Origin of the sequence: Sphingomonas sp. SORGH_AS_0438, assembly GCF_031453475.1 — a bacterium.
GTDB lineage: Bacteria > Pseudomonadota > Alphaproteobacteria > Sphingomonadales > Sphingomonadaceae > Sphingomonas.
Map to the genome: position 1 here is coordinate 1539502 of NZ_JAVIZS010000001.1, position 57671 is coordinate 1597172.

The following is a 57671-nucleotide window of genomic DNA, read 5'->3' on the forward strand; positions in this document are numbered from 1 at the left end:
CGTCGCGTTCTGCGTGGTGTATTTCTGGGCGCGGGTCAGCGACAGATGGTCGCGCGCGCGCGACAGCCCAACGAAGAAGAGGCATTCCTCCTCGGCGTCGTGATCTTCCTTCCCCATGTTCAGCTGCGGATACTTGCCGAGCGAAGGCGTCCTCGCTCCCTTGCGACTAGCGGGCATGTAGCGTGTGGCGAGGGCGGGCAGATGAACGGCCGGGAACTCCAGGCCCTTGCTGCCATGAATGGTCAGCACCCGCACGGCGTCGATGTCCGTCGCCTCGGCAGATATCGCGCGATAGGCGCTGTCTTGGTTGAGCAGCTCTATGCGCCGGATGCGTGCCAGCAGCCGTCGGCGGCTCCGGTCGCCTGCTGCGTCATGTTCGCCGCACACCTTGAGCAGGTGGTAGATCGCGATCAGCTTTTGACGGTCTGCAGGATCCGGACTCCTGACCAGCGGATCGAGGTAGCCCCCAGTCTCGAAAAGCCAGCCCGTGAGCATCGTCCAGGGCGTGGTGGCCGGGCCGACGAACGCGAGCTCGGCACCCAACTTGGCTAAGCCGGCGCGGCCGGCCTCCGACAAGCCGTCGATCTCGTCGATGCGCGTCAAGGCGGCGATCACCGGGACGTCGTTCGCCTTGGCCCATCCAATGACCTCGAGCGTATCGTGCTCCGTCGCGCCATAGGCCGGCAACTGACCGACACGAACCAGCCCGAGTCCTCCGAACTCGGCATCGAGCGCGACCAAAGACAGCAGGTCCCGGATTTCGCCCCGCTCGAACAGGTCACCAAGATACAGGAGCGGCACGCCCAGCCGCTCGAGCACGGACGTCAGGCGGCCCAGCGTGAGGTGGCTCCGCGCGAGTATGGCCTGGTCGCGATAGGCGACGCCTGCGGCCTTCAGCCCTTCGATCCTATCGCGGATCGCGCAGGCCTCGTCCTCTATAGTGCCGCAAACCTCCAGCGTGACCTCGCCGACGGCGCCGCGGTTCGCCTCCCACTGCGAGCCCTTGCCGCCGGCCATCGCACCGGTGAACGCGGCGAATGCCCTGACGACCGGCGTGCCCGAGCGGTAATTGATCCCGAGCGTGTGGCGCTTCCCGCCAAACTCTCCTGGAAATCGGTCGACGTTCGTCGGCTCGGCGCCGCGGAAGCGGTAGATCGACTGGCGGTGGTCGGCGACGACCCAAATGTCGCGGCAATCCTCGGCGAAAGCGCGCAACAGCATGGAACTCGCGAAGTTGACGTCCTGATATTCGTCGACGAGCAGGTGCCGGTAGGACCCGATGACGTCGTTCCTTACCTCCTCCTCGCTCAGCAGCGCGACCGCGTGCAGGATGAGGTCCCCAAAGTCGACCGCGTCGGCCTCCGCGAGCAACCGCTCGTAGATCACGTAGACCTCGCCCACCTCGACCGCCTTCCCAGCAGCCTCCCGGGCGACGTCATCCACCGCCAGAGCCAAGTCAGCCCGGGCGGCAGCCAGATAATCGGCCGGTCCGATCAGTTCGTCCTTCGCCCTTGAGATCGCGCTGACCACGAAGGCGAGCTCGAGGGCGGGCTCGAACAGGTTCTGGTAGTGGTGGAGTGGCAGCTGCTCGAGATGGGCCTCGAGCAGCGCGAGGCTCGCCGTAGGATCGAGGATCTTTACCTTGTCCGTCCGGCCGATGCGGCCGGCGTAGCGGGTTACCAACTCCAGGCCGAAGGCGTGGAACGTCCCGACCCACAACTCGATGGCGGCATCCGCGTAGACCGCCGAAAGTCGCTCCCGCATCTCTTCCGCGGCCTTGTTGGAGAAGGTGAGCGCGAGGATCGACGACGCCGCGTCCTCCTTCAGGATGCGCGAGACTCGCTCCACGAGGGTGCGCGTCTTGCCAGTGCCCGGCCCAGCGTGCACCAGCAGCGGACCGTTGTTCCAGTCGACTGCCGCCTGCTGATCTTCGTCGAGGCCGTAAACGACCCTCTCGCCTTCCTCGACCTCGTGCCGGACCAGCGGCGGCAGCAGCAGCGCCCGGATCGCCTGCTGAACGACGAGGTTGCGGGACAACCCGAGTTCGGTCGCGATTACAGATGGCCTGGCACCCGCCAGCAGCCGGTCCCTCAACCAGTCGGACGGGCACAGGAACTCGCCCGCGAACACATCCGCCTGCACCTCCTTCCGCTCGCGCGAGGAGTAACCGTCGACTCGTGCGCCGCCGCTCTCGACAGGTTCGCCGGAGAGCCGCATTGACACGTCGGTCACGTCGCTCTCGGGATCGTTATGGAGTCGGAAGTGCCCAAGCTCGTGGGCGATGACGACGACCTCGTCCTCCTCCGCCTGGCCGCGGGCTATATGGACGATGCCGGAGCCGCGCTCGAAGAAGCCGAGCACGTCCTCGCCGGCGCGCGTGCCCGGATCGAACGCGACGATCTGAAGGTCGTGGAGCTCGACCATCGCGTCGATCACGTTGCGCGCGGTCGGAGCTGCGTTCGTCTTCGCCAGCGCGGCGGCTCGGCAGTCCCGCGCAACGAGCCGGATGTCGCTCCAGGCATCCATCAGAGGTCAGCCAGCCAGTAGTCGATCTCTTCCTGGCTCATCCCAGAAGATCTGACGATCTGCTCGAACGTCCGCTGGTTCGCGGCGGGCTGGCCGACGGCCTTCGCCCGCCCCCCGAGCGAAGGTGCCATCGCGACGCGCGCATGCGCCACGTTGAACGCCTCCAACGAAACGCCGAGCTCGCGCGAAATGGCGGTCGAGAATCGTGGCCGCACATCGGACATTCGCCCGGCGAACAGGTCCGCCACGACGACGCGCGCTATCGGCAACCTCCGCGCCAGCTGCGGCTGGGACAGTCCGGACCGCTTGAGCATCTCGTTGAGCGTCGGGACCGGAGCGGCGGCCGCCTCGGCGGCGCGATCGTCGGCCTCCGCCGCGAACATAGCGGCTTGCACGCGGCTCCCGGCCCGGCCGATCATGTTGTCATCCAGCTCGGCGGCCGCCTCGATGTTGTCGGCTAGCATGGCCAGACGGACGGCTGCATGCTCGCGGATGTCATGCGCGAACTTCGGGTGAAGAACCGCCCAGCGCTCCACGTCGGCACGGGTTGGAATATCGCACTCCTCGTGGAACGCGATCAGCACTTCGTCCCTTTCCTGCTGATTGTCTTCCATCACGAATTTCCGATCTTCTTGGCTAGTTGCTTCTGAACGGCGGCCACCCTGGAAGCGGCGGTGTCCGGGCTGATCCCGAGGATGCTCGCGATCGATGGGCCGTTCTTGCTGCTGCAGGGGACCCCCTGCATGTGGAGTACGAAGGCTGCGCGCTTGTCCTTGTCCCGGATGCTGTCCAGGATGCGCTGCACATAGACCTCCTGCTCCGCATGGGAGAACAGCTCGGTCTGCGGATCCACCATGCCACCGGGGTCGTCGACCATGTCCGGACTGCGCTTCATCGCGATGATGGCCTTGCGCGCGTGGTCGATCGAACGCTTGCGAAGCGTGGACTTAAACCACTTCCGCAGACCCTCGCCATCGACGGCGGTCGGCGACAGCAGCGCATCCACCATAGCGGCGTGCACGTCCTCGACGATGTCGCGGCCCTGGTTGGGGAACGCCTTCGAAGAGATTTCGCCGCGGATCACCTCCAGCATGCGACGGGAGATGAAGCGGATCATCTCGCGCACGAAGTGCTGGTCGACGCCCGCGCGGCGGTAATTCGCCCGGATCGCCCCGACGATCACCCCTTCCGGGAAGCCGGACAGATGGCCATGCTCGACGACCCAGCGCCAGCTTTGGTGGTCATCCGGCAGCGGAGGCTCATCGGGCGCATCACTCATCAGTATCTCCTCCATATCTGGGCCCCGGAGACACAAGCGAAGACGAACGCGGAAAATTGGGAAAAAAGTTCACCCGTCCGATCACGACAGCGTGCATTCGGAATGGAGCTCGGCGCCGACCACGGATTTTGCGATTTGGACGAGGTGCGGGTGATGAGTGAAGAACAGCACCTGGGTGCTCCGGGCCACCTCGACCAGGACCCGGAAGCCCGCCTCCGCCCGGCGGTCGTCGAAGTTCACAAATAGGTCGTCGGCGAGGAACGGTAGGGCGACCCCGGCTGCGACCGACTGCTCGAGCGCAGCGAGGCGTAACGCGAGGAACAGCTGGTCGGTGGTGCCCTCGCTCATCGCGTCGACGTCGACCATCGTCCGCATGTCGTTGCGCATGCCCCGGAGCCGGGCGCTAGGGCCGTCTGTGTCCACCTTGAGCGTCGCGTAGCGTCCCGTGGTCAGGGTCGAAAAAAGGTCGCCCGCGCGCAGCAGCAACGGGTCCTGATGCCGCTCGCGATACCTCTCGATAGCCCACTTCAGCGTAACCGCCTGCGTCCGCCTCAGGATGTAGTCCTCGGCGAGGATCTCCAGCTCCGAACGAGCCTGCTCGGCGTCGGCCGCCGCGTCGACGGCGGCGGTGCCGCCCGTGTCGAGTGCCGCGAAGGTGGCACGAGCGTCGCCGTGCGCAGTTGCCGCAGCGTCCACCGCCGCGTTTAGGTCGTCGAGGCGGGATCCCAGCGTCGCTAGCTGCGACGCGACCTGATCCGGGTCGGTCGCCTGAACCGCGGCGACCAGTGCGTCGAGCCCAAGACCATCGCCGGCCTCGGTGATCGCGCTCTCGGTCGCGGCCACCCCTTCGACCAACGCGCGCTTGGTATTTGAGCGCTCGATCGCCGCGCCGAGCGCAGACTTGTCCGCCGCGCCGGTTTCCAACAGGAATGGCGCGAGAGCCTCGTCGGTCGCCTTCAGCTTGGCCTGCGCCTCTTGCAGCTCGCTCTGGCGGCGACGGCCCTCCTCGTCCAGCGAACCGTGAAGCGTCGCCGCGATCCGAGCCGCCGCGAGCCGGTCCCGCATCGAGCGGAGACGCTCGGGCACCTCGCCCGCAGCGATGCCGAGCGCGTTGGCGAGCCGTCCCACCGCCGCCGAGTGATCCCGGGTGTCGCGCGCTATGCCATCGATGCGGCGACGAAGGAGCGCTTCGGATGAAGACGCCTCGCGAAGCTCGTCGAGGAGATCGAGCACGGCTCCGCAGGCGGTCACGTCGATGTCCAGGCGCGCCTCGTCCAATGCCGCGGCCCACGCTGCGGCGTTAGTCGTCGCCGCGCCTTCCGCCGCGCGGGCCCTTCGGTCGAGCGCGGTGGTTTCGATGCCGACCTGATCCAACTCCGCCTGCGCCAGCAGACGCTTTCGCGAGACGTCCTCGGAGGCGGCGCGGCGCGCCTCCGCCCTGGCGAGCGCGGGCCCGAGCGGACCGGCCGCATCCGTGGTCCCGAGCGCGACCGCGAGCGCCGATCGCGCCGCGTCGCGCTTGGCTTCAGACCGCTCGGTGTCCGAGACGAGGCTCCGCAGCTCAGTCTGCGCCGCCTCGCACGCGTCGCGGTCCGCCTGCCAGGAATTGAACCTGCCAGGCTCCAGTTCAGGCAAGCCGGCATCGCCCACCCGGCGCTGCCAGGTGGCAAGGACCTGGTGGTGACGATCGCGCGCCGACCGGGCGCGGGCCACCGCCTGCTCTCCCGCGAGGTCGTGCGACGCCCGCGTCCGCTCCAGCAGCGACAGCCTGCCCGATGCGTCGGCGGTCGCGTAGCGTGAGTCCGCCCGCCCGTCCGCCGCCGCGACGCCGGTCTCGAAATCCGCGACCGCGCCTGCCGAAGACGCGAGGGACGCGCCATCCACAAGGTGGTCGCGGAGCGGCCGCCACAGACGGTCGCGCTCAGCCCGGACCTCCAAGATGTCCTCGGCCGACACGGCAATCCCGGTCGCCAGCTGCGAGATCTCGAGTGCGGCGGCCGAAGATTGGTCCGACGCACGCTGGGCGGCCTCCTCCTCGCGACGGATGTCCGTGACCAAGGCCGCCAGAGCGTCGCGCGCCTCCTGGATTTCGGTGGCGTCCACCCTGGGTAGGCGGGCGAGCGCATCCGCATCGCCCTTCCACGGCGCGAGCCGGGCAAGCGCGTCGTCGGCGCCGCGCTTGGCCACGTCCAACCTGCAGCGCGCGGCGTCGCAGCGGGAGTCGGCGTCGGCGCCGAGCGCGCGCGCCTCGTCGACGGCAGTCGCCAATGCGTCGTCGGCGTCGCCGATTATGTTAGCGGCAATCGCGGCCTCCGCACGACCCCGCCGCTCATCGATGCGCTGCCGCTCGTCCTGGAGCTGGCGCGTCGCCAGGCGCTGCTCGCCGGCGATACGGGAAAGCTCCCGCAAGCGCGCCGAGAGTTCGCGCGGCGGCGCCGCATCGGCGTTGGGACCAGCTTCAGCACGGAGTCGGCGGACCGCCGCCGTCGCGTCGGCGTGCTCCGCCTCGAGGCCGACCAGTTCGCGCTTCGCCTTGATCTCCGCGCCCGCCTCGGCGACGAGGCGATCGATTTCGTCCGCCTCTCTGAGCACTTGCGCATCAGTCGACACGGCGGACCGCCGTTCGGCGATGTCCGCGAGTAGGCTCTCAGCAGCCGCCATGGCGCGCATCGCCTCATCCGCCTCCCGCACCAGCGCCTCGGCAGCGGTCTCGCGCTGACGCCCAAGGTCGACCACCCCCTCGTAATCGACAAGCGCCGCCGTCTGCTCCTCGCGGCGCCGGACCAGCGGTGCGACACGCCTGACACGTTCGGCGGATCTGGACTCGGTCTGGACCGCGTCACGGTCGCGGCGCGCTGCTTCCAGCGCCTCGCGCGTCCGCTCCGTGGCAATCCTGGCGTCCGACCAAGCCTTTGGCTTCAAAGCGTCGTCGCGCACGATCCTCGCGGCCTCAGCAAGCTGGCGCTGGGCTTGCGTGAACGTGCGGCTGCCACGGGTGGTCGGACCCCAGATCGCGTCGGCCTCCGCCTCCAGACGGCGCAGTTCGTCGGAAACTCCGGTAAGGCCAGACCCCGCGGCGAACAGCGTGCGGCCGACGTCGTTCTTCGCCTCGACCATTGCCTGTCCGCCCAGACGGAGCGCGGCCTGATCCAAACTGAAGGAGAGGCTGAAAGTGTCGCGAGTCTGGCCGCGCAGCATCGCGGCGAGCGGCGCCTCGTTGATCGAGGCGTCGTCCACACCGAGCAGCGTGCCGCCCGTTCCCTTCTTTCGGCGACAGGCGAGCGTCGTGCCGCCGTCCTCAAGCACCGCGCCGACACGGAGCAGCGAATAGTCGAACAGAAAATTGTATGGTGACCGCTGCGGGAAGCCGAAGAGGAGGTCCGAGACCGCGGCCAGCGACGTCGTCTTGCCGGCCTCGTTCTCGCCGTAGATGACGTGGAGGTCGGGATTGCCGGCACGGAAGTCCAGCTCGCAGTCCTCGAAGCGCCCGTAGCGTTCGAGCGAGAGGCGGGAGAAGCGCATGCTCAGCCCTCCCTCGTGAGGCGCGAGCGCAGCGCGGTCGACGCGGCGCCGAGGACGCCCGCCCAGTCACCCTGCGCAGCCGCCAGCCGCAGTTCGCCGTCATCGGGCTCGCCCAACGACGTGCTCGCCGCCAGCATGAAGCGCTCGAGGTCGCGGCTGATCGCGGCCAAGAGGTCTGGATCGGCCGCCGCCCCGTCGATCATGGCGCCCAGGTCCTCGCCGACGGCAACCGTCGTGCGTGCCGGTTCGCTCACCTCGACCCGGACCTTCTCGACAAACAGGTCGGGGGATATCGACGACGCAATCGCGCGCACGTCGTCGCGGAGCGTCGCGGCACGATCGCGGAACGCGCCGGCATCAGCCGTCTCGCCGACTAGTGTCACGCGGGCGATCAGCGGCCGACCCGAGCCGTTTGCGCCGTGGAGGCCGACGAGCGCGGACCGCAGTAGGTCCTCCGCGTCGTCCATGCCCGCCCCGGCGCAGTCCACATCGAGGCGCGCCCAGCGGATAACGTCTAGCTCGACCCGCTCCACCTCCGCGACTTCGCCGTCGGTCACCTGGATCAGGACCGCGCCCTTGGCACCGGTCTCCCTGATCGTCCGGCCCTGCACGTTGCCGGGGAAGACGACGTAGGGTGTGTCGCTGACGACCTCGAACTCGTGAACGTGACCGAGCGCCCAGTAGTCGTAGCCCCGCGACCGCAGGTCCTCGACGCTGCAGGGCGCATAGTCCGCATGGCCATGCCGGCCGGCCAGGGCCGTGTGGAGCATGCCGATGTTGAAGCTGTGCGGCTTGGCCGGCGGATAGGCGAGGACAAGGTTCTCGGTGACGGCCGGCGTCGAGAAGCTCTGGCCATGGACCGCGACCGAGAGGTGGGCGAGCCGGTGCGTCTCAGGCCGCCTTGAACCAAACAGATGAACGTTTGGCGGCCAGGGGACGGTGCGCGATACCACTGAGGCCGCGTCGTGGTTGCCGGCCAGCAGGAATGCCGGAATGCTCGCTTGGTCGAGCCGCCCCATCGCCTTCGAGAAGTATAGGCCGGTGCCCATGTCGCGCCAGCCGCCATCGAAGAGGTCGCCCGCGATTACGACGAAGTCGACCGCCTCGTCGATCGCGAACTGCACGAGGTTGTCGAAGGCTGCGCGCGTCGCTGAGCGAATCTCGTCGACGGGCAGGCCCTCGTATCTCGACAAGCCGTGCAGCGGGCTGTCGAGGTGGATGTCGGCTGCATGCAGGAACTTGAAACTTGTCAACTCATCCCCTCGTGCCGGACCGGCCTTGTGTTCGGGTGCGGCGCCAAGCCAACGGAGTGTGGGGGCAATTTACCGCCACTTACAAGGCCTGATACGAGTTCGCACCGGATCGGACTCACCCACGGGCCGCCGCACGATGGATCAGGCGGCGTCTTCGCGTTTGTGGCTCTGCCCGACCGCTACAAATTGCGTGCAGTGAAGGTTTTGCCTTCAACAACCCTCTTCGTGCCCTCTACTTGACTGAGAACGTCTCCAATCTGTCAACTCGCTGGACGGTGATTAGCGTCCGCTTTCGAGATCACGCCCGCCCCCTTGGAATGACCGTTGTGGGGCGCCAGGCCGACGCGGCGGTTTGCGCGACCCGAATGGCGAGTTTCAGCAAATGCCGACGCTCACATCAACGGCGTTGAATGTCTTAAGCTGGTCGGGAGCTGCCGCTCTGTCCTTCTCTCTTGGCGACCCAATTACGGTCGTGAGAGGGGTGTCAGTGTTATCATAAGCGGACGCTTATTCAGCAAAAATTTGCCACTCAGACGAGCTGTGGTAAGATGGCGTGTCGCCGTCGATGATAGGAGCTTACCGCTCGTCGAGGCTGGATGCGGCTCCCGAGCAACTCATCCAAGTGCCGCAGCTCGCTCTCGGCGTCGGGTAGCAATGTCGGCTCGCGGCGTCGAAAGGGTAACGGGGCATCGGCCGTCCGTTTAATCGCAGCCGTGAATTTGGCGTTGCCGCTAGGTTCCGCGAGCCGGCGGAAGAACAGCCTTGCGCGATCGGGAAAGGCGATAACCGGCTTCGGCATGGGATCGGTCGGTCCTCGTCGGCCCGGCTACTCGAGCGCCAGCCGGTCGAGTGGCTCGTGCCATTCGAGCAGCCCTTCGCCGGGCAGCCGCATCGCGCTCTCGCGTACCGGGATTGTGCTCACCTAGAGCCGCCTTGCGATTGCGGTGAAGTCGAGGCGCCCATGGGCATCGCGGCGTCCGGGAGGAACGCCGATTTCCACGCATCATAGATGCGATCGGCGGTCGCCGCCCCGTTGGTCATCCACTCTACCCGAGATCGACCGCCATCGCCATGCGAGGCTCCGCAGCGGGGGAGGGCTCGATAGCCACGCCGATCTTTTGCCGGCGCGCTGTCCGATTGGGCAAGCCCAGGTGTCGTTCTGACGCCTTTAATGGTAGTGCGGCGGCGCCGTCGCATATGGCAGGGGTCATCGGTAGCAGACGTGCGTTTGTCGTGTCCTGCCGCCACGTTTGACATTTCTTCACGATCGCACCATATCCTGTCGACGACGCTGTGGGCTAACCGTCCATGCCCGAACTGAGCGAAGCCCTGCTTCAGCTCGTTCTCAGAGGGGGCATGGGTGAGATGCCGAACCGTAGTTGCCTGTCAATGGTACCCAGGACACGGCAATGAAGGCACGCAGAGCTTCGTGCTCTGGTATGCGTTCAATCCTCTCGATGGTTTCCGGCCCCTTGCACCTTGAGTGTGGGGGGCCAAACTATCTCAGGGAGTCATCGACGAGCACGTTGGCGTACTTGCCCCCCGGTCGTTGCTTGCCCTTGTCCCTCGTCTTGAATTCGTACTTCTCGGCCAGGTGGGACCCATCCATTGGGGAGACATCCCAATGGAAGGCGCCGTCGTAGATGCATCCCAGGCGGTATCGGCGCGTGAGCGCAACGGCGATGTCCGCGTGATCATGCGGCTCCCCATGGAGGCCGGCATCGTGTCCGGGGCTGAAGCCGAGGCGCGAGCGGCCGACGAACGCCCGCTTTGTCTTGTCCCAGTGCAGCTGCCGAAAGTCGCGCAGCTCGCGCACCGGGTTCTTTCCTGCGACAACCCGGTCCAGCAGGTTCGTGACAGCGTTATGTTGGCCGAAGATCCTTGGAGGCAGCAGGAGCGCGGAACCGGGCTTGAGGACCGGTTCGATCACGGCCGCCCGAGCATTCAGCGTCCGGATTGCTTCGGCGCATCGATCCGCGGTGTGCTGCCGCTGCCCATAGACGCTCCTGGGGATTCGCAACGGCAAGGCAGCATGTGCGAAGGTCTTCAGCAACTCTGCCTCGCTCGAGCCTTCCTGGTATACTAGGAAGAGCCGCCGGGGCTGCTCGAGCGCGCAAGCCTGATGCCCGGCCTTGTCGCACTTGCGGCCGGCACCTGTCTTGCTGCAGCCACGCTGGGCATTGCGGCAAAAGCCCACGGGGCGCCGGGAGGATCCGAAGACGCCATCTGCCGCCTGGCCCAGTACCTTCGCGTATGGAAGCGCAGGGTGTCGGTGAGCTTGGCGCCGTAATCGAAGTCGAGCCGATACTCGCCATAGTCCAGGCCAGCGGTCGCCATGATCGCGCCGCCCGGCACGTCACCGGTCTTGGAGATCATGTTGATGACCCCGCCGGGCGAATTGGACGAGAAGGTCGAGGCGGACCCGCCGCGAATGGCATCGACCGACGACACGTTCATGTCGGCGCGCAGGAAGATGTCGGCATTGCCGAAGGTGATGTCGCCGAATTCGAGCACCGGCAGGCCGTCTTCCTGCAACTGCAGGAACTTGGCGCCGCCCGACGCGATCGGAAGGCCGCGGATCGAGATATTGGCATTGCCGTCGCCGCCCGAGCTTTCCGATCGGATGCCGGGGATGTTGCGGAAGATTTCTGCGGTCGAACGCGGTGCAATCTTCAAGATCTCGGCTGCGCCAAGCGAGCTGGTCGAGATGGCGCTGTCGAGACGATCGCGGCCACGCGCGACGGCGGTGACGACAATATCCTTGCCGGCCGTGGTCTCCTCACGGGCCTTGTCATGTGTAGATGCGCCATTCGGTGCTGCTTGCGCCTGCGCTTGCGCAGGGACCAGCAGAGCGAAAGGAATGGCTGACAGTAGCGGATTATGACGAAGCACTTGGTCCCCCCTAAGGCATTTGAGGACCTTCTATCGACGAATTATTTGCAAGCCATTAAATCGAGGTAGTTTTAAAGCGTAATTCATAGGTCAATATTGCTGTTGATGCAGCTGACACCCCAACGGTAAAGTAGCCAAAATTGACATTATCTTCTTACTGGCGGCATTTATTTCCGACTAACTGCGGATCGGACGGAATATTTTACCGACTGATACGCAAATTGCTGCCTGCAGACTTACATCGGCAGGAGGGCCGGGATAATTTCTGAACATGCGATCGTTTTCGGGATGCCGCGCCGTCCGTCGAGGTGGCAACCTCGATCGTACCCGCCATCAGAGGTGCGATCGAGGGAGGCCAGCCAAACAGAAATTTGCCGTGACCTGCGACCGGATCAAGCAAGGCCGTACATCATGGTGCGACTTCCACGACATGAACCAAATCGGCTTTTAAAACGCACCCTTGAGGCGCTTGTCGCAGATCAGCCAATGGGCCTATCTATACGGCTTGGCCTTCAAGATTGTGGTGACGATGCCGACTGCTCATTGCGTAGCCACGATCGATGGTATCATCCTCACCGCAGATCGAGGGTTTCTCGACCTTGTTGGATTGAGCGAGGCAGAGGTGATCGGTGCCTCCTACCGCACCATCACCCACCCGGACGATCTCGACCGAAGCGCCACGATGCTGGCCTCTCTCGTCGATCGCGCACCGCCATTCCGCCTGCAAAAGCGGTATGTCCGACCGGATGGCACCATCATTGCCGCGAACCTGTATGTCACCCGGTTCACCGATGCCGATCGGCTCGTCAGCACGATCTTCTGGAATGACGAGGGACGGACGCCGCCGCCGGCGCGGCTCTGGGAAATGGCGCTGCGCATCCGGCGCTTGCACGAGGTGCGCAAGGCGGCACTGGGTGACGACCTGTCGACGGATCCGGTCTGGTCGGTGCTGAACTGCGTCTACCTTGCCGAGGCGGAGGGGCGCGTCGTCGGCCTGTCCGATATCGCGACCGAGACCGGCCTGCTGCCGGCGATCGTGGAACGCTGGGTGAAGGTCCTTAGCGATCGGGGGATCGTCGAACCCTGCGCGCTGGCACGGCGAAACGTCCAATTGACCCAAGCCGGCATGTCGAAGATGGAGGCGATCCTGTCATCCGCATACGAAATGCCGGTCTCGCGCTGACGCTTCGTCGACCAGGCAGATCACGCCGTCCAGATAGGCGGCCGCGACCGCGCAGCCTTGCTCGTCCAGGATCGCGAGGGCTTCGCGGAGAAGGTCCGATGCAAGCTCCAAGCGTGCTCGATCTTGCTGGTTCACCTCTGCCTCCTATCTGCCGCCACGACGCTACCATCGTCGGGATTACAGCGGGATAGCCAAGATATGACAGGCGCCAACGCACATCACCACTCGTTATCGGCAGGCTGCACAAAATCACCCCGTCGCCTCGCTACGCTTGCGCGTCGGGAACACCGGCCCGCGCACCGTCATCCTGTCCGCCAGGTCGGGCGGCTGGAGGCCGACCACATCCTCATAGCGGCCGGTCAGCCGCCGGTCCCAGTCCGCCTCCAGCAGGATCGTGATCTTCGCCTTGGAGTGGATCGGCGCGCCGGTCTTTTCCCAATCAACGAGAGGAAGAGGGTCGTTTTCGAAAAATGCGGCATGCGTATCATGACGCGATTTTACAGGTTCGATCGTCGGCGGTCCCGGTTAGGTTTGGCGTATCACACGGAGAGGAGGCTGAAATGGACACAGGTGAAACCGATCAGCTCATCGCCCTGGTACATGCGTGCGGCTTGCGAGCGGGCGCCGATACGTCGAAGAGCCGGTCGGATTGCCCGTTTTGCGATGACCGTGCCGATCTCTGTCGCGCGTGGCTCGCCGGTTTCGGTATCGGTCGCGCCGTTCTGTCGAAGGCGCGGCCCTGACATGGGGTCTGGAACGACCGCTCAGCAGCGGATCGATCGCGGCCGGCCTCTATCGTTCAGGATCCTTGAGGCCGGTTAAGCCCCTTCCCGATATGCGCGACCGCTTGCCACCAGCGCGGAAAAGCGGCTTTTTTCCGACTGAGATGCCCGGTGACCTCGGCCACCAATGCCTTTACCGATGCAGCATAGCCTTCCCGATCCTTGATGATTTCGGGCATGGACCAGCATCCGACATGATCCGTGTATCGCCGCCGCAAGTCGGCCGCTTCGGCTCCTAATTCCACGAAGTGCAAAGGGCGCTCGGCTATAGACAGCCGACGGATAGGTCCGTTGATCGCCGCTTCTTCCGCGATGACGTTTTCATGCAAAAACCTTGCCAATTGCATCCTGGCTTTCCCGATCTCGTCGATACTGGCATCCGCCCGTAGGTGCGACAGGAGTATGGAACAGCAATCGATGATCGCGTCATGCTGTTGTTCAATCGCGGCTTTAGCTTGATTTATCTGGAGTGTCACGCCGGCCCTGTAGCGTAGGATAGCGGATAATATGATGAATTATTTGACATAACAGGGGATTGAGAACGCTTCGCCATCCACCGGTATTCGTCGCACCCGCCGTTGTGGAATTGCGCGAAAAGAGGACGCAAGCCCGGCGGCAGCTAACGATGACTCGCGTCTGCATCCGGATCGAACGTAGCTGGTCAGGTGGTCGGCTGGACCGATGCCCCTCACCCCTGCGCCAATGAATGACCCCGCAACGCGTCATCAGCAGACCTGAGCAATTCATCCCCCCGGTACGGCTTCTGCAGCACTGGCACGTCCTGATAGGCGCCGTTCAACCCTGCCCGGCCGTAGCCGGTCGCGAAGATGAAGGGCGTCCCCCGGGCCCGCAGCAGATCGGCGACCGGGTAGCTCCGCTCTTCGCCCAGATTGACGTCGAGGATACCAAGCTCCACCTCGTCATCATCCGCCAGCACCATGGCCTCGTCCAGGCGCATCGCGAGAAGCACCTCGCATCCCGCATCAAGCAACAGGTCTTCCGCCAGGGCCGCAACCAGGCTCTCATCCTCGACGAGAAGAATGCGACGGCCATTGAGGGAATGGGGGGGCATCATGGTCATGACGCTGTGTCCGTCGCTGTTTCCGATATGGCGACGTCAGCGCTGCCCGGATGCGGAAGGCCGAGATCCATCTGGCACACGAGCCCCGATGGACGGTATTGAAGCTGGATTGATCCTTTGAACTCCATAGAAACCTGACGCTCCAGAAGACGCGTGCCAAAGCCCTTGCGGGTCGGCACCTCGACTTGCGGTCCGCCGACTTCCTCCCAGCGCATGGCGAGGCGCTCGCCTCCCGCCGCCTGCCCCCTGACCTGCCACTCGATACGGACCAACCCATCGGGCACCGACAGGGCGCCGTATTTGACGGCGTTGGTGGCCAGTTCGTGGATCACCATGGAAAGCGAAACCACCATTTTGGGTGCGAGCGGGTGATCGACCCCGTCGAGCTCGAAACGACCGGGCGCTTGGTAGGCGGCAATCGCCGTCTCGATGGCGGTATAGAGGCTGGCCCCTGTCCACCCCTCCTTCGTCAGGACATTGTGCGCGCCTGAAAGGGCAACCAGCCGGCCCTCAAAGGCCTGTCGCGCATCCGCATCGGCCCCCTTCAACGACTGGTAGGCGATCGACTGGACGGCCGAGAGCGTGTTCTTCACGCGGTGGTTGAGCTCGTCGATCAACAGGCGCTGACGCTCCCGCGCGGCCTTCTCCTCGCGTATATCGCGAACCTCGATGATCGTGCCGATCGTTCTAGACGCCTCGTCGCGAATGGGGCTGGCGGTAAAGGCGACCGGATAGAAGCTCCCGTCCTTGTGGACGAAGGTTTCCTCCCCCTGGGTCTGGTTATGCTCGGGAAAGGCGCGATCGATCGCACATTCGGCAAGCGGGAAGTGCGAACCGTCCGGTCGCGTATGGTGGACGATGTCATGGAGCGGGCGATCGAGCGACAACACCTCGTCCAGCGTGAATCCGGTCAGCTTCTCGGCCGCGCGGTTCATGTAGATACATTGCTGCCGCTCATCCATCAGGATGATCGAGACGGAGGCGTTGTTGAGAACGGCATCCAGTCGACGTTGCGTGTCGCCGAGCTGTCCGACTTCAGCGCTGCTCGCACCCTTCAATCCCATGCCTGCCCCTTAAGCCCGTGTCGCCATCATCCAACCATATGGGATTATACAAACCCCGCAACCGGTTAGACCCTGGATGGTTGCAATCGGTTTAAATGCGACGCCCGCGAGGTCGCATGCGAGGGCCGATAATGCACCAATGCGGTGCGCCGCGAGCGACACATACCTATGAAAGTGAACAGGATGGCACCAAGGCAGATGAAACCGCATCGGTATACGGAACGTCGAGAATGGGAGGCTTGCCTCGTAAGTCCGTATAAGCCTCGCCACCCTTGCGGATCGGGAACAGGGGGCCGCCTGCCACGATGCTCGACGTCGCGTCGGTGGACGCCCCTGCGGAGATTGCCGCCGGTCAGTTTGGCGGTGATGTCTTCGCCGATCCGGTAACCATGCGCCTCTTGCACCTCGACGCCTTTGGCCTCCCGAAGCGGGCCGAGGCTCATCCTTCCGCCGCCACGCTAAATCGCGCCTGGTCGACGTCGCGCCCGATCACACCGATGCGGACCAGCTGGGCGACCCGTTGTCGTATCGGGGGGCTGCCGATGCGTGGCCGTATGCCCCGGCCGATACGGCATCCTGTAGGGGGCATCCAATCGCCTGGGCATTCGATCTCGACTGCGGTGGCGGCCCAGGTTGTGGCGCCGGCTAATCCGTCCACCCCGCCTCTGCTTTCCGCTCTTATGGAGGCGGTGGCCCGGCGAAATCTATCCCAGCCCGGCCCCGGGATTTCGTCCCGGTACGGTGATCATCGAATGGCAGCGAACCGAACCCGTGTCCTACCGCTCCACCACGAGCTGATCGACCAACCGTTCCACATCCTCCCCCACCGCCTCCAACGCGATGACGATGTCGATTACCTCGCCTCTGAACATCAGATCGATGCCGGCAGCCAGCCCGTCGTTCCGCTCGGCCGACGCGGGCATCAGGTGTGCAGCTCGGATGTCCCGATTTATTCTCGTCGGCGGATGATTGCCAAATCCGGTTCACCTGCCAACGCTTATCGCGCGATAGACCTGTATTCCGGATGTGCTATGGCATTGCAGACAAGCAGAACGAGGTCCTGCACTGGACGATTCACATGCCGCATAGCAAGACCATCCCTGCCATCGACCGCCTGCTCTCAAGGTCATTACAGTATAGATTAAGCCAGCCGCTGCGTTTCGTCATCGCGACGGCTGCGGTCCTCGTAGTGGCGTTGTTCCGGGCGTTCGTCGTGACGTCGATCCTGCCGTGGCTGCTTTTCGTTCCGGCGATCCTGGCGATCGGCCTGATGCTGGGACGCGCGCCCAGCGTCTATGCCAGTGTCCTGGCAACGGCCGCCGCGGCCATCTCGATCGCCAGTCCCGATCGACCATATTGGCTGACCGACGTGCAATGGGTCGCCAGCCTCATCTTCCTGGCGATCTCCGTGGGCGTCGGGATGCTCGCCGCCGAGCTGCGCGCGGCCTTTGCCCGCGCACAGAGCCTGACCCTCGAAAAAGACGATGCCCTCGCCCGCTTGTCGGATCGCGAATCCTTCCTCTCCAGCGTCCTTGCCAGCTCGACCGACTGCATCAAGATCCTCGATCTCGACGCACGCCTGACGTTCATGTCCGAAGGCGGGCAGAAGATCATGGAGGTCAGCGACTTCAACGCGATCGCGGGCTGCCCCTGGCCCGATTTCTGGCAAGGCGGAGGCAATGTGGAGGCGCGCGCCGCCGTCGCCGCCGCAAGGGCAGGCGAAAGCCGCAGCTTCGTCGGCAATGCCTCCACCATGGCGGGTACGCCGAAATGGTGGCACGTCGCCGTCAGCCCGGTACGCGGGCCGGACGGCGCCCCGACCGGCATCCTGTCGGTGTCCCGCGACATCACGGCCATCCGCGAGGCGCAGGAGGAAAGCAACCGGCTGCAACGCGTGGTCGAGAACAGCACCGATTTCATCGGCCTGGCCAGTATGGACGGCACCGTCTTCTCCCTGAACGATGCCGGCCTGGAGCTGGTCGGCTTGGACCGGTCGGCACTCAATGCCGTGGTCATCGCCGACTTCTTCCCACCGGAAGAGGCCGAGATCGTCGGGGCGCAGGTGCTTCCTGCCGTCCAGAACGCAGGCAATTGGTCCGGCGAACGCCTGTTCCGCCACTTCCGGACCGGGGAACTGATTCCGGTCCTCTACACCGTCTTCTCCGTGTTCGACACGGACGGCACCCAGATCGGCTACGGCACGGTCACGCGCGACAATCGCGAACGCCATAAGGCGCGCGAACAGCAGCAGCTGCTCAACGACGAACTCAGCCACCGGCTGAAGAACGTGCTGGCGGTCGTGCAGTCGGTCGCGGCGCAGACCCTGCGGCAATCGACCGATCTCACTTCCGCGAACGACGCGCTCGCGGCGCGCCTCACTGCCCTGGCGCAAGCCACGGATGTCCTCACCGCCAAATCCTGGGCGGCGGCCGATCTGCACGAGATCATCCGGCGGACCCTGGCACCCCATGGCTTCGGCGATCGCATCCGAATGCAAGGACCCGCGATCGTGCTCGATCCGCAGATCACCTTGGCCTTCGGACTGGCGTTGCACGAGCTGGCCACGAACGCTGGCAAATATGGGGCGATGTCGACGGACGCCGGACATGTCGATCTCACCTGGAGCGTAACGCATGGATCGATCGGCGAAGAGCCACGTTTTCGTCTTATATGGCAGGAGGTTGGCGGGCCTATCGTGCGCCCACCGACCCGCCAGGGCTTCGGGCAGCGGATGATCGAACGATCGCTGCGCTCCTATTTCAAAGGGTCCGCCAAGCTCGACTTCCCGTTGAGCGGTCTTGTGTTCACCTTGGACGCCCCGTTGGGCGACAATGGGAAGGTTTGCGAGTAAGCGTCATGGGTCAGAGCAAGCCTATCACCACTAGGTCCATCCTCATCGTCGAGGATGAGGCGTTGATCCGGTTCGACCTGATCGACTTCTTCGAGGATGCCGGCTTTCGCGTATTTGAGGCGGCCGATGCGGACGAGGCGATTGAAATCCTGGAGCGGGAACGCACCATCCGCGTGGTTCTCACCGATATCCAGATGCCCGGCTCACTGGATGGCCTCAACCTGGCCCATTATGTCCGCGACCGGTTTCCGCCGACTGCACTGATCGTCACCTCGGGCGCGCTGAACCCGCACCCAGCCGATATGCCGATCGACAGCTTCTTCGTTCCGAAGCCGATGAACACCCGCAACGTCTTGGCGCATATCGAGCGGCTGATCGGCTAAAGGCTAAGTCCGCGAACATGATGCACCACGGCGGAGCATACGCTCCGCTGCCTATGACAATCCATCTCGTCAGGTCTGCCTCTTTGGAGCTGGTCCACCTCAGTGACGCCTTATGCTTGATCGACAGTCGACAGTGACATCCGCAGTTAGTGCGGAGATTGACGCGTTCCCCAGCACTCTCCCAGTTTTAATTGGAGTCCAGGGTTGGTATGCTCCTTGATTTCTCATCCAATCTGAAGGTTAAGCAACCGTCTCAGCTTACGGTTCTCCTCCTTTAGCGGCTTGACGTGCAGCAACGCGCCAATCCCGAGTTCCGCACCCCCTCTTCTAGAGCGGTTTCCGGCCCTTCTGAATCGTTGAGGATTCACACGTGCGCAGTTTTCTGATTCAGGCTGTGAGCCGGGTCAGGAGGCCGGCACCTATGCCGCGAGTGCTGTCACAGGATCTTCGGAAGCGGGTGGTCGCCGCGATTGATGGCGGGATGTCATGCCGTGCTGCGGCAGCGCGGTTCGGGGTGAGCGCGGCAAGCGCGATCCGCTGGCGGCAGTTGGTGGTTCAGCACGGCACGCCGGCAGCCAAGCCGCAGGGCGGCGACCGTCGTACAGCCAGGATCGACGCGCATGCAGCCTTTATCCTGGAGGCGATCGAGGCGAAGGACGACATCACACTGGTCGAATTGCAAGCGCTGCTCGCCGAGCGCGGCACGCCGGTCGGGATCGGGACGCTGTGGCGTTTTTTCGACCGGCATCGGATCACGCGCAAAAAAAGACGGCGCACGCCACCGAGCAGGACCGCCCCGACATCCTGAAGCGCCGGGAAGAGTGGTTCGATGGGCAGCTCGATCTTGATCCCGAACGCCTGGTCTTCATCGACGAGACCTGGGCGTCCACCAACATGGCGCGTCGCCACGGTCGCTGCCGGCGCGGCGAACGGCTGCGCTCGGGCGTGCCCCACGGACATTGGAAGACCACCACCCTCATCGCCGGGCTGCGCCGCACCGGCATGGTGGCGCCGATGGTGCTCGACGGCCCGATCAACCGCGACGCGTTCGTCGCCTATGTTCGCCAAGTGCTGGTGCCCGGCCTCTCACCCGGCGACATCGTCATTATGGACAATTTGTCGAGCCACAAGGCACCCGCCGCGCGCGACGTCATCGAAGCGGCTGGCGCCAAGCTGCTCTTCCTTCCGCCCTACAGCCCCGACTTCAACCCGATCGAGCAGGCGTTCTCCAAGCTCAAGGCGCACCTGCGAAAGGCCGCAGAGCGCACTATCCACGGCCTGTGGGACGCCATCGGTCGCATCCTCGACATGTACCCACCACAGGAGTGTGCCAACTACTTCGCTAACGCCGGATACGATGCAGACTGATCGGAAAATGCTCTAACGGCAAAACGTCTGATCCAAATCCCCGTTCGACGATTAACTTCAGCCACCGGAGAGTCCGTCTGCGCCTGCTTCAGCGGAAAGGCGATCCGCTCTTCCGTGTACCTCGACTTCTTCAGGTTCCAGCTCCTTGCCCGTAGGCTTCAAAGGACGGGAAAAATTCTTGCTCTGATCAAGCTAGAACAGAAAGTCGTGGATTTATAGGCCGCGACAACTGCGATCATATATGCCCGCGCTCGCTGTAAGGCCTGACCATCTCCGGCGTTATCCTGGGGGCGGCACCAACATCGGCACCTAACAGACTAAACCGCACTGCTGGTAGTAAATCGATCTTGGTCCTACCATAATATTTAGCTCTGCACCTATTGCTATTAAATGTAAGTTTCGGGAGAATATATCCAGGATTTACCCCCTTGATTGGTCGGACCAAAACTGTGACAGTCCTTTACGCGCGGCGAGACCGTCGGTTGGCGACCCTCGATGCCGCTTGACCCCACGCCCCATCCCACAACCCGGGTCGTCGACCACCTCGTGCAAGCGATCGAGACACTGATCGCGCAAGATCAACTGGCGCCCGGCCAGCGACTACCCTCCGAACGCGCCTTGGCCGAACGGCTAAGTACCTCGCGCGGGAGCTTGCGGGAGGCGATCCAGCGGTTGAGCGCCCAGGGGCGATTGTCGGTTGGAAAGCGGGGCAGCGTCATCGCCGCCCCGGCTGCCGAACATTGGGCGCAATCGACCATTTCGGCGACACTCGCCCCGTTGCTCGCGACCGATGCGGGGTACGCGCGCGATGTGCTGGAGACGCGGATGGGGTTGGAGCGGCAGGCGGCCTATCAGGCGGCGTTGCGCGCATCGCCCGAGGATCACGACCGGATCCGGCGCAGCTTCGACGCGATGCAGGCCAGCCATGCGGGAGGCGATCCGACGGCCGAGGCGCAGGCGGACGCCGCCTTCCACCTGTCGATCGCGCAAGCGTCGCACAACGCCGTGCTCTATGCGGTGATGTCGAGCATGTTCGAGCTGCTGCGCGCCAGCATCTCCGACAGCCTGGCCAAGCTCTACACGGTGCCGCACACCCGCGAACAGCTGGCGGACCAGCATCGCCACCTGATGGAGGCGATCCTGGCGGGCGACGCGGACAGCGCCCGCGACGCTTCGGACGACCATATCGGCTTTATCGAGGCGACGATCCGCCGCGTCGACGAGGAGCAGGCCCGCGTGGCGCGCGCCTCGGTCCTGCATTCCTCCCTCCATGCACAGCAGGAGCAAAGGGCGTGATCATTTCCGCTCCCACCGATTTTCGTGAGGCCGCACGGCGCCGCCTGCCCCCTTTCCTGTTCCACTATATCGATGGCGGCGCCAATGCGGAGCATACGCTGCGCCGCAATGTCGAGGACCTGGCGGATATCACGCTACGCCAGCGGGTGTTGCGCGATGTGGCCGAGTTGCGGCTCGATACCGCGTTGTTCGGGCGGACGCTGGCGATGCCGGTCGTGCTGGCGCCGGTCGGCCTGACCGGCATGTATGCCAGGCGTGGCGAGGTGCAGGCGTCGCGCGCCGCCGCGACGGCGGGCGTGCCCTTTACCCTGTCCACCGTCTCGGTTTGCGCGATCGCCGAGGTGCAGGCGGCATCGTCCGCGCCGATCTGGTTCCAGCTCTACGTGCTGAAGGACCGCGGGTTCATGCGCGACGCGCTGGAGCGGGCGCAGGCGGCGGGGGTGGAGACGTTGGTCTTCACGGTCGACATGCCGGTGCCGGGTTCGCGCTATCGCGACCGGCATTCGGGCATGTCGGGTCCCAACGCGGCCTTTCGCCGGATGGTGCAGGCGGCGACCCATCCGCGCTGGGCGTGGGACGTCGGCCTGCGCGGGCGACCACATGATCTCGGCAATATCTCTGCCTATCGCGGCATGCCGACCGCGTTGGAGGATTATATCGGCTGGCTGGGCGCCAATTTCGATCCGTCGATCGCGTGGCGCGACCTGGAATGGATACGCGACCTCTGGAAGGGCTCGATCGTCATCAAGGGCATCCTGGACCCTGAGGATGCGCGCGACGCGGTACGGTTCGGCGCGGACGGCATCGTCGTGTCCAACCATGGCGGACGCCAACTCGACGGGGTGCTGTCCAGTGCCCGAGCGCTGCCCGCCATCGCCGATGCGGTCGGCGGCTCGCTGAAGATCCTTGCGGATTCGGGCATCCGTTCGGGGCTGGACGTGGTGCGGATGGTCGCGCTGGGCGCGGATGCGGTCATGATCGGTCGCGCCTTCATCTATGCCCTGGCGGCGCGTGGCGAAGCCGGTGTCGCCGAACTGCTGACGCTGTTCGCCACGGAAATGCGCGTCGCGATGGCGCTGACCGGGGCGAAGTCGATCGCGGACCTCGATCGTGGAGCGTTGGCGGCATGAGCGCCCCGACACGGGATGCGGCGCTGATCGACGCGCTGATCGCGATCGTCGGCGCGGCCGAGGTGCTGATCGGTCCGGCCCGCACGGCGCGCTTCCGCACCGGCATGCGCTTCGGCAACGGCCCGGTCGCCGCAGTCGTCCGCCCCGCCACTTTGGTTGAGCAATGGCGCGTGTTGCAGGCCTGTATCGCAGCCCACGCGGCGGTCATCATGCAGGCGGCCAATACCGGCCTGACCGGCGGATCGACGCCGGACGGTGACGATTACGGGCGGCCGGTGGTGGTCATCAACACAATGCGGATCACCGGACTGCATCTGATCGACGCGGGGCGGCAGGTGGTCTGCCTGCCCGGCACGACGCTCTACGATCTGGAGCGCGCACTGGCACCGATCGGGCGCGAGCCGCATTCGGTGATCGGATCGTCCTGCATCGGCGCCTCGGTGTTCGGCGGCATCTGCAATAATTCGGGTGGCGCGCTGATCCGGCGCGGGCCGGCCTATACGGAACTGGCGCTGTTCGCGCGGGTCGATGCGGCGGGACGGCTGCATCTGGTCAACCATCTCGGCATCGCACTGGGCGACGATCCCGAAACCATCCTCGACCGCGTGGAGCGCGGGGACTTCACCGCCGCCGACATCGCGCACGACCCGTCCCGCGCCGCCTCCGACCATCGCTATGCCGAGCATGTCCGCGCCATCGACGCCCCCAGCCCGGCGCGGTTCAACGCCGATCCGGGGCGGTTGTTCGAAGCGTCGGGCAGCGCGGGCAAGGTGATGCTGCTCGCGGCCCGGCTCGACACCTTCGCGCGCGACGCCGACACGGCGGTCTTCTATATCGGCACCAACGACCCCGCCGAGCTGGAGGAATTGCGCCGCGACATGCTGGGCGGGTTCACCACCCTGCCCGTTTCCGCCGAATATATGCACCGCGACGCGTTCGACATCGCGGCGGTCTATGGCAAGGATATCTTCCTCGCGATCCGCCATCTGGGGACCGACCGCCTGCCCGCGCTATTCGCCATAAAGGCACGGGTCGATGCCCTGGCCACCCGACTGCGCGTGCTGCCCCGGCATTTCAGCGACCGGGTCATGCAGGCCGCGTCCCGCCTGTTCCCCAGCCACTTGCCCGCGCGGATGATCGACTATCGCCACCGGTTCGAGCATCACCTGATGCTGCGCACCTCGGGAGACGGCATTGCCGAGACCCGCGCCTATCTGGCGGCGAAATTCCCGAGTGCGACCGGCGAGGTATTCGAGTGCACCGCGGACGAGGGCACCAAGGCCTTTCTCCACCGCTTCGCCGCGGCGGGGGCGGCGATCCGCTACCGCGACATCCATTCCGACACGGTCGAGGATATCGTCGCGCTCGACATCGCGCTGCGGCGGGACGACCGCGACTGGTTCGAGACATTGCCTCCCGCGATCGACGGGCAGATCCTGCGCAAGCTCTATTACGGCCATTTCTTCTGCCATGTGCTGCATCAGGATTATGTCGTGGCCAAGGGGCACGACCCCGTCGCCCTGGAAGAGGCGATGCTGGTGCTGCTCGACGCGCGTGGCGCGGAATATCCGGCCGAGCATAATGTCGGCCATCTCTACCACGCCAAGCCGTCGCTGGCCGCGCATTACCGCGCGCTCGATCCCTGCAACTGCATGAACCCCGGGATCGGCAAGACCACCAAGCGCCCCCACTGGGAAGCCTGATCACGCTTATCGCGCAACGCGCCGTGCCATGGGCGCATTGCCCTGATCGGTCGCAATCGAGCCTGCAGTGCGCCCTGCCGCATCTCGCACCGATCGATCGGCGCCAGCGGCGAGTAGCATGTCGACCTGACGGGTGCGGTTGAACAGCGATGCCATCATCAGCGCCGTCTGTCCGGCATGATTGCGAGCGTTGACATCGCATCCCGCTTTCAACAGGCGGGCGGCGATCGCGTCCTCGCCCTTGAATGCGACGCCCATCTGCGCGGTATTGCCCTGATCGCGGTCGGGCCGGCACGCGTTTGCGCCGTGGGCGATCAACGCCTCGACGGTGGCGAGTTGCCCATTATACGCCGCCAGAATGATCGGCGTGAAACCGCGATCGTCATAGGCGTTGATGTCGGCCCCGGCCCGGACCAGCGGATCGATCATGTCGGTGCGTCCTAGCCGCGCCGCCTCGAACAGCAGTTGCTGGCGCCGCTCGGGCGAAGGCAGGGTCGCGGGAGCGGGTGGAGTGGCGGCCTGTGCTTGCGAAGGCGTCGGCATGGTCGTCGCGAGAAGCACGGCGAGAAGGCTGATCATCGATTTCCCTTTTTTCCGTTCGGGTCCGGGCGGAGCGCGGCATCCCCGCGCCCCACCCAGCCCTCATGTCAGCGCGCCGATTGCGCGGGATTGGCGGTGCGGTACTCGGCGACCGCCCGCGTCACCTCGCCCATCGGGACGTTGACCGCGGTCGCCAGTCGGGTGCCGAAGTCACGATCCGCCTGGTAAAAATAGCTGACCATGATCGTCTTGGTCCGCGCGGACGTGACGACGTTGAGGTCGCCCGCCAGGTTGGTGACGAGGTCAGCCCGGTCCTGCTCCTTCAGTGCACGATAGAAGGCGCCGGCCTGCGCGAAGTTGTCGGTCTTGGCGATCGGCTTGGCGTCGACCGTCGCGTCAACTGCGTAGGGCGCGGCCCGGAAGCGTGCGGCGGTCGTCTTCGCGGCGGTGGCGGCCGGAAAATAGTTGACGTCCGACGTACGCTGCCCGTGGTCGAGCTGGCCATCCTGGTAGTTGTTGTTCACGCTCGCCAGCGGGCGGTTGACCGGCAACTGCATGACATTGGCGCCAATCCGGTAGCGCTGCGTGTCCGAATAGGAGAAGAGGCGCCCCTGGAGCATCCGATCCGGCGAAGCCTCGATACCCGGCACCATATTGGCCGGCGCGAACGCCGACTGCTCGGTATATTCGAAGAAATTGGTCGGCACCTTGTTCAGCGTCATCTCGCCGATCTTGCGGAACGGCACGCCGATCCACTCCTTGGTGTCGTCGAAGGGATTATAGTCGAGCTTGGCGAAGTCCGAAGCCTTCATGGTCTGCACCATCAGGTCCCAGACGGGATAATTGCCCTTGGCGATCTCGCCATAGAGGTCGTCGGTCAGGTAGTTCCACGTCGCGGTCGCGACCTGCGCGCCGTTGAGGTTGCGCACCCCCTGGTGGCTGATCCACCGGAATTTGGCGAACACCGTCTCGCCCTTGGCGTTGACCAGCTTGAACGCGTGGACGCCGTTGCCGTCCATCGTCCGATAGGATGCGGGCGTGCCCAGGTTCGAATAGACATGCGTCAGCATGTTGGTGGCTTCCGGCGTTGCCGAGAAGAAGTCGAAGAAGCGGTTGGGATCCTGCTTGTTCGTCACCGGCGAGGGCTTGAGCGAGTGGATCATGTCCGGAAACTGGATCGCATCGCGGATGAAGAAGATCGGCAGATTGTTGCCGACCAGGTCCCAATTGCCCTGATCAGTGTAGAATTTGGTCGCGAAGCCGCGCGGGTCACGCAGACCCTCCGGGCTGCCCGACGGATGGATCACCGTCGAGAAGCGGACGAAAACGGGGGTCTGTTTGCCGGGCACGAACAACGACGCGCTGGTCAGGTCGGCGATGTCGGCGGTGGCGGTGAAGACACCATGGGCGCCGGTGCCGCGAGCGTGAACAACGCGCTCGGGCACCCGCTCGCGATCGAACCGGGCAAGCTTCTCGATCAGCGTCGTGTCCTCGAGCAGCACCGGGCCGAGGTCACCTGCCGCCTTGGAGTTGCGATTCTCGCCGATCGGAGCCCCGTTGTCGCGGGTCATCTGCGGTGCGCCAGCGCTACCCGCATCGCCCTTGGCATCGACGGTGCCGGTGACGCCGGCCTGAGCGAGGACGGGCTTGCCCGCATCGACGGGGGCAGTGGCCGTGGTCATGCGGGTTTCCGCCTGGGTCTCGGCGGGAGCCATGGTCTGCGCGCCAGCGGAATGGGTCACCGCGAGGACGGAAGCGGCGGCAAGCATCGCCGCCAACTTCTGGCGGTTCGTCGAATTAGTCATCTGGACCCCTTGTTACGGCCCACCGGACGGCGGCCTGATCGCATCGGACATGCGGAAGGGCTGCCGTTCGCAAGGAAACGAACCTTTACCAAACAACGGATTCAAGTAACTGAAATCGATTGTGGCGATGACCGATCGCGACGCCGTGAGCCATCGGCCGTCCACCGTCCGCGTAAGCGACACGCTCGCAATCCAGGCCTGGCCGCTCGGTGACCAGCGAACCTCACGCCCCCGGTGCGCTACCGCTTCGTGAATAGCGCTTTGGGCAGCACGACGTGGACGCCCTTGTTGCGGTCGACCAGTTCGGTGATCTCGACATCGCCCGCGACGCTGATCAGCATATAGGCATCGTCCCGCGTCATCCCCTTCTCGGCGACCAGGAAGTCGATCATGTTGCGCAATGCCTTGCGCGTCGCGTGGCTGAGATCGTCGTCGAATCCCATCGCGATATAGGCTTTCGGTGTCTCGGCGCGCGGATAGGCGATCGCCACCTTCTTATGCAACACGAATTCGAACGTGCCGGTCAGCGAGGTTTCGAGCGCGGTGATGTCGACCTCGCCATTCCCCTGCGCGGCATGGCCGTCGCCCGCCTGGAACAGCGCACCGGGGGCATGCACGGGCAGGAACAGCGTCGTGCCCGCGACGAGCGCCTTGTCGTCCATATTGCCGCCGTTGATCGTCGGCGGCGCGCTGTCGTAGCGCCCGAACGATGGTGGCGGGGCAACGCCCATGCTGCCGAAGAACGGTGCCAGCGGCACCTCGACGCCCGGCGCGAACAGGCCGACCATCCGCTTGGCATCAAGGGGCACGATCTTCATGCGGGCGTAGGGGAAATCGTCGGTCAGGAAGCCCGCACCATAGCGGAATGCGTTGTAAGCATAGGGGATGGCCAGGTCGACCTTGCGGATGCGCACTTCCAGCATGTCGCCGGGCTCAGCGCCTTGGATCGCGATGGGCCCGGTCAGGATGTGACCGCCGGGTCCGCGTGCACTGGCGGGCACGCCGTCATAGACGGCGCGCAGCGCGGGCTCGATCGCGTCGGGCGCCACCCCCGCCTTCTCCAGCCCCGCCGGACTGTTCGTCAGCAGCGTGTGGATCACGACCGTGTCGCCCGACCGGATCGTCAACACCGGTTTGTCGGTCGCGTCATAATGCCCCCAGGCGACCGTCTGCGGAGTCGCCTTCAGTTCGTAGGTCGCGGCCACGGCCGGTGTCGTCATGGCGGCCAGAGCGGCCAGAGCGGCCAGAACGGCCAGGATCAGTCGGTGCATCATCATCCTCTCAATAGGCCAGCGCACAGCCATCGGCGCGCATCTCGCTCGCCGCGGCATAGACGCGGGTCGCGCCGTCCATGCGATGCTCGACGCATTCGTAGCGGCCGAAGCCGCCATCGGGCTCGCCCAGCGTCCAGCCGATCTCGGCCAACCGCTGCCGCGTCGCGGCAGGCACGCCCGTTTCCAGCCGCAGCAAGCCGCGTGGGCCGAGCCCTGCGGCGTCTTCCCCCATCGACTGGGACGATCCCTCGTGATGCCAGCGCGGCGCATCGCCCGCCGACTGGATTTCAAGGCCATAGTCGACGCGGTTGACGACGATCTGCGTCTGCCCCTGCGGCTGCATGTCACCGCCCATCACGCCGAAACTCATCCAGGGATCGCCCCCACGCGTGGCGAAGCCGGGAATGATCGTCTGGAACGGCCGCTTGCCCGGTGCATAGATATTGGGATGGCCGTCCCTCAGGCTGAACAGCTGCCCGCGATCCTGGAACATGAAGCCCAGCCCGTCGGCCACCAGTCCCGACCCCATGCCACGGAAGTTCGACTGGATCATCGACACCATCATGCCGTCCTTGTCGGCACAGCTGAAATAGGTCGTGTCGCCGTGGCTCGGCGCCTGCCCCGGATAGACCGGATCGAGAATGCGGTCGGTCCGGATCAGCTTCGCCCGCTGCCGGGCATAGTCTTTCGAGATCAGCCATTCGACCGGCACCTTGCTGAAATGCGGGTCGGCATAGAAGCGCGCGCGGTCTTCATATGCGAGCCGCTTCGCCTCTGCCTGGAGGTGGATCGACAAGGGCGACTGAAAGCCTGCATCGCCCAAGTCGAACGTTTCGAGGATGTTGAGCATCTGGAGCGTCGCGATGCCCTGCGTGTTCGCGCCCAGCGCATGCACGTCCACGCCCCGATACCCCGTCCGGTGCGGCTCGACCCATTCCGACCGGTGCGCTGCCATATCCTCGAACCGAAGCCAGCCGCCGATCCGCTTGAAATAGCGATCGATGACATGCGCGATCTCGCCGGCATAGAAGGCGTCCCGCCCGCCCTTCGCGATGGCACGATAGGTGCGCGCGAGATCGGGATTGCGGAACACCTGGCCCGTGGCCGGCCCCTTGCCGTCGGTGAGCCCGTAGGTCCGCAGCGCGTTGGCCGTCTCTTCGATGCCGTTGCCCGGTCGGCGGAACGCCGCCATGCTGCGCCGGATGTAATAAGCGATGATGTCGGGCACGGGCGCTCCCGCCTCGGCATGCATGATCGCCGGTTCGAACAGCTTTGCCCAGGGCAGCCGGCCATAGCGTCGGTGCATCGTCCACCACGCATCGACCGCCCCCGGCACCGACACGGACACGGCCCCCAGCGGCGGTAGCGCACCGCCCCGCGCCCGCGACCGCACCGTCTCCAGGCTGAGGCCCCGCGGCGACCCGCCCGATCCCGCCAGCCCGACGACCTGGCGCTGCTTCGGATCCCAGATCATCGCATAGGCATCGCCACCGATGCCGCTGGAGGTGGGCTCCAGAAACCCGAGGCAGGCATTGATTGCGATGGCGGCATCCACCGCCGATCCACCCTGGCGCAGGATGTCGATGCCGGCCTGGGTCGCCAGTGGATGGGCCGTACCCGCCGCCCCGTTGAGCCCGTACGCCGCTGTGCGGGAAGCGAAGCTGGCCCCGACCGGCCGATCGCCTGCGGAAACGTCGGGTCGCAGGAAGCGATCGGTGCCGGCCTCCCAGCGTTTCGGGAGCGCCGGCGTCGCCGGCTGAGGCGCGCCGCCCTGCCCCGGGCCAGGCGCGCCCTGCCCGCCGGATACACCCGTGCCCGCTTGCTGGGTCTCGGCGAAAACCGAACCGGGCAAAAGCGCCGCGCCCGGCACGGCGGCAAGAAAAGTTCGACGACGCATGATTTTACTCCCCGGTTCTGGTGCGCATCCTCAACAAGGAGCCGGACAAGTAAAGGCGTATCGACATGGGTCACGAACGCCGATCCGTGACGACGCATCGGACCCAGCCGTCGCGGCTTTTCGGCTCGGCGAGACGCTCGCCACCGTGATCCAGCGGAAAGGCGGGTCGCCGGGTGACTGCGCTGTTGCATGCGGCGGGCTGGTCCGTGAACCACAAGCAGGCGGAACGGATCTGGCGGCGCGAAGGGCAGAAGGTGTCTCTGCGCCAACCGAAGCGCGGGCGGCTGTGGCTGAACGATGGTTCGTGCATCAGGCTGCGACAGGAATATCCGCATCTTCGCCGAACCTTTGTATCATACCGGCCCGCCAAAGGAGGCACGCCCCTGGAACGGCTCTAGCCGAAGCGGTAGACGCCGCCCGCTTCCGCCGCGACGAAGCGGTCCGGGGCTAGGTGCGCGGCGGCCAGCGCCGCCGTCAGTTCTTCGCCCGGCGCTTCGCGGGCTTCGTCGGTCAATTGGAAGGTTCCCCAATGGATGCCCAGCGCACGTCCTGCCCCGACGTCCATGAAGATCCGTACCGCCTCGGCCGGGTCGACATGCTGTGCGGCCATGAACCATCGCGGCGCATAGGCACCGATCGGGATTAACGCCAAGTCGGGTGCCCCCAACCGCTCGCGTACCTCGCCGAAGATGCGTCCATCACCATAGCCCGTGTCGCCGGCGAACCAGATCGCGCCGGCGGGCGTGTCCAGATAATGCCCGCTCCACAGCGTCATGCGCGTATCGCTCGGCCACCGGTTCGACCAGTGGTTGGCCGGGGTCAGGGTGCTCGCAACACCGTTGCCGAGGTCGAGCCGGTCCCACCAGTCGCCGGTCACGCACCGCGCTGCCGGCACCGCCGCCCGGACGATCGCATCGTTGCCGAGCGGCATCGCCATCAGCGGGTCGTGCGCAGTGTAAAGGTGCCGCAGCGTGTCGAGGTCTAGATGGTCGTAATGGGCGTGGCTCAGCAGCACGACATCGATCGGGGGCAGGTCCGCGAATGCGATCCCCGGCGCGGTCACCCGCTTGGGTCCGACGCGGCGGAACGGGCTGGCGCGCTCCGACCAGACCGGATCGGTGAGGATGTTCACCCCCGCCGCCTGGATCAGCAGCGAGGCATGGCCGACCATCGTCACGCACAGGCCGTCCACGCGTTCCGCTGGCCTGGCCGGCGTGACCGGCACCGAAGCCCGCCACTTGGCAGCGCCGCCCGCCAGCTTCCAGCGCAGCATCGCGCGCAGACCCCGGTCGGTGCTGGCCTGCCCCGGATTGAAGAAGCGGGTGCCGTCGTAATGATCGCTCGGCGGCCCGTCATAATAGCGGTTGCGGACCATGGTCAGGCGACGCTCATCAGCTGCGAGGGATAGGCGTTCAGCATCGTCAGCGCCTCCTCGACCGGGGCGGTCAGCCAGCGCTCCTGGTCCTCGGCCAGCAGGATGACCGGCATCGCCTTGGGGTGCTTGGGCGCGACCAATGGATTCGGCTCCGTCGTGCAGAAGGCATAGACCCGGTCATGATCCTGGTCGACCTTCCACAGTCCGGCGAAGCACGGCAGCGCCTGATCCTCGACGGTGAACCACCAGTTGGTGTCACCGGGAACCTGCCGGTCGGCGATGGCCTTAGGTTCGGCAAAGCGCGTGAACGGCACCAGACAGCGGTGCTCCGCCTTCATCAGCCATGGCTTCCACATATTGCTCTGCATGTTCCGCGCGTTCGTCCACCAGTCGTAGAGGAAGGGCAGTTCTCCCTCACGCGCCGGCCGCTTGCGTGGTTTGCGCGTCGGAAAGCCCCAGCGCATCGTGCTCAGCACACGCTCCCCGCCCTCCAGCCGGACGACATAGCCGGGCTTGCCGGGTGCCGCGTAATCCTTCTCGACCATCAGGACGTTGGCCGCATCATCGACCGCGGCGAGTGCGTCGAAATAGCTGCGAGGGTCGACCTTGATGTTGTAAAGGTTACACATTCCCGCCTTCGATCACGACCGGTAGCGCGAGACAAGCCTCTTCCAGGTCGCGGCATCCGAATACGGCAAAGGTGCGCCGGTCGGTACATCACGGCCGATCGCCAGACGCGGACGCCGGACCTGCCCCGCCGCCTGGCAGACGGAGCAGCATAGCCGCCGCCCCATTTCCCCAGGTCATACCGCGTCTCTACGACGCTATGCGCGCCGTGCGGGGTGGCGAGCACAGGGTCGCCCTCCGACCGGCTCGGGCCTCCGTCATGATCCCTGCAACCGGCGATAGTGCCTCGCGCCTGCCACGCCGCGCACCCACAGGGTGGCAGGACAGGCAGGCACCATCCGATGTCACTTCGTACAGTCGGCGCTCAGCGGACAGCGAACCGTTCCGGCCGGCGGCGGGGTCTTGGCAATCCACAAGGGGATCGAGATGAAGGCCTGCGCCCGCCGCTCGCTGCCACCGTAATTCTTCTGATAGACGTCACCGGTCAGCTTGAGCTGGACGTTGAACTTGCCGAAGTTATACCCGACCAAGGGCCCGATCCCGACCTGGGATTGCAGGCGGTAGGTCGAGACGGGACGCTCGGTGTCGAGGGACCCGTAGCCCAATGCACCGATTTCCAGCTTGCCGAACGTTCGGGTATAGGTGAGGTCCACGTTCAGATAGTTCGGGGACCGCGGGCCGCTGGCGCGAAGCGTGTAACCGCGCAGGACGTTCAGCGAAAAATGCTCTTTCGGCGTGAAATAGGTGACGCCGGCGCGAGGCTCGATCGTCCCATATGGAAGGGCGATCGCACCTTTTTGTCCGATCCACCCCCCAAGCCGAACACCCGCGCCCCAGTTGTTGCCGAGATCCCAAGTCGCCTGGGTCCCGACATAGGTGTTGAACAGGCCGGACCGGTGAAAGGCACCGTTGCGGACGCGTACATCGAGATAGACCGGCGCGGCGAGAAAGGTGATGCGGGCCTTGGCGATTTCGAGATCGGGTTGATATACGAAAAAGGGCGTGAAGAACTTGACCACCGTGTCGGGGTTCGTACTCCGCTCGGATATGTTCGGAATAAGGACGAGGAACAAGCCTTCCGGCAGCTTCGCGTAATTCGGAATGCCGGTCGAGAAACCCGGTTGCGTTACCGAGCCGGCGCTGGCTGAGGTGCTTGCACTGCTACCCACGATAATCGCGGACAATGCCAATGTCGCGCGCATGACCGCATAAGACTGCCGATGCCACATGCTATCCTCCCATGAGATTATTTTTTGTTTGCCAGCGGCTTGGAGCCGATGGCGTCATTCGGACCAAGGATCGGTCGCCAGGGCGAACCGGCCGTCCCTCCAGAGCAATGCGTCGCTGCCGGGCCCCAGCCGGACGTCGGCGACCTTGCCGACGAACAGCGAGTGACTGCCATATTCGAACTCCGCATCGATCCGGCACGACAGCGCCATGACCGCATCGATGAGGATCGGTACGCCCTCGTCGCCTATCACCCAGCGGTCGCCGGCAAACCGATCGCCGCGGCGCGTGCCGTCGCTGAAGAGCGTGACCAGGTCCCGATCGCTCTCTCCCAGCAGGTTGATGCCGAACGCCCGTCCTTTCCAGATCGGCGCATGCAGGCTGGCGGCCCGATTGACGCCGACCACGACCGAGGGCGGTTCGGCACACATCGCCGAACAGGAGGTCGCCGCCATGCCGAAGGGAACGCCGTCGTCGCAACCGGTGACCAGTACCACCGATGCGGTAAGCCGCCGCATCGCCGCCTTAAATGCCTGGGCCAGCGCTATTTCGGTCGGAGCGCCCACCTTCTCATGCCGATCGAGCGAAGCTGCGACGCAGACCCGCCTGCTCGAGCAGCGGCATCATGGTCTTTTCCCACCGCGCGATACCGTCGGTATAGTCCACCCAGGTCAGCGAAATGCCGTCCAGCCCGATATCCGATAGCGCCTGGATCGTGTCGACGATGTGCTCCGGCGTCCCGACCAGCGGATAACCGCCCCAGCCGGCCTTGAAGTGAAACTTGAACCGCTGTTGTTCCTCGGGCGAGAAGATGCCCGTCTCCACGCCCAGCGTGCGCAGGATATTATCCGTCGCCTCGTCGTCGCCATGTTCGGTCGCGTAGTAATGCAGGAAGTCGTCCGCTTCCTTCTGCGTCTCACGCTGCACGACATAGACATAGGTCCATACCTGAATGTCGCGGTTGTACCGTTCGCGCGCGAGATCCTTGTACTTCGCGATCTGGGCACGCGCCTTGTCCATGTCGACGGGATCGAGCAGCAGATAGACCATCTCGCAATTGCGTGCGGCGAAATCCATGCCCTTGGGTGATCCGCCGGCATTCATCAGCGGCGGAAAAGGCTTCTGGATCGGCTTGGGCTGCGCGAACCCCTTCTTGATGTTGAAGAATTTACCCTCGAAGTCGAAATAATCGTCGCGACTCCAGAACATCTTGACGACGTCGATCCACTCCTGCGCATAGTCGTAGCGCAGGTCGTGCTCCATCATCTTGCCGCCGAACATCTCCATTTCGGGCGTGAACCAGCCGCAGACGATATTGATGCCGTAACGGCCACCGCTGATGTGATCGACAGTGACCGCTTCCTTGGCCGCGACGATGGGGTGGATCGTCGGGACATGCTGGGTCGCCATGACCGCCGGATTCCGCGTCCCGGCACCGAGGCCCGCCGCCCAGGTCGCGGTTTCGAAGCAGATGCCGTTGAAGTTGGTCGGCCCGTCGAAGCCGCGCCAACGCCCCAGCGGCACCAGCGCCTCGAACCCCATCCGATCGGCCGCCTGCGCCATCTTCAGGTCGCGATCCCAGTCCGGGATGTGCCGCTCCGGCGCCATGGTGACGGCACAGCCGTTGCTCGCGTTGAAGCCGAACACGCCAAGCTTCATCTTGTTGTCGTTGAATATCGGATTGGTATGTTCGCGGTCGCGACCGTTCATCATCGAGTTCATCGAAGTGCCTCTCCTCATCGGCGCACCACAACGTCCCATTGCCGGAAGGCTGTGTGGAAGTGCTTATCAGCACCTTCTCTCTGATGACGATGAGACTACGCCGATCAGATGGCGTCCATTCGCAAATCCCTATGACTGTTATAGCAAGACGCTTGGGGCCTGCACCGATGATGGGGCGACCCCGATCATTTCACCATCGCATCGTGTCGGGCGATGATCCGCTCCGCGCGCCGCAAGACGGGCGCATCGACCATGGTGCCAGCGACCGACAGGGCACCGCCGCCGGCTGTGCTTTCGACGGCGGCGGCGAGAATGCGGCGCGCCCAGGCCACCTCTGTCACATCGGGGCTCAGCCCGGCGGCGGCCGGGGCGATCTGTGCGGGGTGGATCAGCAGTTTTCCCCCGAACCCCATGCGCGCCGCATAGCGGGCATCATCCTCGATCTGCGCGGCATCGTCGATCGCCGTCGTCACGCCGTCCAGCGGCGCTGCGATGCCCGCAAGACGACTGGCCATGACCAATTCCATCCGAGCCATAGTCAGCACGTCCCGGTCGTGCGCACAGCCGAAATCGACGGCGAAGTCGAGGGATCCGAAGGCAAGCCGCGCCGAGCCGGTCGCGATCGCCCGCGCTGCGGCCAGGCCGCGAGCGGTTTCGATCAGCGAGACGATCTCGCGGCCACATGCCGTTCCGACGGTCATGACGTCTTCGGCGCGCTCCGCCTTTGCCAGCATGATCCCGGCAAGGGGCAAGTCGCGCGCGACGGCGAGATCCTCGGCATGATCGTTCGTGCCTACCGCGTTGATCCTGAGAAGGACCGGCACCGGCGCAGCGGCGATCCGCGACGCCAGCCTGCGTAGGCCGTCGCGCGCGCCGGTACGCGCCGAGGGCGACACCGCGTCTTCGAGGTCGAGGATGATCGCGTCCGCATGGGATGCGACAGCCTTGTCGAACCGGTCGAGCCGGTCCGCCGGCAGGAACAGGGGCAAGGCCAGGGTCTGGAGCGGGGATGGGAGGTTGGTCATGACGGCGTCATGCCATCCCGCCGCATCGGCGATCCCATATCATCCTGCGCTTACCGCCATGCGATCGATCGATCGCCCATAACAACACGCTATGAGAGCCTGACCGCAACCCTATTGGCCATCATGGTGCCGGAGCGTCACGGTAGCGCCTTTGTTATTCGAGGTAAGGCCGACGTGAACAGCGATCTAGCGGATATCACCGTCGTCTCGGTCGAGCAGGCGGTCGCCGCCCCCTATCTGTCGAGCCGTCTCGCCGATGCCGGTGCGCGCGTCATCAAGGTGGAGCGCCCGGAGGGCGATTTCGCGCGCGGCTACGACCATCTCGTCCAGGGGGAGAGCGCCTATTTCGTGTGGCTCAATCGCGGCAAGGAGTCGGTCCGGCTCGATCTCAAGGCCGAAGAGGACCGGGACATGCTCGCCCGGATGATCGCCTCCGCCGATGTGTTCATCCAGAACCTCGCGCCCGGTGCGATCGACAAGCTCGGCTTCGCGCCGGCGGACCTTCGCGCGCGCGATCCGCGCCTCATCACCTGCTCGATCTCGGGCTATGGGCTGGAGGGTCCCTATCGCGACCTCAAGGCCTATGACCTGCTCGTCCAGGCCGAAAGCGGACTGTCGACGATCACCGGCAACGAACATGGGATGGCGCGGGTCGGCGTTTCGGTGTGCGACATTGCCGCGGGGATGACCGCCTTCCAGGCAGTTCTTCAGGCGCTGATCGGGCGGATGAAGACGGGTCGGGGGCGTCACATCGACGTGTCGCTGTTCCACGCGCTCGCCGATTGGATGAACGTGCCGTATCTCCAATATGTCTATGGCGGCAAGGAGCCGGCGCGGTCGGGGCTCAACCACCCGACGATCGCGCCCTATGGCGCCTATAGGTGCCGCGACGGCGCGGCCGTGCTCTTCTCGATCCAGAACGAGCGCGAATGGGCGAACCTGTGCCGCGAGGTGCTGCGGCAGCCCGAGGTGGCGACCGATCCGCGCTTCGTCGGCAACAGCGCGCGCGTTCAGCACCGCGATGCGCTGGACGCGATCGTGACCGCCGCCTTCGCCATCGTCGATCGACCGGAGATGATCGAGCGGCTGGAGCGCGCCCGGATCGCCTATGGCCGGGTCAGTTCGATGGCCGACCTCGCCGCCCATCCGCAGAACCGGTTCGTCACCGTCGAAACACCGGCCGGCCCCGTTCGCTACCTTGCACCGGGCGCGCGCATCGACAATCAGGATCCGGCATTCGGTGCCGTGCCGGCGCTGGGTGAGCATGACGCGGCGTTGCGATCGGAGTACGCATCACGATAATCGGATACAGTCCGCCCCTCGCGCGGCATAGGGAAAGGCCCGGGGTTTGGACGTCAGACAGCTTCGCTACTTCATCGCGATCGTCGAATGCGGTTCCATCTCGCGGGCGGCGCAGCGGCTGAACGTCGCACAGCCGTCGCTCAGCCTCCATGTCCGCAACATGGAGGAGGACATGGGCGTCAAGCTGCTGTTCCGCACCGCACAGGGCGTGCAGGCGACCGAGGCCGGCGCGCTCCTCCTCCATCATGCGCGCGAGATCGTCAGCCGTTTCGAGGAGGTGGAACACGCGATCCGCGGCGTGGATGCCGAACCCGCCGGCGAAGTGGCGATCGGTCTGCCCTCGTCCATCGCGGAGGTGCTGGGCGTGCCGCTGGTCCGGGCCGCCCGCGTGGAATTCCCCAAGATCAAGCTCCGCGTGGCCGAGGCGATGAGCGGCTATGTGCTCGACTGGTTGCGGCAGGGTCGGGTCGACCTCGGTCTCTTATACGCGTTCGTCGAGGACCGCGAACTGCGATCGACCGGCGTGCTGACGGAGACGCTGGTTCTGTTCGGGGCGGTCGATGATCCGGCCGTCACCGAGCTGGCATCGGCATCCGACACGATCGGCATGAAACAGCTCGCCGGCATGCCGATGATCCTGCCCAGCCCCGGGCACGGCCTCCGCGACCTGGTGGAGCAGCAGGCCGCCAAGGCCGATGTCGATATCACCACCCAATGGGAGATCGATGCCTATAGCGCGATCAAGTCGTTGGTCGGCGACGGCCTCGGCCTGTCGATCCTTCCCGACCATTCGGTGGCGGCCGAAGTGGCGGCGGGCAAATTGCACGCCTGGCGGTTCGACCCGCCGTTCCAGCGGACGGTCCATATCGTCGAACCCGCCAATCGTCCGGCGACGGCGGCGATGCGCGCCGTGGAGCGACTGTGCCGGCGCACCTTGCGTGTCCTCGTTCGTGACGGTGTGTGGGGTGAGGCCAGGATGCGGACCAGCGTCTGATAATGGGGCATAGCGTAAGCCTATAACCCTGAGCGCAAATCGGTCTTGGCGAGCGTTGAGCCGGACCAGCACATCTACATCCGTCAGATAGGTCGGTGGATGCCACTCGCCGACACTCGAGAGGATCACATGACCGAAGTCACCAAATCGCCAGCGCAGGGTGTGTTCATCGACAATCAGTGGATGGCATCGAAGTCGGGAAAGACGATCGACGTCGTTGCACCGGCCGAGGGCGTGGTCTTTGCCAAGATCGCGGCGGGCAATGGCCAGGACGTGGACGCTGCGGTCGCGGCGGCACGGGCCGCGCTGGCGGGCGACTGGGGCCGTCTGAGCGCGACCGAGCGTGGACGTTTGCTCTCGAAGCTCGGCCTGAAGATCACCGAGCATGCCGAGGAGCTGGCGCAACTCGAGTCCCGCGACACCGGCAAGCCGCTGACCCAGGCGCGCAACGACATGGTCGCCACCGCGCGCTATTTCGAGTTCTACGGCGGTGCGGCGGACAAGGTCCATGGCGACACCATTCCGTTCATGCCCGGCTATTTCGTGACGACCGAACATGTGCCGCACGGCGTGACCGGGCATATCATCCCCTGGAACTACCCCGCACAGATGTTCGGCCGCACGGTCGGTCCCGCGCTGGCGATGGGCAATGCCTGCGTCGTCAAGCCGGCCGAGGACGCGTGCCTCACCCCCTTGCGCCTCGCCGAACTGGCGGCCGAGGTCGGCTTTCCCAAGGGGGCGATCAACATCGTGCCGGGATTGGGCGAGGAAGCGGGCGATGCGCTGGCCAATCATCCCGGTATCGACTTCATCAGCTTCACCGGGAGCCCAGAGGTCGGCACGCTGATCCAGACCGCCGCCGCGAAGAACCATATCGGCGTGACGATGGAACTGGGCGGCAAGAGCCCGCACGTCGTCTTCGCGGACGCGGACATCCCGGCTGCGGCCAAGGTGATCGCGACCAGCATGGTGCAGAATTCCGGCCAGACCTGTTCGGCGGGATCGCGCGTGCTGATCGAGGCATCGGCATTCGATGCGGTGGTCGCCGCGCTCGCCGAGGAATTCGGCAAGCTCACCGCCGGCACGCCGGAGATGGACGGCCCGCTCGGCCCCGTCATCAACGCCACCCAGAAGAAGCGCATCGAGGGTTTCTTCGAGCGCGCGGAGGCGAGCGGCGTTCCCGTGCTGGCGCAGGGCAAGGTCGCCGACGGCGTGCCGGAGGGCGGCTTCTTCGTCGCGCCCCGCATCTATGGACCGGTCCCGCGCGAGAACGAACTGGCGACGCAGGAGGTGTTCGGCCCGGTTCTCGCCGTGCTGCGCTTTGAGGACGAGGAGGACGCGGTGCGCCTCGCCAACGATACCGATTATGGGTTGATGGCGGCGGTGTGGTCGCTCGACGGCAACCGGGCGCTGCGCGTCTCGCGCCAGATCCGCGCGGGCCAGGTCTATATCAACGCCTTCGGTGCGGGCGGCGGCATCGAACTGCCGTTCGGCGGCATGAAGAAGTCCGGTCACGGGCGCGAGAAGGGCTTTGCGGCGCTGCACGATGCATCGACCATCCGCACGACGATCTTCAAGCACGGCTGAGCCGGCGGACCATAGCAGGACGCGATAGCGGCACGACAAAAACGATATTGCGCCCCGCCCGCCGTCGCGCGTTACGAATCTGAGACAGAGCGGCTCCGCAGCGCGGAAGCCGCCGGGAGAGGAACGGCCTTGGTCACCAATTTCTATATGCCGACCCGCGTCGTCGCCGGATCGGGGTCGCTCGCGACCATCGGTCAGGTCGCGCGCGACCTGAAGATGACGCAGGTGCTGGTCGTATCCGATCCGGTCATCTCCGCGCAGCCCTTCCACGCCGCCGCCTGCGAGGTGCTGGCCGACAAGGGCATCGCCGTTACCCGCTTCGACGAGGTCGGGATCGATGCGCGCTGCTCGCATATCGACCAGCAGGGCGAGCGGGTCCGCCGCGAGGGCGTCGACGGCGTGATCTGCATCGGCGGCGGATCGGTGATGTGCACCGGCAAGGGCATCGCGATCGTCGCGACCAACGACAAGCCGATGGCAGAATGCACCGGTGTCGGCGCGTTCGACAAGCGGGCGCTGCCGATGGTGATGGTCCCGACGACTGCCGGCTCAGGTTCCGAGGTGTCGCAATGGACGATCGTCAAGGACGAGGAACGTCATCTGAAGCTGCTCGGCGGCGGCCCGCTGAGCTTTCCGGACGCCGCGATCCTCGATCCCGTCACGCTCGCCTCGCTGCCGATGCGGGTCGCGGCGCTGCCCGCGGTCGATGCGCTGACCCATGCGGTCGAAGCCTATGTCAGCGCAATCGGATCGCCGATCACCGATGCCTTGGCGATTGCGGCGGTGAAGCTGCAGCATGGTTCGCTGCGCGCATCGATCAACTCGGACAACGAGGCGGCGCGGGCCGACAACCTCATCGCCTCGTGCATGGCCAATATCGCCTGCGGCAATGCACGGCTCGGCCATGGCCATGCGCTGTCGCTGCCGATGGAAGGGCATCTCGACCTGCCGCATCCTTACGGCGTCGGCATCCTGCTCCCCCATGTCCTGGCCTTCGACCTCGCCGTGCTGCCCGACAAGGTACGCCCGCTGGCCGAGGCGCTCGACGTCGATACCGCCGGCCTGTCGCGGACCGAATGCATCGAGGCGGCGGCCGAGGCGGTGCGCGACCTGTATCGAGATATCGCCTTTCCGCTCGCCTTCACGCCGGAACAGCTGCCGCGTGACCGCGTCGCGGAGATGGCGCGGCGGGCGGTGCCGGGCCTCTACGCCGGCATCGCGGCGCGAGACTATGACCCGGCCACCGCCCGTCCCGACACGATCATTGCCTGTCCGTCCGCGCGCAAGATGACGGTCGCGCAGGCCGAGGCGATGCTGACGGAGTGCTGCGCATGACCCGCCCGATCCTCCACCATTACGACCTGTCGCCCTTCGCCGAGAAGGTGCGGCTGGCGTTCGGGCACAAGCAGGTCGCGTGGGACTCGGTCGAGGTACCGATCTGGCCGCCGCGTCCCGACATGGTGCCGCTGACGGGCGGTTACCGGCGTATCCCCGCGCTCCAGATCGGTGCGGACGTCTATTGCGACACGGCATTGATCCTGTCCGAACTGGATCGCCGCTATCCCGACCGGGCGCTGTACCCGGCGGGACAGATCGGCGCGGTCACCGCCTTTGCCGCCTGGGCGGATGCGGCGGGGTTCGTGCCTGCGGCGACGCTGACGACGTCGATCATCGGCGACGGCGTGCCGGCGGAATTCATCGCCGACCGGATCGCGTTCATGAAACATGACTTCTCGCTCGCGGCAAGCCGGAAAGCGGCACCGGTCAATCGCCAGCGGGTGACCGCGCTGATCGACATCCTCGCCGACATGCTCAGCGACGGGCGTCCGTTCCTGTTCGGCGATACGCTGTCGGCGGCCGACCTCGCGGCCTATCATCCCCTGTGGTTCGCGCGCGGCAATGGCGGCGAGGCGATCGCCCGGTTGATCCCGCTGGAGGCGCTGGCGCCGTGGATGGACCGGATCGCCGCGATCGGTCACGGCGAGCGCACGACCATGACCGCCGCCGACGCGCTCGCCATGGCCCGCCATGCCTCACCCGATCCGGTCGAGGGCGTCGCCGGCGACGATCCCGGCGGCCTCGTTGCCGGCGATGCGGTGCTGGTTCGGGCCGATCAGGCCAATGATCCCGTGCGCGGCATCCTGGTCGCCGCCAATGCCCGCGAGATCGTGGTGCGGCACGACAGCGACGCCGCCGGCACCGTCCATGTCCACCTGCCGCGACTGGGCTATGCCGTCGTGCGCGAGGGAGATGTCTGATGCGCATTTTGACCAACACGACCTCGCCCTATGCCCGCATCGCGCGTATCGCCCTGGGCGAGAAGGGTTTCGACCTGGCGGGGACCGAGATCGTCAATCCGTGGGAGGACGCGCCCGCGCTGCTGGCGCTGAATAGCGCCGCGCGGGTGCCGGCGCTGGAAACTGACGCCGGGCTGCCGATCACCGAAAGCCTGCTCATCCTGCTGTGGCTCGAGCGGAAGGTGCCCGAGCCTTCGCTGCTGACGGGCGACCTCGATCGGGTCGTCAGCCTGGCGGGGCGAGCGATGGGCGTGATCGATGCGCAGGCGACGATCGTCACCAACCGGATGCAGGTCGATCCCGACTTCGCCCGGCACCGGGTCGGCAAGCGTCGCATCCGGACCATCGTCGACGGTCTGGCCACGCTGGAGGCGGCCCCACCCGTATATGGCGGCGGCACCCCCGACATCGCGGTCATCACGGCCGTCGTCGCGCGCGACTATCTCGACCTGCGGTTCAAGGACGAACCCTGGGTCGCGAGCATGCCCCGTCTCGACGCGCTGGTCACCGCGACCGCCGAGCGCCCCGCCTTCCGCGACACCAAGCCCTATCTCTGAGAGGATCCTCATGACGGCCGATGCCAATGCCCAGCTCGCCCGCGATTATTTCACCGCCTTCGCCGCGAGCGACGAGGCGTGGTGGCGCGAGCATATCGCCGTGGATTTCGTCCGCCACGATCCCGGCCTGCCGTTCGAGGTGCGCGGGATCGAAGGCGTACGCAAGCTGGGTGAGTTCCTTCACGGCAACCTGTCGCAGATCGAGCTGCCGATCGTTGAAACCGTCGCGCAGGGTGACAGCGTGCTGGTCCATCTGCGGGTAAAGGCGATCCATTCGGGCGACGATCTCGGCATTCCCGCCACGGGCAAGCCGGTGGATTTCCAAGTGATGGACCTGTTCCATATCAAGGACGGCAAGCTGACCGAGCATTGGGCGCTGATGGACAATCTGGGGATGCTGCAACAGATCGGCGCGATGTGATCGCGTGACCCGGACGGCGTCGCCCTGACCGTGTCGAACGCCGTTGCCATGCCCGCTTATTGACGCAGGAGCGAATGATGGATCTCAACGGAAAGACCGCCCTCATCACTGGCGCCGCAAGCGGCTTCGGCAAGGCGATGGCGCACCGTTTCGCCGCACTCGGCGCAAGGGTCGCGGTCGTGGATCTAAATGGCGACAAGGCGGCGGAGGTCGCGGCGGCAATCGGTGACGGCAAGGCGATCGGCATTACCGCCGACGTCACGGCGCGCGCGGATCTCGATGCCGCCGTGAAGGCGACGACGGACGCGTTCGGCGTTCCCGACATCGTCATCAACAATGCCGGCATGACGCACAGGAACCAGCCGCTGCTCGACGTCGACGAGGCGACGTTCGACCGGGTCTTCGCGGTGAACGTCAAGTCGATCTACAACATGGTCCAGGCCGTCGTACCGGCGATGCGCGACCATGGCGGCGGGGTGATGCTGAACGTCGGCTCGACCGCCGGCATCCGGCCCAGGCCGGGGCTGACTTGGTATAACGGGTCGAAAGGCGCGACCAACATGCTGTCCAAGTCGCTGGCGGTCGAACTGGCGCCGTGGAAAATCCGCGTCAACGCGATCTGCCCGGTGATGGGCGCGACGCCGATGCTCGCCGACTTCATGGGCGCGCCCGACACGCCCGAAAATCGCGAGAAATTCCTGGGGAGCATCCCACTCGGCCGCCTGTGCGAGCCGGAGGATGTGGCTGACGCTGCGGTCTATCTCGCCACGGCGGACTTCATCACCGGTGTCGCGCTGCCCGTCGACGGTGGCCGGACGATCTGAGGAGAGACGCGATGTACGAAGGCAAGGTCGCGGTCGCGAAGCGGAAGTCCGAGCCGCTCGACGTCATCGACGCCCGGTTCGAAGCCCCCCGCGCCGGCGAGGTGCTGGTCAAGATCGTCGGCACCGGGGTCTGCCACACCGACATGGTGGTGCGCGACCAGGGCTATCCCGTACCGCTGCCACTGGTGCTCGGCCATGAGGGCGCGGGCGTGGTCGAGCAGATCGGCGAGGGCGTGGCCGGCCTGGAGGTCGGCGATCACGTCGTCCTCAGCTATGGTCATTGCGGCCGCTGCGGCGAGTGCCGGTCGGGGCGGCCCGGCTATTGCGCCGAGTTCTACGACCGCAATTTCAAAGGCGCGCGGATGGACGGCAGCCAAGCCGTCTGCGACGCGCACGGCCATCCGCTGGGCAGTGCCTTCTTCGCGCAGTCGAGTTTCGGCACCTATGCGGTCGCGACCGAACGCAACGCCATCCCGATCCGAAAGGACGTGCCGCTGGAACTGATGGGACCGCTCGGCTGCGGCATCCAGACCGGCGCCGGGGCAGTCCTCAATGCGCTGAAACCGCCCGCCGCCTCGTCCATCGCGATCTTCGGGGCGGGCTCGGTCGGGCTTTCCGCGGCGATGGCGGCCTCGGCGATCGGCTGCACCACGATCATCCTGGTCGACCTGCACGACGATCGCCTCGCGCTCGCCCAGGAACTGGGCGCGACGCACGGGATCAACGGCGGCAAAGAAAACGCGGTCGAGCGCATCCGCGAGATCACCGGTGGCGGTGCCAACTTCACGCTGGAATGCACCGGCAACCCGAAAGTGCTGGCACAGGCCGTCGACGCGCTGCGCATTCCCGGTACCTGCGGGCTGATCGGCGCGGCGAACCTGGGCGACTGCGCCAGCCTGGACATGAACACGCTGCTGTTCGGTCGCACCGTGCGCGGCATCATCGAGGGCGACAGCGTGCCGCAGGTCTTCATACCGCAGCTGATCGAATTGTGGCGCGCCGGACGCTTCCCCTTCGACCGGCTCGTCGAATTCTACGACCTGGCCGACATCAACACCGCGATAGAGGATTCGGAAAGCGGCCGGGTCCTCAAGCCCATCGTCCGTCCCGCCTGACAGGAGAGAGATCATGACCGACACGCTGCTCGATCGCCCCGTCGACACCGCCGATGCGGCGCGGGCCGATTTCGCCGCGCCCTATGCGTTGACCATCGGCGGCCAGCGGGTGGAAACCAACACCACGTTCGACGTCTTCAACCCCGCCACCAATGCCGTGCTCGCACAGGCACCCGATGGCACGGCGGAGCATATGGAGGCGGCGATCGCCGCGGCGAAGCAGGCGTTCCCGGCCTGGTCGGCGCTGTCCTGGGACGAGCGCGGCGATTATATCGCGCGCTATGCCGATGCGCTGGAGGCCCATCGGGAAGAACTCATCACCCTCCTGACCCTCGAACAGGGCAAGCCGCGCCATTCCATGGCGACCGGTGAGGTCGATGCCTCGATCAAATGGGTGCGCGAAACCGCGACGCGCCGCCTGCCCGACGAGGTGGTCGAGGATAATGCCGACCACATCGTCCTGATCGAACGCACGCCGCTCGGGGTGGTCGGCGCGATCACGCCCTGGAACTTCCCGGTCCTGCTCGGCCTGTGGAAGATCGCGCCGGCGCTGATCAGCGGCAATACGATGGTGATGAAGCCATCGCCCTACACGCCGCTCTGTACGCTGCGCTTCGGCGAGATCGCGCAGGGCATCTTTCCGGCCGGCGTGCTCAACATCGTGTCGGGCGGCAACGCATTGGGTCAGCAACTGGCCGAGCATCCCGATATCGCCAAGGTCAGCTTCACCGGCTCCACCGCGACGGGTCGCAAAGTGATGGCCTCGGGCGCGGGCACGATCAAGCGGGTGACGCTGGAACTGGGCGGCAACGACGCCGCGATCGTGCTGGAGGGTGCGGACTGGAAACCACTGGTGCCGACGCTTTTCTGGGCGGCCTTCGGCAATTCGGGGCAATGGTGCATCGCCTCCAAGCGGCTCTACGTCCATCGCTCGATCCATGCCGACTTCGTCAAGGCGTTCGTCGAATATGGGCGGACCAAGACGGTGGGAGACGGTATGGATGCGGGCACCGACCTGGGTCCGATCCAGAACCGCATGCAGTACGACAAGCTACGCGACCTGTTCGCCGACACCAAGGCGAACCGCTATGCCACCCCGCTCGGCGGGACGATCGACGAGACTCTGGCGGGCAATTTCGTCCCCGTCACCGTGGTCGACAACCCGCCCGAAGACAGCCGCATCGTCCGCGAGGAGCCGTTCGGCCCGATCGTGCCGATCATCGCCTTCGATACGATCGACGAGGTCGTAGCAAAGGCGAACGACACGCAATTCGGGCTGGCCGGATCCGTCTGGGGCCCCGATCGCGACGCCGCGATCGCTGTGGCACGACGTCTGGAAACCGGAACCGTATGGGTGAACGAGATCCACATTCACGGTCTCGAAATCCCGTTCGGCGGGCACAAGCAATCCGGTCTCGGTGTCGAGAACGGCGCGGAAGGTCTTGCGGAGTTTACGAATTCGAAGACGCTGATGTTTCGGAAATAGACCCATGTTCCGGTGTTCGTGCCCCGCTTCCGGCTTGCTGACTTCAGGCGCTCATTCATCTCGGGGGACGGTCACAGGCGGAAGCGGATCGTCCCGCAGATGGTGTGCGGATCGCTCGGGGTGCCGACGATCAATCCGGAATTGCCCGCCTGGATCGTCATGTTCTGGATGTAATCGGCGCCGAGCAAAGTTCGGACCCAGACGATCAACTCCAGCCCATCGGCAAAGCGGTGTCGCTTTGGACGAAAACCTGCCCGTCACCCACGGGCCGCTGGTAATCCAGCCCGGCGTGATCGCGAAGCGTGGTGGCAATGCAAGCCGGCGGCCGGTCAGGCTGCACGGCGTGGTGGCGGCTGTCTGCACGTCCAGCGAGCACAGGCCGGCGGGATAGTTAGCGTATTCGCCGTCCGAATAGGCGAAGCTGGTCGACGCACTGAGGCCCCGGCAGGATCAGCACGGTCACGTCCGCCTCGATTCCCTTCACCGTCACCTGCGGGATGTTGGACAGATAGCCGCGCAACTGCACCGTCTGCGTCAGCGAGGTCTCGACAACGGTCGCCTGGAAGTCGCGGACCTTGGTGTAGGTGCTGTCGATCGCGGTATTCTTCGCGACCACGCCGGCATCCGCCAGCGCGTCGAGCAGCTTGAGCCATAAGCCACGGCGCGACCAGCGGTTGAACCGGCCGCAGATCGTCGTGGATGCTCCGTAATCGGCCGGGCAGTCGCACCAGCGGCAACCAACCGCCAGCACATCCAGCGCTGTCTCAATGCAATGGAAAGTGCCGGCCTGTAGCCTATCGATGCGGAGAGCTTTGCATCGCCGTTGCGCGGGACCGTCGCGCTGCCCGATCCGGGCGACCACCCCTACTCTGCCCCCCCCCCGCTGTTTCGGCGGAAACAGCGCCTAAGAGGCTCGCAGGAGACGATCCTGCCCTCCACTCCGTATTGATCCTGGCTTCCTACATGAACATCGGCGCTATCACCCCGCTTCCCGATCAACGATCCCGATGAGAATGGCGCGCCACCTTCCAAACTGCCTAGACTGCGATCTCCGCGGCGGGTTTTCCCGTCTGCCGCTCGAAGAGCCGGCGGTAATGGCCCTCCTCCGCGCGGAGCAGGGCATCATGCGTGCCATCCTCGACGATGCGGCCTCCCGCGAACACGAGGATGCGATCGAGCGCCCGCACGGTCGAGAGCCGATGCGCGATGACGATCGCGGTGCGGCCCACCATCAGCCGCTCCATCGCCTGCTGGATCGCGGCCTCGCTCTCGGAATCGAGGCTGGAGGTGGCCTCGTCCAGGATCAGGATCGGGGCATCGGCCAGGAAGGCGCGGGCGATCGCGACCCGCTGACGCTCGCCCCCCGACAGTTTCACACCGCGCTCGCCGACCGGCGTGCGATAGCCTTTCGGCAGGGCGGCGATGAAGTCGTGCGCATTGGCCAGCCGCGCCGCCCGCTCGATCTCCGCCTGCGTCGCGCCGGGGCGGCCATAGGCGATGTTGTCGGCCAGCGAGCGGTGGAACAGCACCGGCTCCTGCGGGACGATCGCCACCTGCCGCCGCAGCGACACCTGCGTGACCCGCGCCACGTCCTGATCGTCGATCGTCACCCGACCGCCATCCACATCATAGAGGCGCTGGACCAGCTTGACGAAGCTGGTCTTGCCTGACCCCGAGGGGCCGACCAGGCCAACCCGCTGGCCTGCCGGAATGGTGACGGACAAATGCTCGTAGAGCGAGCGGTCCTGCCCGGCGTAACGGAAGTCCACATTTTCGAATTGGATCGCGCCGCCATGGATGCGGATCGGACGGGCGTCGGGGCGATCGGCGACGCCCAGCGGCTCGCCATGAAGCTCGACCAGCTCCTCCATCTCGTTCACCGCCCGCTGGAACTGGTGGACATACTGCCCGATGTCGCGAAGATAGCCGTTGAGGACCAGATAGCTGGTGACGACATAGGTCATGTCCCCCGCACTGGCATCGCCCCGCGACCATAGCCACAGCGCCCCGCCCGTCACGACGATGCGGATGACCCATAGCAGAGCGAGTTCGCCCGACCCGGCCCAGGTGAACGCCAGCCACGTCCGCAGCGTGCGCCTGCGCCATTTGGCGACGACCGTTGTCAGCCGCGCTTCCTCCCGCGCCTCCGCGCCGAATGCCTTTACCACCGCGTTGGTGCCGATGGCGTCCGCCAGCACCCCGCCCATCCTGGTGTCCCACTGGTTCGACAGACGCGCGATCGGCGCCAGCACCCGCGTCGCCAGCATGATCGTCAGGACGATATAAGCGAGTGCGCCTATTCCCATGACCAAGCCCAGCACCGGCCAGTGCAGCGCAAGCAACGCCACCGTGCCGACCAGCACCGTCAGCGACGGGAGCAGCGACAGCAGCAGCACGTCGTTCAACGTGTCGAGCGCCCACATGCCGCGCGTGATCCGTCGCACGGTGGAGCCGGAAAAGGCGTTGGCATGCCAGTCGGTCGACAGCCGCTGGACCCGAACGAACGCCTCCTGGGTCACGTCGCGCATCATGTTCAGCGTCAACGGCGTGATCGCCCTCCAGCCCAAATGGCGCAGAACCACCATCGCGCCGCCCAGCGCCGCGATGACCGCGAAAGCGCGCCAGGCGCCGGTCGGGTTACCGCCACTCACCGCGTCGATCATGGTGCCGGCGTATAGCGGCACGAACACCTCGGTCAGGGTCGCGAGCAGCATCGCCGCCGCACATCCCGCCGTCAGCCATGGCATCCGCCCCCATAGCCGCAAGGTGAACGCCAGCACCCGACGCACCACGGAGGCGCGCGGAAGCCGGTCCTCGGCATCATAGTCGTCTTCGATCATGGACATATACCCGCGCGTCGGCGCGCGGTCCTTCTATCAGCGATGGTCGGTTTCGGCGTCGCGTACGACCGGAAGCCTCAGTGGCGGAGAAGGCCACCGGTGAGGGGTGCTCCACGGGTGGGCATGATCTGATCGGTCATCGTCGCCCTCCTTCCCGTGAATCGCTGGACAGGGCAGCCATAGCTGATCGAGATTATAGAATCCATGGAGAACGGAAATTTTTGCCGCCATCTCGCGTGCCGTTCCCAACAGCTCATACGGGACGTCCCGAAATGGCTGGAATGAGCGAGCATGGCTTTGCGGACGCACTCAGACCATGTGGAGCCTAATAAAAAGGGTTCGCGCAGATTTGCGACGACAATCGACTTACAAGGAATCGGCTGAAGTTTCAGCGTCGCGACCATGTTCGATCGACACCAGCGCCGAACACGCGTCCCGATCGGGACCCATTATGTGAACATGCCGGGGGTCAGACTGGCAAGGCTCGCCGCCAGTTCCGCGTTCCGGAAAGGCTTGCACAACCGGGGCAGGTCCGGCGCGATCCCTTCCAGTTCCGCATAGCCGGAAACGACGAGCACGGGCAGCGCCGGGTGCATCGTCCGGGCGGTTCGCGCCAGCTCCGCGCCGGTCAGGCCCGGCATCAGGTGATCGGTGACGAGGATGTCTGGTTTGACGCCGCCCTCCAACAGCCCCAGCGCCTCCTTGCCCGATGCGGCCTCCACCACTTCGAAGCCAAGTCCGGACAGCATATGGGCGGTGCTGATGCGGACCAGTTCCTCATCGTCGACCAGCAGGGCGACCCCACGCCCTGCGCCGCTTGGCGATACCAGGAGCATGGCGTCGTCATCGTTCGGCAGAGTCGCGCTGATGGGAAGCCACAGGTCGATCGAGGTTCCAAGGCCGGGTTCGCTGTCGATCGTGAGACCGCCGCCGAGCTGGGCCGCCAGACCATGGACCATCGACAGGCCCAGCCCCGTACCCTTGCCGATGCCCTTGGTGGAGAAGAAGGGCTCGACGGCACGCCGCCGCACTTCGGCGTCCATACCGGTTCCGGTGTCGCGAACGCTGAGGCGAACATAATGGCCGCGGCCGGGCGCACCATCGCAGCCGCCCTCCTGCACGCTGGCGCGGGTGGCCGTGATGGTGAACCGCCCTCCCCGCGGCATGGCGTCGCGGGCGTTGACCGCCAGATTGAGCAACGCCATCTCGAGCTGATTGGCATCGGCCTTGACGGGCGGCAGGTCGGGGAGATCGAGCTGGATCTCGATCGACGACCCCAGTGTCACGCCGATCAGGCCCGACATTCCCTCGATGAGGCGCGATACGTCGACCGCCGTCGGCTGAAGCGGCTGGCGACGGGCAAAGGCGAGCAGCCGCTGCACGAGTGTCTTGGCGCGTTCCGCCGACTGTAATGCACCGTCGATGAGGCGCCGCTCGCGCTCGTTGCCGACGCCCTTGCGCACCAGCATGTCGAGCGAGCCGATGATGGGCGTCAGCAGATTGTTGAAGTCATGCGCCACGCCGCCGGTCAGGCTGCCCATCGCCTCCAGCTTCTGGCTCTGGCGCAGCGCCTCCTGAGTCTCCTGCAACTGCGCCTGATCGCGCAACCGCTGGGTGACGTCGGTGACGAACTGATAGGTGCCGATCGGTTCGCCGGCATCGTCGCGGAGCGTGCGGAACTTGATCTCGTAATAGGGTCGAACGCGTTCCGGATCGCCGAAATCCTCGACGAACGTCACCTCCTCGCCGGACAGGCCGCGTGCCCATCCGGCGCGGACATGAGCCTGTTCCAGCGGCTTGTCGGCGAGAAGATCGAGCATATTGTCGCCGACGCCCGGACGCACACCATAGATGCGCTCGAACTCGTCGGCATTGGCCTTGTTGATCGCGGTGATGACATAGTCGAGGTCGACGGCCATGATCATGACATCGGTGATCTCGAACAGCGTCGCGAAAACATTGCGCTCCGCCATCTGCCCGGCCACCCGCGCTTCAAGCGTCTCGTTCAGCTCGCGGAGATTATCCTCGGCCCGCGCGCGCTCGATGGCGACCTTGACCCGTTCGCCGACCTCCAGGAACAACCCCTCTTCCGAGCATGACCAGCGACGAGGCGTCGCACTTTGCAGAGCGAGCAGGCTGACCCAATGGCCTTCCTCGTACAGGACCACATCGAGATAGGCTCCGACCTGCCTCGCCGCCAATCCGGCCCGAGCCTGGTCGTTGAAGCGTGGATCGATGCTGACATCGTCCGTCTTCACCACCCGATGAGCGCGATAGGCGTTGAGCAGGTCGGGTCCGAACGCCGCGAGATCATGCTCCCCCGCAATCGACTCCACGCCGTTGGTGAAGTCGCGCTCGACCCGCATCACGGTGCCGAAATATTCGGCATAGAAGACGCGGCTCAGGCCGAACCGCTCGCCCAGCCGCTGTACGGCGGCGGAGGCGATATCCGCCGGGGTCTTGAGCGATCGCAGTTCGTCCGAAAGCGCCAAGAGGAAGGCCTGCCGCGCCTCGCTTTCCCGGAGCGCGGCCTGGGACAGGATGCGTTCGATCGCGTCCGCCGCTTGACGGGCGAGGACGTCGAACAGCTTCAGGTCGCGGGCCGATGGCGTATGCGGCTGCGTCCAATAGGTCGACAACAGACCGAGAGCCTTGCCGGATCGGGACAGGAGCGGTGTGATCTGCACGGCACGAACACCCGCCGCGCGATAGGCTATGAGATCATCGCCAGGGGCCGCCACCGCGTCCTGTTCGACATCATGGACCGTGACCCGCCGCCCCGTCGCCAGGGCGGTGCCGCAGGTACCGATGGAGGGTGCGGTTGGCGTCTGCCAATGGGAGGCGGCGTCCGGATCGAAGCCGGAATGGGCGAGGAGCTGCAGACGCTCGCCCCTGTCCAACATATGGATGCTCGCCATCTCGGAACCGACCAGATCCGCGGCGGCGTGGACGATGGCCTCGTAGATCGCCTGAGGCACCTCGTCGCCGACCAGCAGCGTGCTGAGTTCCTGCAACCGCTCCATGGCCGCGACCTGCGCCGCCAGCGCCGCTTCGCTCTCGCTCATGCCGCCACCCGCGCCAGCATGGGTTTCCAGCGGTTCACCGGGGGTGCGAGCGAGATAAGCGTCCATGATTCCGGTCCTTTCGATGCACCTGCCGAAACGGAGGCCGGGATGGATGCGTCTTAGACCCAAAGCGGAAGGACGTCATCGGCGAAAGCATGCCAGACGCAACCATCGCCGCCGACCACGCCGCCCCATCTGAACGCCGTCATTGATGTGCCGGACGATGCCCCAAACCGTTGCACCGCTGGAACGAGATGGCGAAGCCCTTGTTATGCCCGGACAAGGGAGAATGTATGACCGCCAATTCGCGCCTTAGGGCTTTGACCCGGATCGGCTTCGCGACGCGCGGCCTGCTGTACATCGTCATCGCCATGCTCATCCTTCGCACCGGCCGGGCGGAAGATCCGAGTGGGGCGATCGAATATCTTGGTCGCGGCGGAGGCCGGGTGCTGCTCCTGGTGATTGCCGCCGGACTGATGGGGTACGGCATATGGCGCCTAGCCGATGCTGCCCTCGACATCGAGCGTCACGGCTCCGATCGCAAAGGCGTGATGGAACGGGTGGGCGCGGGTGTCAGCGGCGGCATTCATCTGCTGCTCGCATCGAAATCGATCCAACTGATGCGCGGTGCGGCCCTGTCCGGGGACAGCACCCAGGACAGCGCACGGACGGCCATGGAATTGCCGGGCGGCTGGGCGCTGGTCCTGCTCGGCGCGGCGATCCTGGCCGTGCTTGGCGTGGTCCAGCTCGTGAAGGCCGCGAAGGGCTCCTTTCTCCGCTACCTTGCGCCATCGGTCGCGAAACAGGCCTGGGTCCAGTGGAGCGGACGTGCGGGCTATGCGGCGCGCGGTATCGTGTTCCTCATCAGCGGCTACCTTCTCGCATGCGCCGGGATCGAGGAACAGGCGAGCGAGGCGGGCGGGATGGCGCGCGTGCTGTCATGGCTGACCAGCCCGTTCGACATCATCATCGGCGTCGGGCTGCTGGCATTTGGCCTCTTCAGCCTCGTCGAGGCCCGCTACCGCCAGCTTCATGACGTGCCGGTCGACGATGCGATCCTGCGCGCGACCAACTGGCGCTAGATAGCCGGGGGCCGTGGAAACGCGCGTGCGGCCTGCCGCACCCGGCACCAGGTCTCATATTCGCCCAATGCATCGGCAAGCGCGCGGTGCGCAGGATGGGCGCTCCTCGCCGCATTGGCGGCCGAGACCAGGGCGTGAACCTCCGCATCCAGCCGGGCGCCGGGGATCACGGCCTGAAGGATATCGGTCGCCGTCGATCGCAAGGCCTCGTCCGTGTCGCGCAACCGCAGGGCGTGACGCGGAAGCCCGGCACCGCGCAGAAGCACGCTCAGCCACTTGCCATCCCAGGACGGTGCGCTGGCGAAGAGCTCATGATCGCTCAACGCCTCGATCATCCGGGCCGCCACGACATCGTGCGGCTGCCCCTCTTCCTCCAGCATTGCGCGGCTCAGGCCGTGGATCGCTTCCGCCTCCGGGCTCCAATCCGTCCACCCGGGGGCCGGTCTGATCAAATGGCTTTCCGTCCGCCCGTCCTGGAACACCCAGGCCACTTCCACCGGGTAGCTTTGATCGGACAGCGACGACGCTTCGAAATCCAGGAAGACTTTCATGCGATCCATCTCCTTCCGGACCATCGCATCCGCCGAGCGATAATCGCACGCACCAGTCATAGGGCGGGTCCCGCACCGGCCCTCAAAAGCGAAAGGCCGCTCCATTACGGAGCGGCCTTTCCATTGTCGACCGAGGCCGGCAATCGTTCAGATCCGGCCATGCTCCAGCGAAGCCGCCATGATCGTTTTCGTTGCCGCAATCGGCATCTGACAATGAGACATCCGATCACCTCCTTTCCGTTGTTGACGATGGACGGAAAATGGCCCCGCATCCGCCGATTTCAATGCCTTGCGCCATCGTTTTGTCGCGAGGACCGAGGATTGCATGCACCCTAGCGGACCGCGTGGACGTTAGCGACACGGACGAATTCAGGGGTTCCGGTAATGCTCGCAAATCTCAGCCAAGCCATTCTCGCCTCTGCCATGCTGTCCGCCGCCGTCACGGCGTGCCTGGCGGTCTGGTCCCGTCACGCCATGTGAAAGCCATGCTCGGAGATACGACCGCAGGATCGCAAGAGTGTCAGCTCTGCTCCTCGGCATCCATCTCACGATCGACCGTGTCCATGAAGTCGCGCGCGGCGTTGCGGTCGTCTTCGTCCTCGAAGGTTGCAGTGACGTCCGGCGCGACACCCAGCATATAGGCCAGGCACCACAAGCCGAAACGCCGTCCGTCGTCCCGCTCCAATCCGATCTGTACCTGCAGCCGCTCGATGCCCGAGGCGAGTTGATCGGGAGAGAGCTCGCCGAGCTCGGTCGTGCCGAAGAAGCCGGTCAGCAAATAATCAAAGTCCATGACCGTCCATAGTGTGTCCCGCGCCTTGCGCCCAGCCCGGAAGCATCACGCGCCATAGGCGAAACGCGATGCCCGGTCGGATTTTCATCTGGTGGATGACGGACGCACTGGGAAGGCGAAACCGTCGGACCGCCGCTATTGCATGGCCAGCGAATCCAAGGTGCTGTTGACCCGTTCGCGCAAGACCGGCTCGCGCGTGATCTCCAGCATCGCGGTCAGACTGGCGCGTGCGGCCGCGACGTCGTCATCGGCCAGTTCCAGTCTGGCGCGCTCCCACCAGGGGTGCGGATAGTCGGGCGCGATCGACGTCATTCGGCTGTAGAGCGACAGCGCCCGTCGGCCGCGACCGGCCTTCTCCGCGCGGGTCGCCTGGTTGAGCAGCAGCCGAACGAGGATCGCCCGGTTCGGCATGGCCGCCACGTGCCGTACCGCTGCCGAGACGCCGCCTTTTGCCGAGGCGAGCAGCGCGGCGATCTGTTCGACACCAACGCGCACGCCTCCACGGAACGGGTCGATGATCACGGGGGCGGCCTCCTGTCCGACCATGACGAGCACATGCCCCGGCAGGTTGAGGATGTCCGCGGCCCAGCCGATGCGTCGAGCCGCGGCGACGTACAGGATCGACAGGCTGATCGGCAAACCGCGCAGGCGGTCGATCACGCGGATCAGGTCGGCATTGTCGGGATCGTCATAGGTCTCTGCGTCCCCCACGAAGCCGAACTCCTCGGCCAACACCTGCGCGAGGCAGGCGGCGCGGGCCGCAGCGTCCGTCACTCCGGTGCCCACCTCGTCGAGGCGCGACGCGATGTCGGAAAGCACGTCCTCATAGGGGTTGATGTCAATTTCGTCGTGATCGAGCCACGCCAGTGTCAGCGCAGCCTCGTCAAGGACGATGTCGCCATCGTCGACCAGTCCTAAATCTTCGATATCATTCATGGAATCCGAGATGGTGTTCGCGCGGCTCCTTGCAAAGGTGCCCGTTCCCGAGCCCGGCGGATCGCAGCGAGGAAGGCGGTGCTGCGGGTGCCGGGCCCAGGGTGGAAGAGGAAGCCCGCCATTCGCCATTCGAAATACCGTGCCGCCTCCCATTGTCCGAGGATGGTCCGGATCGATGCCACGCTGGCCCCGGTACGACCGTCCCTAGATGGGACATGTGGTATGAAAACAACAGCCGGTGAGCAATATATCTTCGCGAGCCTCGTCTAGCTTGTTCCATATAGTCAAACGCATGCGCCTCACCGTAACAATTGTGCAACGCCGCAGAACGGCAGGTTAAGGGGGAAATCATGCGTTGGACGACCTGGATGATACGTTCGTCGAGCATGGCGCTGGGCGCCGGACTGCTGCTGACGGCGAATGGCGCCGCCGCGCAATTGGCCACCGACCCGCAAACGCCGACGGCCGCTGCGGCCACCGAGGCGCCGGTCGACGACATCATCGTCACCGGCTCGCGCATCCGGCGCGATCCGCTGGATCAGCCATCACCCATCACCACCGTCGATGATGCCGCGATCGCCCGCACCGGCCTGGCATCGGTCGCCGACGTGCTTCAGCGCCTCCCGGCCTCATCCGGCGGCCTCAATTCCAAGTTCAACAGCTCCGGCAATTTCGGCAATCCACCGGACGGGGGCGGCGTCGGCGCGGGGTCCGCGGTGCTCGACCTGCGCTATCTCGGCCCCAAGCGGACGCTGGTGCTCGTCGACGGCCTCCGCTTCGTCAACGGCGCCTCGGCCAGCGGCATCCCGTCGACCGTCGACCTCAACTCCATTCCGACGTCGATGATCGAGCGGATCGAGGTGCTGCAATCCGGCGCCTCGCCGCAATATGGGTCCGACGCGATCGCCGGCGTGGTGAACATCATCACCAAGCAGAACCAGAAGGGCTTCAAGGGATCGGCGCAATATGGCCAGTATCTGGGCCACAATGACGGCAAGACCCAGGATTATCAGCTGAGCTACGGCGTCGGCAGCCAGGGCGTCCATGTCGTTGCCGGCGGTTATTACACCAAACAGGATTCCGTCAGCGCCGCGGACCGTGACATCTCGCGCTTCCCCAATCCCGGCCAGACCAGCTGCGCGGACCCGATCGGTGGCTGTTCCAGCTTCACGCCGCTCGGCCGCTTCCTCGTCAACGGCCAGAACCTGACGCTGCGGGGACCGGTGGCCTCGGGCCGGCCGGTTTATGACCCCACGCTGGCGACCGGCGATTTCAAGGTGTTCACGGCGGCGGACCGGTTCAACTTCGCGCCGTTCAACTATTTCCTGACGCCGGTCGAACGCTATGGCGGCTTCATCAACACGCGGGCCGAATTCTCCGAGGCGCTCAACCTCCGGGTGAAGGCGGTGTACAATCGCCGCAATTCGCAGAACCAGGCGGCGTTCCTGCCGCTGGGTATCGGTCCCGACGTGGGCAACGGCAATATGCTCGACACGCTGTCGGTCGATGCCACCAATCCGTACAACCCGTTCGGCGTGACACTGACGCCCGGACAGAATTACACCGCGATCTTCCGCCGCCTCGTCGAGGCGGGGCAGCGCACCTACAGCCAGACGGTCGATACCATGTCGCTGACCGGCACGCTGGACGGCAAATTCCAGATGTTCGGCCGCAACTGGTATTGGGACGCCAGCGCGGTGATCGGCTATAACGACGCCAAGCAGCTGTTCACCGGGAACATCAACGCGGCACGGCTGGCCCGGGCGATCGGGCCGGTCAGCCAGTGCACGGGCGACTGCGTACCGTTCAACTTCTTCGGCGGCGTGGGATCGATCACCCCGGCGATGCTCGGCTATATCGGCTTCGACGAGCGCGACCGCAGCCGCCAGGTGCTGAACGACTATACCGCCAACCTCTCCGGCGAGCTGTTCGACCTGCCCGGTGGCCCGGTCGGAATCGCGATCGGATATGAGCATCGCTACCAGTTCGGCAGCTTCACGCCCGACCCGATCATTC

46 protein-coding genes and 2 pseudogenes (2 of these 48 only partly in view) are annotated in these 57671 nt (G+C 65.5%); 20 read left to right on the top strand and 28 right to left on the bottom strand.

Annotation, left to right across the window (positions count from 1 at the left end):
* From QE452_RS07155 to QE452_RS07185, 7 genes and pseudogenes are all read right to left on the bottom strand, one after another.
* Positions 1-2526: the 5' portion of a UvrD-helicase domain-containing protein gene (locus QE452_RS07155; RefSeq protein ID WP_309658917.1), read on the bottom strand. The gene continues 807 nt to the left of window position 1, outside the view; only the first 2526 of its 3333 coding nucleotides appear in the window; the start codon lies at positions 2524-2526; its stop codon lies beyond the left edge, outside the window.
* Positions 2526-3140, bottom strand: a complete 615-nt coding sequence (locus QE452_RS07160) for a helix-turn-helix transcriptional regulator (protein WP_309658916.1) — start codon at positions 3138-3140, stop codon at positions 2526-2528. Before QE452_RS07160 ends, QE452_RS07155 begins: the two co-directional genes overlap by 1 nt.
* Positions 3140-3805: a hypothetical protein gene (locus tag QE452_RS07165; RefSeq protein ID WP_309658915.1), complete on the bottom strand. Its 666-nt coding sequence runs from the start codon at positions 3803-3805 to the stop codon at positions 3140-3142. Before QE452_RS07165 ends, QE452_RS07160 begins: the two co-directional genes overlap by 1 nt.
* An 81-nt stretch (positions 3806-3886) precedes the next feature.
* Positions 3887-7327 carry an AAA family ATPase gene (locus tag QE452_RS07170; protein ID WP_309658914.1) on the bottom strand — a complete coding sequence of 1147 codons (3441 nt, stop codon included), beginning with the start codon at positions 7325-7327 and terminating at the stop codon, positions 3887-3889.
* Positions 7328-7329: 2 nt separating this feature from the next.
* Positions 7330-8580: a DNA repair exonuclease gene (locus QE452_RS07175; RefSeq protein WP_309658913.1), complete on the bottom strand. Its 1251-nt coding sequence runs from the start codon at positions 8578-8580 to the stop codon at positions 7330-7332.
* Positions 8581-10078: 1498 nt separating this feature from the next.
* Complete coding sequence (locus QE452_RS07180) at positions 10079-10633, bottom strand: hypothetical protein (protein ID WP_309658912.1); 555 nt, start codon at positions 10631-10633, stop codon at positions 10079-10081.
* Positions 10634-10818: 185 nt separating this feature from the next.
* A pseudogene (locus tag QE452_RS07185) lies at positions 10819-11472 on the bottom strand (TonB-dependent receptor plug domain-containing protein); the annotation flags it as partial.
* A 469-nt stretch (positions 11473-11941) separates the two neighbouring features.
* Between QE452_RS07185 and QE452_RS07190 the strand changes: the two are divergent.
* Positions 11942-12655: a PAS domain-containing protein gene (locus tag QE452_RS07190; RefSeq protein ID WP_309658911.1), complete on the top strand. Its 714-nt coding sequence runs from the start codon at positions 11942-11944 to the stop codon at positions 12653-12655.
* A gap of 799 nt (positions 12656-13454) precedes the next feature.
* On the opposite strand, the gene QE452_RS07195 is transcribed toward QE452_RS07190, so the two are convergent.
* From QE452_RS07195 to QE452_RS07210, 4 genes are all read right to left on the bottom strand, one after another.
* Entirely contained in the window at positions 13455-13913 is a 459-nt protein-coding gene (locus tag QE452_RS07195) for a hypothetical protein (protein ID WP_309658910.1), read from the bottom strand.
* A 212-nt stretch (positions 13914-14125) separates the two neighbouring features.
* On the bottom strand, positions 14126-14518 hold the full coding sequence (locus tag QE452_RS07200) for a response regulator (protein ID WP_309658909.1): 393 nt from the start codon (positions 14516-14518) through the stop codon (positions 14126-14128).
* Positions 14515-15582 (bottom strand): HWE histidine kinase domain-containing protein, encoded by a 1068-nt coding sequence (locus tag QE452_RS07205; RefSeq protein WP_309658908.1) that lies wholly within the window; start codon positions 15580-15582, stop codon positions 14515-14517. Before QE452_RS07205 ends, QE452_RS07200 begins: the two co-directional genes overlap by 4 nt.
* Before the next feature lie 776 nt (positions 15583-16358).
* Positions 16359-16505 carry a hypothetical protein gene (locus QE452_RS07210; RefSeq protein ID WP_309658907.1) on the bottom strand — a complete coding sequence of 49 codons (147 nt, stop codon included), beginning with the start codon at positions 16503-16505 and terminating at the stop codon, positions 16359-16361.
* 155 nt (positions 16506-16660) lie between these two features.
* Here QE452_RS07210 and QE452_RS07215 point away from each other — a divergent pair, with 155 nt between their 5' ends.
* From QE452_RS07215 to dld, 6 genes are all read left to right on the top strand, one after another.
* The gene (locus tag QE452_RS07215) at positions 16661-18433 is read left to right on the top strand and encodes an HWE histidine kinase domain-containing protein (protein ID WP_309658906.1); all 1773 of its coding nucleotides are present in this window, start codon (positions 16661-16663) and stop codon (positions 18431-18433) included.
* Between the two features lie 5 nt (positions 18434-18438).
* Complete coding sequence (locus tag QE452_RS07220) at positions 18439-18816, top strand: response regulator (RefSeq protein ID WP_309658905.1); 378 nt, start codon at positions 18439-18441, stop codon at positions 18814-18816.
* 421 nt (positions 18817-19237) lie between these two features.
* A protein-coding gene (locus QE452_RS07225) for an IS630 family transposase (protein WP_309658904.1) occupies positions 19238-20184 on the top strand; the annotation gives its coding sequence in 2 pieces (ribosomal slippage) (positions 19238-19574 and positions 19574-20184; 948 coding nt in all).
* A 495-nt stretch (positions 20185-20679) separates the two neighbouring features.
* On the top strand, positions 20680-21480 hold the full coding sequence (locus QE452_RS07230; protein ID WP_309658903.1) for an FCD domain-containing protein: 801 nt from the start codon (positions 20680-20682) through the stop codon (positions 21478-21480).
* Entirely contained in the window at positions 21477-22610 is a 1134-nt protein-coding gene (lldD, locus tag QE452_RS07235; protein WP_309658902.1) for an FMN-dependent L-lactate dehydrogenase LldD, read from the top strand. The genes QE452_RS07230 and lldD overlap by 4 nt, the downstream gene beginning before the upstream one ends.
* The gene (dld, locus tag QE452_RS07240) at positions 22607-24313 is read left to right on the top strand and encodes a D-lactate dehydrogenase (protein ID WP_309658901.1); all 1707 of its coding nucleotides are present in this window, start codon (positions 22607-22609) and stop codon (positions 24311-24313) included. The genes lldD and dld overlap by 4 nt, the downstream gene beginning before the upstream one ends.
* A 6-nt stretch (positions 24314-24319) precedes the next feature.
* Here dld and QE452_RS07245 read toward each other — a convergent pair whose 3' ends face one another.
* From QE452_RS07245 to QE452_RS07260, 4 genes are all read right to left on the bottom strand, one after another.
* Positions 24320-24889, bottom strand: coding sequence for an ankyrin repeat domain-containing protein (locus QE452_RS07245; RefSeq protein WP_309659088.1), 570 nt, complete (start codon positions 24887-24889; stop codon positions 24320-24322).
* Between the two features lie 71 nt (positions 24890-24960).
* On the bottom strand, positions 24961-26658 hold the full coding sequence (locus tag QE452_RS07250; RefSeq protein WP_309658900.1) for a catalase: 1698 nt from the start codon (positions 26656-26658) through the stop codon (positions 24961-24963).
* 239 nt (positions 26659-26897) lie between these two features.
* The gene (locus tag QE452_RS07255; protein ID WP_309658899.1) at positions 26898-27929 is read right to left on the bottom strand and encodes an acetamidase/formamidase family protein; all 1032 of its coding nucleotides are present in this window, start codon (positions 27927-27929) and stop codon (positions 26898-26900) included.
* Positions 27930-27939: 10 nt separating this feature from the next.
* Complete coding sequence (locus QE452_RS07260) at positions 27940-29829, bottom strand: gamma-glutamyltransferase family protein (protein WP_309658898.1); 1890 nt, start codon at positions 29827-29829, stop codon at positions 27940-27942.
* Between the two features lie 167 nt (positions 29830-29996).
* Here QE452_RS07260 and QE452_RS07265 point away from each other — a divergent pair.
* Positions 29997-30161 (top strand): annotated as a pseudogene (locus QE452_RS07265) (IS3 family transposase); the annotation flags it as partial.
* A 62-nt stretch (positions 30162-30223) separates the two neighbouring features.
* Here the strand turns inward: QE452_RS07265 and QE452_RS07270 are convergent.
* The 6 genes from QE452_RS07270 to QE452_RS07295 all read right to left on the bottom strand — a co-directional run bounded on the left by QE452_RS07270 (position 30224) and on the right by QE452_RS07295 (position 35769).
* Entirely contained in the window at positions 30224-31204 is a 981-nt protein-coding gene (locus QE452_RS07270) for an MBL fold metallo-hydrolase (RefSeq protein ID WP_309658897.1), read from the bottom strand.
* Between the two features lie 2 nt (positions 31205-31206).
* A complete protein-coding gene (locus tag QE452_RS07275) occupies positions 31207-31833 on the bottom strand; it encodes an SOS response-associated peptidase family protein (protein ID WP_309658896.1) in 627 nt (208 codons plus the stop codon).
* A 342-nt stretch (positions 31834-32175) separates the two neighbouring features.
* Positions 32176-33060: a transporter gene (locus QE452_RS07280; RefSeq protein WP_309658895.1), complete on the bottom strand. Its 885-nt coding sequence runs from the start codon at positions 33058-33060 to the stop codon at positions 32176-32178.
* Between the two features lie 54 nt (positions 33061-33114).
* Positions 33115-33576 (bottom strand): flavin reductase family protein, encoded by a 462-nt coding sequence (locus tag QE452_RS07285; protein WP_309729800.1) that lies wholly within the window; start codon positions 33574-33576, stop codon positions 33115-33117.
* A 52-nt stretch (positions 33577-33628) separates the two neighbouring features.
* Entirely contained in the window at positions 33629-34780 is a 1152-nt protein-coding gene (locus QE452_RS07290) for an LLM class flavin-dependent oxidoreductase (protein WP_309658893.1), read from the bottom strand.
* Between the two features lie 185 nt (positions 34781-34965).
* Positions 34966-35769 (bottom strand): CoA ester lyase, encoded by an 804-nt coding sequence (locus QE452_RS07295; RefSeq protein ID WP_309658892.1) that lies wholly within the window; start codon positions 35767-35769, stop codon positions 34966-34968.
* A gap of 210 nt (positions 35770-35979) precedes the next feature.
* Here QE452_RS07295 and QE452_RS07300 point away from each other — a divergent pair, with 210 nt between their 5' ends.
* The 10 genes from QE452_RS07300 (at position 35980) to QE452_RS07345 (ending at position 46388) form a co-directional block, all read left to right on the top strand.
* Complete coding sequence (locus tag QE452_RS07300; RefSeq protein ID WP_309658891.1) at positions 35980-37107, top strand: CaiB/BaiF CoA-transferase family protein; 1128 nt, start codon at positions 35980-35982, stop codon at positions 37105-37107.
* Positions 37108-37153: 46 nt separating this feature from the next.
* Positions 37154-38101 carry a LysR substrate-binding domain-containing protein gene (locus QE452_RS07305; RefSeq protein ID WP_309658890.1) on the top strand — a complete coding sequence of 316 codons (948 nt, stop codon included), beginning with the start codon at positions 37154-37156 and terminating at the stop codon, positions 38099-38101.
* A gap of 129 nt (positions 38102-38230) precedes the next feature.
* Entirely contained in the window at positions 38231-39688 is a 1458-nt protein-coding gene (locus QE452_RS07310; RefSeq protein WP_309658889.1) for an aldehyde dehydrogenase family protein, read from the top strand.
* Between the two features lie 129 nt (positions 39689-39817).
* Positions 39818-41023, top strand: coding sequence for an iron-containing alcohol dehydrogenase (locus QE452_RS07315; RefSeq protein WP_309729803.1), 1206 nt, complete (start codon positions 39818-39820; stop codon positions 41021-41023).
* Entirely contained in the window at positions 41020-41946 is a 927-nt protein-coding gene (locus tag QE452_RS07320; protein WP_309658887.1) for a glutathione S-transferase family protein, read from the top strand. The genes QE452_RS07315 and QE452_RS07320 overlap by 4 nt, the downstream gene beginning before the upstream one ends.
* Positions 41946-42542 (top strand): glutathione S-transferase family protein, encoded by a 597-nt coding sequence (locus tag QE452_RS07325; RefSeq protein WP_309658886.1) that lies wholly within the window; start codon positions 41946-41948, stop codon positions 42540-42542. The genes QE452_RS07320 and QE452_RS07325 overlap by 1 nt, the downstream gene beginning before the upstream one ends.
* Positions 42543-42552: 10 nt before the next feature.
* A complete protein-coding gene (locus QE452_RS07330) occupies positions 42553-42963 on the top strand; it encodes an ester cyclase (protein WP_309658885.1) in 411 nt (136 codons plus the stop codon).
* Positions 42964-43040: 77 nt separating this feature from the next.
* Entirely contained in the window at positions 43041-43787 is a 747-nt protein-coding gene (locus QE452_RS07335; RefSeq protein ID WP_309658884.1) for an SDR family oxidoreductase, read from the top strand.
* 11 nt (positions 43788-43798) lie between these two features.
* Positions 43799-44902 (top strand): NAD(P)-dependent alcohol dehydrogenase, encoded by a 1104-nt coding sequence (locus QE452_RS07340; RefSeq protein WP_309658883.1) that lies wholly within the window; start codon positions 43799-43801, stop codon positions 44900-44902.
* Positions 44903-44915: 13 nt separating this feature from the next.
* The gene (locus tag QE452_RS07345; RefSeq protein WP_309729807.1) at positions 44916-46388 is read left to right on the top strand and encodes an aldehyde dehydrogenase family protein; all 1473 of its coding nucleotides are present in this window, start codon (positions 44916-44918) and stop codon (positions 46386-46388) included.
* Between the two features lie 71 nt (positions 46389-46459).
* Here the strand turns inward: QE452_RS07345 and QE452_RS07350 are convergent, their stop codons facing one another.
* The 4 genes from QE452_RS07350 to QE452_RS07365 form a co-directional block, all read right to left on the bottom strand.
* A complete protein-coding gene (locus QE452_RS07350) occupies positions 46460-46597 on the bottom strand; it encodes a hypothetical protein (protein ID WP_309658881.1) in 138 nt (45 codons plus the stop codon).
* A 182-nt stretch (positions 46598-46779) separates the two neighbouring features.
* Positions 46780-47250 (bottom strand): transposase, encoded by a 471-nt coding sequence (locus QE452_RS07355; protein WP_309658880.1) that lies wholly within the window; start codon positions 47248-47250, stop codon positions 46780-46782.
* Between the two features lie 175 nt (positions 47251-47425).
* Positions 47426-49234, bottom strand: coding sequence for an ABC transporter ATP-binding protein (locus QE452_RS07360; protein ID WP_309658879.1), 1809 nt, complete (start codon positions 49232-49234; stop codon positions 47426-47428).
* A 443-nt stretch (positions 49235-49677) separates the two neighbouring features.
* Entirely contained in the window at positions 49678-52359 is a 2682-nt protein-coding gene (locus QE452_RS07365; protein ID WP_309658878.1) for a GAF domain-containing protein, read from the bottom strand.
* Between the two features lie 227 nt (positions 52360-52586).
* Here QE452_RS07365 and QE452_RS07370 point away from each other — a divergent pair, with 227 nt between their 5' ends.
* The gene (locus tag QE452_RS07370) at positions 52587-53375 is read left to right on the top strand and encodes a DUF1206 domain-containing protein (protein WP_309658877.1); all 789 of its coding nucleotides are present in this window, start codon (positions 52587-52589) and stop codon (positions 53373-53375) included.
* On the opposite strand, the gene QE452_RS07375 is transcribed toward QE452_RS07370, so the two are convergent.
* The 3 genes from QE452_RS07375 to QE452_RS07385 form a co-directional block, all read right to left on the bottom strand.
* Positions 53372-53926 (bottom strand): transcriptional regulator, encoded by a 555-nt coding sequence (locus QE452_RS07375; RefSeq protein WP_309658876.1) that lies wholly within the window; start codon positions 53924-53926, stop codon positions 53372-53374. The two genes, QE452_RS07370 and QE452_RS07375, sit on opposite strands and share 4 nt — an antisense overlap.
* Before the next feature lie 520 nt (positions 53927-54446).
* The gene (locus tag QE452_RS07380; RefSeq protein WP_309658875.1) at positions 54447-54719 is read right to left on the bottom strand and encodes a hypothetical protein; all 273 of its coding nucleotides are present in this window, start codon (positions 54717-54719) and stop codon (positions 54447-54449) included.
* A gap of 135 nt (positions 54720-54854) precedes the next feature.
* Positions 54855-55655 (bottom strand): transglutaminase-like domain-containing protein, encoded by an 801-nt coding sequence (locus tag QE452_RS07385; protein ID WP_309658874.1) that lies wholly within the window; start codon positions 55653-55655, stop codon positions 54855-54857.
* Positions 55656-56005: 350 nt separating this feature from the next.
* Here QE452_RS07385 and QE452_RS07390 point away from each other — a divergent pair, with 350 nt between their 5' ends.
* Positions 56006-57671, top strand: partial view of a TonB-dependent receptor domain-containing protein gene (locus QE452_RS07390; protein ID WP_309658873.1) — the 5' portion only. It continues 1205 nt past the right edge of the window; 1666 of the gene's 2871 nt are visible here — the first part of the coding sequence; its start codon is at positions 56006-56008; the stop codon falls past the right edge of the window.

Bases quoted from the DNA above. Each gene is read 5' to 3' on its own strand.
- QE452_RS07160 (WP_309658916.1), bottom strand. From the start codon at position 3,140: ATGGAAGACAATCAGCAGGAAAGGGACGAAGTGCTGATCGCGTTCCAC.
- QE452_RS07165 (WP_309658915.1), bottom strand. From the start codon at position 3,805: ATGAGTGATGCGCCCGATGAGCCTCCGCTGCCGGATGACCACCAAAGC.
- QE452_RS07170 (WP_309658914.1), bottom strand. From the start codon at position 7,327: ATGCGCTTCTCCCGCCTCTCGCTCGAACGCTACGGGCGCTTCGAGGAC.
- QE452_RS07200 (WP_309658909.1), bottom strand. From the start codon at position 14,518: ATGACCATGATGCCCCCCCATTCCCTCAATGGCCGTCGCATTCTTCTC.
- QE452_RS07205 (WP_309658908.1), bottom strand. From the start codon at position 15,582: ATGGGATTGAAGGGTGCGAGCAGCGCTGAAGTCGGACAGCTCGGCGAC.
- QE452_RS07210 (WP_309658907.1), bottom strand. From the start codon at position 16,505: ATGCCCGCGTCGGCCGAGCGGAACGACGGGCTGGCTGCCGGCATCGAT.
- QE452_RS07215 (WP_309658906.1), top strand. From the start codon at position 16,661: ATGCCGCATAGCAAGACCATCCCTGCCATCGACCGCCTGCTCTCAAGG.
- QE452_RS07220 (WP_309658905.1), top strand. From the start codon at position 18,439: ATGGGTCAGAGCAAGCCTATCACCACTAGGTCCATCCTCATCGTCGAG.
- QE452_RS07230 (WP_309658903.1), top strand. From the start codon at position 20,680: ATGCCGCTTGACCCCACGCCCCATCCCACAACCCGGGTCGTCGACCAC.
- dld (WP_309658901.1), top strand. From the start codon at position 22,607: ATGAGCGCCCCGACACGGGATGCGGCGCTGATCGACGCGCTGATCGCG.
- QE452_RS07250 (WP_309658900.1), bottom strand. From the start codon at position 26,658: ATGACTAATTCGACGAACCGCCAGAAGTTGGCGGCGATGCTTGCCGCC.
- QE452_RS07255 (WP_309658899.1), bottom strand. From the start codon at position 27,929: ATGCACCGACTGATCCTGGCCGTTCTGGCCGCTCTGGCCGCTCTGGCC.
- QE452_RS07260 (WP_309658898.1), bottom strand. From the start codon at position 29,829: ATGCGTCGTCGAACTTTTCTTGCCGCCGTGCCGGGCGCGGCGCTTTTG.
- QE452_RS07270 (WP_309658897.1), bottom strand. From the start codon at position 31,204: ATGGTCCGCAACCGCTATTATGACGGGCCGCCGAGCGATCATTACGAC.
- QE452_RS07275 (WP_309658896.1), bottom strand. From the start codon at position 31,833: ATGTGTAACCTTTACAACATCAAGGTCGACCCTCGCAGCTATTTCGAC.
- QE452_RS07280 (WP_309658895.1), bottom strand. From the start codon at position 33,060: ATGTGGCATCGGCAGTCTTATGCGGTCATGCGCGCGACATTGGCATTG.
- QE452_RS07285 (WP_309729800.1), bottom strand. From the start codon at position 33,576: ATGCGGCGGCTTACCGCATCGGTGGTACTGGTCACCGGTTGCGACGAC.
- QE452_RS07290 (WP_309658893.1), bottom strand. From the start codon at position 34,780: ATGAACTCGATGATGAACGGTCGCGACCGCGAACATACCAATCCGATA.
- QE452_RS07310 (WP_309658889.1), top strand. From the start codon at position 38,231: ATGACCGAAGTCACCAAATCGCCAGCGCAGGGTGTGTTCATCGACAAT.
- QE452_RS07320 (WP_309658887.1), top strand. From the start codon at position 41,020: ATGACCCGCCCGATCCTCCACCATTACGACCTGTCGCCCTTCGCCGAG.
- QE452_RS07325 (WP_309658886.1), top strand. From the start codon at position 41,946: ATGCGCATTTTGACCAACACGACCTCGCCCTATGCCCGCATCGCGCGT.
- QE452_RS07330 (WP_309658885.1), top strand. From the start codon at position 42,553: ATGACGGCCGATGCCAATGCCCAGCTCGCCCGCGATTATTTCACCGCC.
- QE452_RS07335 (WP_309658884.1), top strand. From the start codon at position 43,041: ATGGATCTCAACGGAAAGACCGCCCTCATCACTGGCGCCGCAAGCGGC.
- QE452_RS07340 (WP_309658883.1), top strand. From the start codon at position 43,799: ATGTACGAAGGCAAGGTCGCGGTCGCGAAGCGGAAGTCCGAGCCGCTC.
- QE452_RS07345 (WP_309729807.1), top strand. From the start codon at position 44,916: ATGACCGACACGCTGCTCGATCGCCCCGTCGACACCGCCGATGCGGCG.
- QE452_RS07360 (WP_309658879.1), bottom strand. From the start codon at position 49,234: ATGTCCATGATCGAAGACGACTATGATGCCGAGGACCGGCTTCCGCGC.
- QE452_RS07365 (WP_309658878.1), bottom strand. From the start codon at position 52,359: ATGGACGCTTATCTCGCTCGCACCCCCGGTGAACCGCTGGAAACCCAT.
- QE452_RS07370 (WP_309658877.1), top strand. From the start codon at position 52,587: ATGACCGCCAATTCGCGCCTTAGGGCTTTGACCCGGATCGGCTTCGCG.
- QE452_RS07375 (WP_309658876.1), bottom strand. From the start codon at position 53,926: ATGAAAGTCTTCCTGGATTTCGAAGCGTCGTCGCTGTCCGATCAAAGC.
- QE452_RS07380 (WP_309658875.1), bottom strand. From the start codon at position 54,719: ATGGACTTTGATTATTTGCTGACCGGCTTCTTCGGCACGACCGAGCTC.
- QE452_RS07385 (WP_309658874.1), bottom strand. From the start codon at position 55,655: ATGAATGATATCGAAGATTTAGGACTGGTCGACGATGGCGACATCGTC.